Source organism: Microcoleus sp. Pol14D4 (assembly GCF_036701245.1).
Taxonomy (GTDB): Bacteria; Cyanobacteriota; Cyanobacteriia; order Cyanobacteriales; family Microcoleaceae; genus Microcoleus.
Window position 1 is genome coordinate 1 of the sequence record NZ_JAUBQM010000045.1, and the last position, 51,063, is coordinate 51,063.

Sequence of the window (51,063 nt, forward strand, 5' to 3'; positions counted from 1 at the left end):
CGTCGCTTTTATCAACAAGGTATGCGGGCTGCAAACCTTATTCGGTCTATCTCCTAAACCTCTTTGTCACCCCCTCATGTGCAAAGCTTAAAGCCAGAAGCCTTCAAGAGATTCTGTGGCGCCCTAGTCTACAACTTTTGATGAAATGGTGTCAGTTCTAAAACAACAGCAACTTCAGAAACGCAAACCCGGTCGCCCGCCTAAACTGAGCACCGATTCCCAGGTACTGCTGGCATTACAATATTGGCGAGAGTACCGTACCTACTTTCACATTGCGATGGAGCTGGAACATCAATGAATCCACTGCGTTCAGAATCGTCAGACACGTAGAGGACACATTAATTCGTTCAGGTCGGTTTAGCTGACCCGGAAAGAAAGCACTGCTGCAACCGGACTCAGTTTTAGAAGTAGTTGTGGTCGATGTGACCGAAAGCCCAGTCGAGCGTCCAAAAAAAAACAACGACAAGTGTTTTCCGGCAAAAAGAAGTATCATACATTGAAGTCGCAATTAGTGGTCAATCAAAAGACGGGAGCAATTATCTGCAGAGCTTCGTGGTAAAGGCAGAAGGCATGACTTTCGACTATTCAAGAGCAGTAAAGTCAGGCTAGCCACTACAATTAAACTTTTAGGTGACAAGGGTTATCAAGGAATTGCCAAACTTCATGCCCATAGTCAGATCCCTACTAAAAAGCCCAAAAGCTCTAATTTATCTCAGGTTCAACGGCAGGAAAACCGTACTCTGGCAAGCCAACGAATTATTATTGAACACGTTAATAGGAAGCTGAAAATTTTTCGGATTTTGTCGGAACGTTACCGAAATCGCCGACGTAGATTTGGTTTACGCTTCAACCTGATTGCAGGCATCTATAACTATGAACTTAACCTTTCAGAATGACTTTTGCAAGAGGTCTACTAAATGAGGCTGATGTCTTTCTGGTTGGAACTATATCCTTAGCGTTATATTAAATGCAGCTTCATAGTGAATTGGTATTAGACTCATTTCTCTTGGTGGCCAGAGGCAAAAGTTTAATCATGGTTGATCGACCGGACATGATATTACTCATTGTTCCGCGAGCAGTTTTGATGATTTCGCTAAGTTTTTGTCTATTTTGGATGTTCACGACTCGAAGGTTACTCAACCGTATCTACCAGTCTACTTACGAAGTGATACATCAACTATATTTCCCAGACGACTCAGCAGCCGCCGCGAGTCTATCCATCACCGCTCTACCAACCACGGCTAACTCACTAATTGGTATACATTGAATTTTTTTCAGCAGATCGTTAGTATCTACCGGTTCAAGCATGGGTTTGCCTTCCAGATGAGCGAGCAGCTCTTCAAGTGTAAACCCGGCCCTCACAGCAATCTGAGCCAAATTTTCTGTATCTGGGATGCTCTGACCTTTTTCCCACAACTGAACCGCAGTCGCAGAGACGCCCAGAAGCTTGCCGAATGCCCGCTGACTCATAGAACCGCGAGCTAGTTTGACAATCTCGATCAATTTTTTCTTAGCTTCTGCGTTCACAACTGCCGTCACTACTTAATCCCACATAACTCAGTTTACTTCCCAACTCCTAAATTTTCCACTTGCAATTCATAATTATACTTGACACAGGACAGGATTGCAAGTAAACTAATAATTACAACTTAAGTTTTGATAGACCCAAGGAGTCGCTAAACAAATGGTTCTGAGCGAGGAACCCAACATAAGGGGACAGCCCGATCGAACTTTGAAACCGAAGACAGACATCAGGGAAAGTAAAAATGACCAAGAGACGCAATCTAAAAACTCACAAGCCCAGCGGCACCCGTCAAAGCCTCACAGCCTCCGGTTGGCTAAAACCCCAGTGCTGGCAAATCTCCAAAATAGAAGCAGCCGAAGCCCTGAGAATGCCCGTAAAACACATAGTGAAAGTCTACCCCAAACAACATCAAGTAATAGTCGTTTACCTGAACAAGAAAGGACAAAAATGCAGTTCCTTTTTTAGCTACAGACTATTTGCCAGATGGCAACAAGAGGCGATCGCAGCAATTGCCAGTTGTCGAAAGCAGCAAATCCTAGCACCTCTAGAAGTCATTGTACAATACGACCTCGAACATTTCAAATATCCAGTGGCGATCGCCGATGCAATTTGGGAAGCCCTACTCAACCAGATCTCCCGCGTAACAAGGGAACTGAGGCTGAGCAAACAATGCGCCTAGTCCCCCATCACTCCATCAATTTGTAGAAGCAGCCAACTCAGCCAAACGTTCCTGCTGATCCTGAGAAATGCAAGTTTGAATAATCCCCTCAATATCACCTTCCAAAACACTATTGAGCGAGAAATTCTCCCCCAAACGGTGGTCCGTAGCCCGATTGTCCTTATAGTTGTAAGTGCGGATCTTCTCCGATCGCGAACCAGTACCAACCTGAGCCAAACGCCGCGACTTCACCTCATCCTGCTGCTCCCGCAACTTCATCTCATAGAGCTTAGCCCGCAAAATCTGCATCGCCCGCTCCTTATTCTGCAACTGACTGCGCTCCTCAGTACAGAAAATCCGAATTCCCGTCGGCTTGTGAAACAAATCCGCAGCAGTTTCAACCTTGTTCACGTTTTGACCGCCAGCACCGCCCGATCGAGCTGTACTCATCTCAATATCCTTCGGATCGATGTGAATCTCCACATCATCCACCTCCGGCATCACAGCCACCGTCGCCGTCGAAGTATGCACCCGGCCGCCGGCCTCAGTCACAGGCACTCGCTGCACCCGGTGTACTCCCGCCTCAAACTTCAGCTTACTGTAAACGCTGTCGCCTGTAATTTCCAGAATCACCTCTTTAAAGCCGCCCATTTCCGCCAGCGACTCGCTCACCAACTTCACCTGCCAGCCTTGAGTTTGAGCGTAGCGCGAATACAGCCGCAGCAAATCTCCAGCCCAAATACTAGCCTCATCTCCGCCAGTACCCGCCCGAATTTCCAGCATAATATTCTTGTCATCGTTCGGGTCGCGGGGGAGCAGCAAAACCTTCAAACAACTTTCCAAATTCTCCAGCTTCGCCTCAAGTTCCTGAACTTCCAGCGCCGCCATTTCTTGCATATCTCGATCGCCCGCGGCTTCCTTGAGAACTTGTCGCGCGCCCACCAAATCTTCCTGAGTGGTTTTCCACAGAGCAAAAGTATCGACCACTTCCTCCAAGGACGATCGAGCTTTCGCTACCCGTTGAAACTCTTGATTGTCCCTAGCCACATCCGGGTCAGCCATGCGGCGAGTCAACTCATTAAAAGTTTGCTCTACCGACTTCAATTTATCCAGCAAATAAGATTCAGCCATTGTCAGTTGTCCTTTGTCAATCGATTTTAGATTTTAGATTTTAGATTTTAGATTTTAGATTTGAAGAACAGTTGGGATAGAATCTCGATCGAACTCAACTGCCTGCATAGCGAAGTCTTCAATCTAAACTCTCCCATCCGATGGCGGATCGATTTTAGATTTTAGATTTTAGATTTTAGATTTTAGAACTCAAGAGCAGTTAGGATAGATGTCGATCGAACTCAACTGCCTGCATAGCAAGTCTTCAATCTAAAATCTAAAATCCGAAGGCGGTAAGTTGCCAGTAGAAAGAACTACTCTCAACAAACTGCGGACAAATGACAATCCGGCTACTTCTTCTTTTTGCCTTTACCAGCAGCCTTAGCAGCATCTGCTTTGGGATCTTCCATTTTCAGCGGTCCAGAGGAAGCATCTGCCTTCGGCATTTCTACCTCGCTCATGCCGTATTTCCGCATAAAGCGCTCGACACGACCTTCAGTATCAATAATCTTCTGAGTGCCAGTATAAAAAGGATGATTTCCGGACCAGACATCAACTTGAAGCTTTGGTCTAGTTGAACCCACAGTCATCACCAGTTCCCCGTTGCAATAAACCTGAGATTCGGGATACCACTCAGGGTGAATGCCATCTTTTGCCATTGTTTTTTACTCTCTAATTTTTGACTTTACAACCATTTTAGCTGCCGCAGGACTTCTAAACCAACAACAGCACCAATTTTGTCTTATACCTTTTGGAACCCGGAATCAGGAATCGGAAATAAACTTGAAAAAAAGGCAGATAAAATCTGAATGATTCTTGCCTTTTCTTTCTTCCTTCTTCCTTCTTCCTTTTTCCTTCTTCCCTCAATCCGTCAATCCGAACATCCGTTACATCCGTTAAAAAATTCGTTGCCGAACTTTCATTACATCCGTTACATCCGTTACACAATCCGTTGCCGAACCTCGATTACCGCTTCGAGTATTGAGGAGCCTTGCGAGCTTTCCGCAAACCGTACTTTTTCCGTTCTTTGGCCCGCGGGTCGCGAGTCAAATAGCCCTCAGTCTTCAGAGGCTTGCGGTTGTCCGGGTCTAATTGACAAAGTGCTCTAGCGACACCCAAGCGAATCGAGTCAGCCTGACCTGTCAAGCCACCGCCTTCGACTTTTACCAAAATATCGTACTCATTTTCCAGACCCAAAGTTTCCAGAGGTGCCTTAGCCAGAGCCAAATAAGTAGGGTTGAATTGCAGGTACAAATCCCCTTCTTTACCGTTGACAGTCAGTATGCCAGTGCCGGGAACCAAGCGTACCCGCGCTACTGAACATTTGCGGCGGCCGGTACCCCAGTACACAGCGCGGCCGGTATCTGTTGCTTGCATTACTCATTTCCTCCCGGAATCGTGTGAACAATTAACTCTTCTGGTTTTTGAGCTGCGTGTGGATGGTTAGGGCCAGCGTACACTTTCAGCTTAGTAAACAATTGTCTGCCTAGAGAAGTGTGAGGCAGCATTCCTCGTATAGCTTCTTCGACAATTCTTTCGGGCAAACGTGCTTGCAATTTGGCAAAAGTTTCTGTTTTCATCCCACCCGGTCTTCCAGAATGGCGGCGGTAGATTTTCTGGGTGCGTTTTTTGCCAGTAACAGCGATTTTGTCCGCATTGATGACAATTACGAAGTCGCCGGTATCCATAGAAGGAGTGTAAGTCGGTTTGTGTTTTCCCCGGAGGTACATGGCAACTTCAGTTGCCAGACGGCCCAGCCGCTGGTCGGCGGCATCGACCACGTACCACTTGTGCTCTAGGGAGTCTTGAGTAGGGACGTAAGTTTTGTTCATTGTTTGTTGTCAGTTGTTATTTGTTATTTGTTAGTTGTTCATTGTTAGTTGTCAGTTGTTATTTGTTATTTGTTAGTTGTTTCCAATAACTAATAACCAATAACTAATAACCAATAACTAATAACCAATAACTAATTTTGGCTGAGTGTCGTACCAGACATCTGGGGGAAAGGGAAATTCTGAATAGCCAACCCGCAGCAGGCACAAACCTTGAGCTGGAGCGGCATATTTTACCATTTCTCGGCGTTCGTTGACCCAGATATCGGTGAAATTGTCGATCGGCCTTTCCCCGCGACCCACCTGCACCAGCAACCCCACCAGCAGCCGCATCATCCCGTACAGAAACCCGCTCGCCTGAACCTCAATATAGATAAGAGGCCCAGAACGGTGACACTCTGCCGCTTGTACGTCCACCCAGGAATGGGGGCGGGCTGAGCCCGCGCGGTGAAAAGCAGCCAGGTGATGCCGCCCGATGAGCGGTGTCAAAGCTTTCTGAATCAAAGATTCATCCACAGGGGCGTGATAGCAGTGCCAAGCAAAAGGACGCACAAACAAATTAGGGGTCGGATCTGTATAAAGGGTGTAGCGATAGCGCCGCCAACTGGCTGAGAACCGAGCGTGCCAGGTAGGTTCCACCTTTGCCGAAGCTCGAATTAAAATATCTTTTGCCAGTCGAGAGTTGAGAACGCTTGCCCAGCGGTGAGCCGGAATTGGACCCTGGGCGTCAAAATGGGCTACTTGAGCAGCGGCGTGAACTCCCGCGTCAGTTCTCCCAGCAGCGTGCAGCGTTACCGGGCGTTCCAGAACAGTCGATATTGCTGTTTCAATTTCTTCTTGTACTGTACGCTGGTTCGGCTGTCGCTGCCAACCGTGAAAGTTAGTGCCGAGGTATTGGATCACCAAAGCAACGCGCTGTATCGATTGGGGATTTTCGATTGGGGATTTTGGATTGTCAGTCATAAATCACAAATCTCCAACCCAAAATTGAATTAAACCAGTTCAACGATCGCCATTTCGGAATTGTCTCCTTGACGGGGGACAGTTCGCACTACGCGGGTGTAGCCCCCGTTGCGCGAGCCGTACCGTTCTTGGGCTGCTTCAAACAAAGCGTGTACTAACTGTTTGTCGTAGATAAAGCCCATAGCTTGCCGGCGAGCTGCCAATGAGCCATCTTTTGCCAGGGTAATCATTCTGTCAGCCTCTGGGCGCAGCGCTTTGGCGCGGGCGAGAGTGGTAGTAATTTTACCGTGGCGGATTAATTCGGTAGTCAGCGAGCGCAGCATGGCGCGGCGCTGGTCAGCCGGTTTGTTGAGTTGGGGAACGCGACAGCGGTGACGCATGGCAGTTGGTAATTGGTAATTGGTAATTGGGCGCCGGGATAGTCCGAGAGTTTTGAGCGGTGAATTCTTTAACTTAAAAACTCACCTACTTAAAATTCAGAACTTTTTTACCCGTTACCCGTTGATTAACTTTTAGCTGATTTTTCCTGTGGCAAGGTAATGCCCAAGCGTTTTTGTAAAGCTTCAATCACTTCTTCGGCAGACTTCTGCCCGAAGTTCTTGATCTCGAGCAAGTCTTCTTGGGTATAATCCAATAAGTCTGCGACTGAGTTGATCTGAGCCCGCTTGAGACAGTTGTAAGCCCGGACTGACAACTGCAATTCTTCGATCGGAATTTGGCTGGTAGGATCTGCTTCACCTGGATACTCTGGTTTGAGAGAATCTTGGGTGATGTCTTTGAGAGGTGCAAATAAATCTACCAGGATGTTGGCAGATTGACTCAAAGCTTCTTGAGGAGTCACGCTGCCATCAGTCCAGATTTCCATAATCAGCCGGTCTTTCTCGACCGTGCCGCCTACCCTAGCATCTTCAACGCTGTAATTGACTCTGCGAATCGGCATAAAGATGGCGTCTATTTGGAGGAAATCCAAAGCCGACCCATCATCGCGACTGCGGTCTACTGCTCGGTATCCGATGCCTTTTTCAATTCTGAATTCCATTTCCAGAACTGAGCCGGGGGAGAGAGTTGCAATGTACTGGGAGCGATCTATCAATTCGACCTCTGAGGGCAAATCGAATCGATCGGCAGTAACGGTGACAGGCCCCTCAATCCGCAACCTGCCGATTTGCGGCTGCTGAGAATGAGTTTTGAGGACGACCTCTTTCATGTTCAGGAGAATTTCTAGAACATCCTCACGTACCCCTTCGATCGTGGCAAACTCGTGATTGACACCCGCGATGCGGACTGAAGTTACTGCCGTCCCTTCCAAATTTGACAGCAGAACTCGCCGAAGCGCATTCCCAACAGTTGTTCCCTGACCGCGATCGAGCGGTTCCAGGACAAATTTTCCGTACTGACTGCGGTCTTTGTCAGTGTTAGACTCTATACATTCAATTTGAAACTGCGCCACGGAGTGACCTCCCTTTTCCACTTTGGATTTTTGATTTTGGATTTTAGATTGCAGAGCATACCCCTGAACGGATTTCGGATTTTGGATGGACGGGGCAACAGTTAGAACCATTAGTTTTTGACTTTAAGCAGTTAGCCATTATCCAAAATCTAAAATCTAAAATCTCAAATCGTTTTAGACTCTACGCCGCTTGGGAGGGCGACAGCCGTTGTGAGGAATTGGGGTAACATCTCTAATCAGGGTGATTTCCAGTCCCGCCCCTTGCAGTGCCCGAATAGCAGTTTCTCGACCTGCTCCGGGCCCGCTCACCATTACTTCTATTTGGCGCATTCCTTGGTCGTTGGCTCTGCGGGCAGCACTTTCTGCTGCTGTTTGAGCTGCAAAGGGAGTTCCCTTCTTAGCTCCTTTAAAACCGCTGGAACCTGCCGATGCCCAGGAGATCACTTCGCCGTTGAGGTCGGTAATAGTTACAATCGTGTTGTTAAAGGTAGACTGGATGTAGCCTACCCCATTGGGTACATTTCTTTTCTGCTTTTTTGCACCAGATTTCTTGCCTGTTTGTTGTCGCGCCATATTAGTCTCTTTAACGTTTCTCTCAACTAATGTCCCGAAGCGCTAGGAGCGAGCAGCCCCCAGCGTATTTTTCCCAAAAAGATGTTACTTCTTGGAAGGTGCCTTTTTCTTGCCCGCAACTGTTCGGCGGACGCCACGACGTGTTCTGGCGTTGGTACGGGTTCGTTGTCCCCGCACTGGCAGACCCAAACGGTGACGCCGACCGCGATAAGTTCCGATGTCCATCAGGCGCTTGATGTTCATTGACTCCCAGCGCCGGAGGTCTCCTTCGATTTGGTATGTGGTTTCTACATGAGCCCGCAGAGCTGTCACGTCGGCCTCTGTTAAATCCTTAACGCGAGTGTCAGGATTTACGCCTGTTGCAGCGATAATTTTTTGGGCCCGCGACAAGCCTATTCCGTAAATGTATGTCAGACCTATTTCTACGCGCTTATCGCGTGGAAGGTCTACCCCGGCAATCCGTGCCACACTTTTTGTCTCCCTAGTTTTCCTATTTGGCTACAATGTTCAATTAGGATGCACCTGCGTGCAGTGCCCAATTTTCGTTTTTTCTAACCTTGGCGCTGTTTGTGTTTCGGGTTAGTGCATATCACCATCACTCGACCGCGACGGCGGATGACGCGACATTTCTCACAAATTTTTTTGACAGATGCTCGAACTTTCATCTTTCTTCCTGCCTGGAGAACCCCGCTCTAGCGGAGAACAGGCACGCTGGGACTGCCCGTAGAGCGGTGGGAGGAGAGGCTGGGCAAGGTGTAGACCTCTCCTCGATTAAATTGTATAAAGTGCGGGTTGTTTCATGAAGGAGCCCGCTTGCACCCAATCCCATTGCTGGGTAAAGTTCGCCTGCGCCAGAGTTTGGCCCAGCAATACTTTTACGGTGTAACAATGACTTAACCCGGTACACCGGTGGGTTGTTGACGCCCTTCTCGGCAACACTACAAACGTAGCATTATAGCATAAATTTGAAGCTTTTTACCAAATTCTCTCTAAATTAAACTTAGAATTAGTTTTTAGAAAGTTTTATCTAAGCCTATTTTTTCCGAAGGCGATAAGTAATCCTGCCTTTGGTCAAGTCGTAGGGAGTCAATTCGACTTTGACGCGATCGCCAGGCAGAATTTTGATGTAGTTGCGGCGGATCTTGCCGGAAATGTGAGCCAGGACGTTAAACCCATTATCTAGGTCAACGCGAAACATCGCATTGGGCAGGGATTCCGTCACTGTCCCTTCCATTTCAATTAAATCTTGCTTAGACAATTTGGTATTTACCTCAACTCTACATTTGATTAACTAGGAGTGTCCCGGCGTTGGTCTCAAAACCTATTTACTGGTAAGAGTCAAACGGGAACGGGGGGCAATAATTAGGGCGACTCGATCGACTTTAATACTCAACCAACCGCTTGTTTTAGCTTTACTTGAGTAAAGTTGTGGCAATTAGTATCGAGTTCAATCCGGTCTCTAGCAACCCTCACAAAACCTGATAGCACAAAAAGCTCCTAGTTAACATATCTTAGCAAAAGCTTGTGAGTAACAAGCTCTATTGAGAGGGTTCAAGAGTCGCCAGAGAGAGCTTGCTGCAGTTCTGCAGTGACTAATTCCATCGCTCGATCGCCATCAACCGCAACTAACTGTTCGCGGTTTCTGTAAAACTCAATCAAAGGTTCAGTTTGCTCGCGGTAAACTTGCAAACGCCGACGAATCGTCTGCTCGTTGTCATCCTGACGCCCCCGCGACAGCAGGCGAGCCACCAAAACATTGTCAGGAACGTCCAAATTGACAGCTCTGAGAGCGCAGTCCTTTCCAGACGTACTTCCTTCAACATCGCAGAGCAGTTTGTCAAAAAAAGCTGCCTGGGCGACTGTGCGGGGAAAGCCGTCGAGAATCCAGCCAGCACGAGCATCTGGCTGATTCATACGTTCTTGCACGATATCCATTAATAACTCGTCAGGAACCAACTCACCCCGATCCATGTAGGCTTGCGCCTTTTGACCCAAGTCTGTTTTGGCAACTACGCAGGCGCGCAGGATGTCACCGGTAGAAATGTGAGGTATTTTCCAGAGAGCGGCTAAGAGCTGAGCCTGAGTTCCCTTTCCCGCCCCTGGAGGCCCCATAAAAATCAATTGCATTGCGATTACTTCACCATTCCTTCATATCGTTGGGAGATGACGTAAGTTTGAATTTGCTTAGCAGTTTCGATCGCGACACCTACTAAAATCAGCAGGGAAGTTGCACCAAAACCTCTAAAAGTTTGCACTCCGATCGCGCTTTCTACAGCAGTTGGTACAATCGCCACCAGACCTAGAAAAATCGCTCCCAAGAAAGTCAAACGGTTCAAAACCTTCTCCACATAATCGCTGGTTTTCTGACCGGGACGAATTCCAGGAATGCTGGCGCCCATTTTCTTCAAGTTCTGAGACATATCTACGGGGTTGACAATCAACGAAGCGTAGAAATAGCTGAAGAACAGAATCAAAGTCAGATAAAACAGCGCGTAAGCCCAAGGCGTCGGCCCGTTCGGACTCAAAACATTAGCAACTTGAACCAAAAACGGGTTATTGAGAGACTGAGCGAGGAAAGAAGGCACAATCAAAACCGAAGATGCAAAAATAATCGGCATCACTCCGCCTTGATTCAAGCGCAGGGGCAGATAGCTCCGGCTCTCCCGATAAACTTTGCGGCCGACTTGGCGACGAGCCGAAATAATCGGAATGCGGCGAGTACCTTCCTGAACAAAAACAATCCCGACAATCGTCACCAAAAAGACCAGCAGCAGAACGACTACACGGCCGACAACTTGCGTGTCGCCACTTTGAGCCAATTCAAAAGTTTGTCCCAAAGAGCGTGGCAATACCGACACAATGTTGATAAAAATCAGTAGCGACGCTCCGTTCCCGATACCTCGTTCCGTCACTACTTCCGATATCCACATTACAAACATTGAGCCTGCCGTCAGAGCCAAAGCAGTTTGTGCTATGAATAAAGGCGATGGAGATTGAGCAAAAGGGCTGACCCAAATCCCAATGCCAATACTTTGGAGAATTGCCCAGCCCAAAGAAACGTAGCGAGTAATTTGAGAAATCTTGCGCCGCCCTGCTTCTCCTTCATTTTTCTGCAAGTCTTCTAAGCTTGGCAGAGCCGCAGTTAGAAGTTGCACAATAATTGAAGCATTAATGTAGGGCAAAATCCCCAACGCGAAAATCCCCAAAGCTGACAAGCCGCCTCCTGAGAACAAATCCAAAAAGCCGATTAAAGGGCTATTTTGGACGTTTTGGGCAAAGGCGACTCGATCGATACCGGGGACTGGCAAGTGGACACCCAGGCGTACTAAAATCAGTAAGCCAATGGTTACGAGGATGCGGCCTCGTAAACCAGCAGCTTGAGCCATCTGCATGAACGTCTCTTGTGCAGTTGGCGCTTTCTCTCTACTAACGTCCATAGTTACGATTTTGGATTTTAGATTTGGGATTTTCGACTAAATCATTTTCTGATAGCAAGCTTGAGGATTTGAGATTTGGACAAACTCTCAAACCCCAAATCTTCACGCAACTAATTCGCAACTTCCGCCTGCGGCTTCAATTTTGGTGCGAGCACCTGCGGTAAAAGCCGAGGCGCGCACTTGCAAAGGTACATTCAGTTCACCATCTCCTAAGATTTTCAGCGGCCCGTTGTCAGTATTGACAATTTTCGCTTGCATCAAAGAGGTGAGAGTAACTTCTGTGTTTGCTGGCAGCGATGCTAATTTACTTACATTAATGGTAGTGTACTCTTTCCGGTTCACTAGAGGGAAGCTTTTCAACTTGGGGAGACGGCGGTAGAGAGGATTTTGACCTCCTTCAAAACCCGGTCTAGTGCCGCTACCGGCTCTAGATTTTTGACCGCGCATCCCTTTGCCGGAGCTCGCGCCTTGACCGGCAGAAATACCTCTGCCCAAGCGTCGGGGGCGCTTTTGGGAGCCTGCTTTGGGTCGGGCGTCTTGCAATCTCATAGTTTTAGTAATTGGTAATTGGTATTTGGTATTTAGAGAGAGGGTATCCAGTAGTTTTGAGTGCGTGAGTTTTAAGTTGCGGATTTTTTTATTTTCACCGCAAGCACTTAACACTCAAAACTTACAGTTTCCCATTCTCGCGTGCCCTAACCGTAGAGATTTTCTACTGGAATTCCGCGCTCTTGAGCAACTTCGGACAAGGTGCGGAGGGTGGACAGGGCATTGACTGCGGCTCGGGCGTTGTTTAAGGGATTTCCGGAACCTAGCTGTTTGGCTAAGATATTGCGGACTCCTGCTAATTCGAGAACAGTTCGCACTGCTCCCCCTGCAATTACCCCGGTTCCCGGAGCGGCCGGCCGCATCATGACTTTAGCTCCGCCACCGTCACCGTTGATGGGGTGAGGGATGGAGTTAGATTTGGTGAGGGGAACTTCAATTAGGTGCTTTTTGCCGTCAGCGACGCCTTTTTTAACTGCACCAATTACGTCGCTAGCTTTGCCGACTCCTACTCCAACTTGACCGCGTTCGTTGCCGATAATGACTATGGCGCGGAAGCTGAGTTTTTTACCGCCTTTGACTACTTTGGTAACGCGCCGGATCTGAACGACCCGCTCTTGCCATTCGGATTCTTTTTCCCGCGTTTTGTTGCTGCTGCTTTTTTTCTTGGTGCGCTGTTCTTTTTGTTCTGCCATAGTTTTGTCCTGTGGGAATTAGTAATTGGTGAAAGGCGATCGGCAAGTGGTAATTGTTTGAGTAAAAAGTAAAAATAGAAGAAATCTGGATTTTGCCTTTTAACTTTCAACTTTTGACTTTTTACTTTTTAATTACTCATTACCCGCTACCCATTACCCCCTCTAGAAGTCTAACCCCGCTTCGCGAGCTGCTTCTGCGAGGGCTTTGACACGACCGTGATAGAGGTTGCCCCCCCGATCGAATACGACTTTGACTATGCCAGCGCTGGAACAGCGTTTGGCAATCAACTGACCGACTTGCACGCTCGCGGAGCAGTTGCCGCCAGAACTGAGAGTTGACTTCAATTCGGGATCGAGGGTTGACGCAGCGGCCAAAGTGTGCTGGGCGGTATCGTCTATTACTTGAGCGTAGATGTGCTGCTCTGAGCGAAATACCGCTAGTCTGGGACGTTCGGCGGTGCCGAAAACCTTGCGCCGAACACGGCGGTGTCTGCGCTGGACTGATTCTTTGCGAGTAAGCTTCATTGTTACTTCTTACCTGTTTTGCCTGTTTTACCAGCTTTGCGCCGGACGACTTCGCCGCTGTAGCGAATGCCTTTGCCTTTGTAGACTTCGGGCGGACGCACTGCGCGGATGCGGGCTGCTGTATTGCCTACGAGTTCTTTGTCAATGCCGGAGACAATGACGTTGGTGTTGCCTTCAACTGCCATTGTGATGCCTTCTGGAGGGGGCATTTCAACGGGTTTGCTGTAACCGACGTTTAAAATAAGGTTCCGTCCTTGAACCTGTGCCCGATAACCTGTGCCGATAATTTCGAGACGCCGCTGAAAACCTTGGGATACACCTTCGACCATGTTGGCGACTAGGGTGCGGCACAAGCCGTGTAGTTGTCTGGCGACGCGAGATTCGTCTCGGCGGGTAACGAGTAAAGTCTCGCCTTCAATTCCCATGAGGATTTCGGCTGGGATTACTCGAGAAAGTTCACCTTTAGGGCCTTTGACGGCTACTTTTTGACCGTCTAGGGTGATGGTGACTTTATTGGGAATGCTAATCGGACGCTTGCCAATTCGCGACATAGTTTTTTGTCCTTTGTTTTTAGTTATTAGTCCTTGATTATTAGTGCTTAGTTATTAGTCCTTAGTGATTGATTTTTGAGTCTGTTGCCAACGACCAGTGACTAATGACTAATGACTAATGACTACCAAACATAACAAAGCACTTCACCGCCCAAACCTTGGCGTCGAGCTTCTCTATCCGTCATAATGCCGCTGGAGGTAGAAATAATGGCTATGCCAATTCCGCCTAATACTCTGGGCAATTCTTTACGGTTCGAGTAAACGCGCAGTCCTGGTTTGCTGACTCGCTTCAGTGCCGTGATAATGGGCTTGCGAGTTTTACCTTTGTACTTTAGAGAAAGCACTAAATGTCGCTTGACCCCTTCTTCTGCTTCTTCAAATTCGCCGATGAAGCCTTCACTTTTGAGGACTTGGGCGATGCTGCGGGTCATTTTTGTAGCTGGAATTTGCGTTGTTTGGTGGCGCGCCATGCAAGAATTGCGAATGCGCGTCAACATATCTGCTATGGTATCGTTAGCTGCCATCTTTTGCTTCTTACTCTAGTGCTTAGTTGTCCCGGAACGGCATTCCCATTTCTTTAAGCAAGGCGCGTCCTTCTTCGTCGGTGTTTGCTGTGGTGATAATTGAAATGTCCATGCCTCGAATTTGATCGATGCGGTCATATTCTATTTCTGGAAAAATTAGCTGTTCTCTCAGACCCAAGCTGTAGTTGCCGCGCCCGTCGAAGCTTTTGGGGCTGATGCCGCGGAAGTCGCGGATTCGGGGGAGTGCGAGGTTGATCAGCCGATCGAGAAAATCGTACATCCGATCGCCGCGCAGCGTCACCATAACGCCTACGGGTACTCCTTTGCGGATTTTGAAGCCTGCAATCGCTTTTTTCGCCCGCGTCACCACTGGTTTTTGCCCGGTGATGATGGCAATTTCGTTGATCGACGAATCCAGTGCCTTAGCGTTTTGAGATGCTTCTCCCAAACCGCGGTTCACTGTGACTTTGACGAGTTTGGGAACCTGATGGATATTAGTATATTTAAACTGATCCATCAGTGTGGGAACGATTTTTCCTTGATAAAGAACCTTGAGTTTGTCCGGCATAGTTTTTGTGTTTCGTTAACTGTCCCTGGGCTTGGTCAGGGAATTGTTCTTTGTCAGTTGATAGTTGTCCGTTGTCTGTTAATGACTAATGACTAATGACTAATGACTAATTATCGAGGATTTCTCCAGTTTTTTTGAGCTGTCGCAGTTTCCGGCCATCTTCGCTAAATGTATAGCAAACGCGGCTAGCTATTTTTTCTTTTTCGGAATAGTGCATGACATTTGAGCTGTGAATGGGAGCCTCAAACGTGAGTATTTTCCCTGACTCTCCTTCTTGCTGGGGCTTGACGTGCTTGGTTCTGATGTTTACACCTTTAACAACTACTTTGCTGACTTTAGGATATGTCTTTAAGATTTCTCCGACTTTTCCTTTCTCTTTGCCAGTAATTATTTGCACCGTGTCGCCTGCTTTGACGTGCATTCTGTAGCGCTGCGGTTCGCTAGTTGGTTTACCCTTTTTTCCGTACATTTTAAAGTACCTCCGGGGCTAAGGAAACGATTTTAGTAAAGTTTTTGTCGCGCAATTCGCGGGCGACGGGACCGAAGACGCGAGTGCCTTTGGGGTTGCCGTCTACGTTGATAATAACGGCGGCGTTATCGTCAAAACGAATGCTCATGCCACTGTCGCGGCGCAGACCTTTGCGAGTTCTGACAATGACTGCCCGAACGACATCTGATTTTTTGACGGCCATATTGGGGATGGCATCTTTGACGACGGCAATGATGACATCGCCGACTCCGCCGTAGCGACGGTTGCCGCCTCCCAATACGCGGATGCACATCAGTTTGCGGGCTCCGCTATTGTCGGCGACATTGAGGTATGTCTGGGGTTGAATCATGGTGATTGTTGAGTGTTAACTATTGACTGTTAACTGTTAACTGTTGACTTTTGACTGCTAGTTGATTGTTAATTTTCGATCGGGAGATCGCGATGTGGCAATTAACTGTTAGCCGTTTTTTGTCCCAAAAATCTCAGCAACCGTCCAGCGTTTGGTTTTGCTCAGGGGGCGAGTTTCAGTGATGCGGACACGATCGCCCGATTTGCACTGATTTTCTTCGTCATGAGCTTTGTAGCGCTTCGTGCGGACTACGATTTTGCCGTATTTGGTGTGGGAGGAGCGGTTTTCGATTGCTACCACGACGGTTTTATCCATCTTGTCGCTGACTACTACGCCAACTCGTTCTTTAATTGCCATAGCTACCTATTTTTGTTGTGCAATTGACTTTTTTTTAGCTACTGTGCGATCGTCGGCTCGGCTGCTGCGGTGGGAGCAGGCTGTGCTACCTGTTTAGATGCGGCTAATTTTGCTGCCGCAGCTTCTTTCTCAGCAACGATTTGGCGCTCGCGTTCAACTGTCATCAATTGAGCTAGCCGGTGTTTGGCGTGCTTGAACAGGTGAGGCTTTTCCATGCGGCCGGTAGCTTGCTGGAGCCGCAATTCCATTAGTTGGCGCTTGACGGCTAAAATTTGCTCTGCTACAGCAGCATCGCTTAATTCTCTAGCTTCTTTAATCTTGGTCAAAGACATAATTGTGTGCTTTCTCGTTAGCGAGCGGTATGACAGAAGACAGAAGTGTCTCTTAGGCTGAAGGTCGAAGGAAAGAAAAGTTATGAAAGCCAGATTTTAAATTGCTGTAGCCGTTTAAAATGCTGATTAATACAGACCTAATTCTACCTTCGCTCTTCGCTATGACTGGCCTTCTTCGCGAGTGATGAACTTGGTTTTAATTGGTAATTTGAAAGATGCCAAACGCATTGCTTCGCGGGCAATTTCTTCACTTACGCCGCCAATTTCAAACATTACCCGGCCCGGTTTGACCACGGCCACCCAAAACTCTGGTGAGCCTTTACCAGAACCCATCCGGGTTTCTGCTGCACGCTCGGTGACTGGTTTGTCGGGAAAAATGCGAATCCAAATTTTGCCACCCCGGCGGATATAGCGGGTCATGGCGCGGCGTCCGGCTTCTATTTGGCGGGAAGTAATCCAGGCGGGTTCGACGGCTTGGAGCGCGAAATCGCCAAAGCTAACTGTATTGCCGCGGGTGGCAATACCGCTCATTCGCCCGCGCTGTTGTTTGCGGAATTTCGTTCTTTTAGGGCTTAACATGGCGAAAGGGAGTTGGGTAATTGGTAATTGGTAATTGGTAATTGGTGATTGCTAATTGCTAATTGGTTTGGAACAACTCACACTTAACAAATGACAACTAACAGTTAACAATTAGCTAGCCTTCGTTCGATCGATCTTCAAAGTTCTGGCGGCGGCGCTTTTGTTTGGTGCGGGGTACTGCAGCATTTGGTGCAGTCTCCTGTTCCTGTCCGGGAATAATTTCGCCTTTGAAAACCCAAACTTTAATGCCGAGGATACCGTAGATGGTTTGAGCAGTGCAGTAGGAGTAGTCAATGTCTGCCCGCAGGGTGTGCAACGGAACTCTTCCTTCCCGCGTCCATTCGGTACGAGCGATTTCTGCGCCGTTGAGGCGTCCGCTGACTTGAATTTTGATGCCTTGGATGCCGACTTTTTGGGCGCGGGTGATTGCTTGGCGGACTACTCGGCGGAAGGATACGCGCCGTTCTAGTTGCTGAGCGATGTATTCCGCAATCAGTGTGGCATCAGCGTCTACTCGCTGGACTTCGACGACGTTGATGCGGATTTGACGGTTGCTACCGAGTTGCTGCTGCAAACCGACGCGCAAGGTTTCGATGCCTGCTCCGCCGCGGCCTACGACAACACCTGGTCTGGCGGTGAACACTTCTAGGTCGATTTGATCGGCTTTCCGCTCAATTTTGACCGAAGAAATGCCAGCGTTGCTGAGCGTTTTACGAACGTACTTGCGAATTTTATAGTCTTCTTGCAAGAGTTCTGGATAGTTTTTGGGATCGGCAAACCAGCGAGAGCGGTGCTCTTGGGTAATGCCGAGGCGAAAACCAATTGGATGTATTTTTTGGCCCATAATAGTTGATGAGTTAATTGGTATTTGGTAATTGGTAATTGGTAATTTGTGATTACCCCTTTTCTTCAACTTTAAGCTGTTTATTACCTATTACGTTTTTCCCTGGTTTAGTTTTCTACGAGCGGAGCTACTACTACGGTAATGTGACAGGTTGGCTTGCGGATTTGGTAGGCACGACCTTGAGCGCGGGGTCTAAAGCGTTTGAGGACTGGGCCTTGGTCTGCGTAAGCTTGAGACACTACTAGCTTGGATTTATCCAATCCTGCGTTGTGCTCGGCGTTGGCTACTGCCGATCGCAAAACCTTGACGATTGGTTCGCAGGCGCGGTAGGGCATGAATTCGAGTAAAATCAGCGCTTCTTGGTAGCTTTTGCCACGAATTTGGTCGAGGACTCGGCGCACTTTGAAGGGCGATGTCCGGATGTAACGGGCGATCGCCTTAATTTCGGATGTGGTATCTATAGCCATTTCGATTTCGGTAATTGGTAATTGGTAATTGGGCAAAAGGTAATTGGTAATTGGTAATTTTTTTTCCGACTACCTATTACCTGTCACCTAATTCGGCTATCTTTTCGCCTTTTTATCACCACTTTTCGCGTGACCTCTAAAGGTGCGAGTGGGGGAAAATTCTCCGAGTTTGTGACCTACCATTTGGTCGGTGAGGTAGACGGGTACGTGCTGTCTGCCGTTGTGAACGGCGATCGTGTGGCCTACCATTTGGGGCAGGATTGTGGAAGAGCGCGACCAAGTTTTAATTACTTGTTTTTGGCCGGCGGCGTTGAGTTTTTCGATTTTTGTCATCAGAGCATCTGCGACAAAGGGGCCTTTTTTTAGCGATCGAGACATGATTTTTTTAGTAATTCAGGAGTCATTAGTCAGAATTAAGCAGTCATTGGTCATCAGTCCTCAGTCATTAGTTAGCAGTTAATAACTAAGCACTGAAGACTGCTGACTGATGACTAGCTTTGTCTGCCACCCTTGCCGCGCTTGGAAGCTTTGCGGCGGCGCCGGACGATTAAAGCGTCGCTGCGCTTGTTTTTGCGTCGAGTTTTTGCACCCAATGCTGGTTTACCCCAAGGAGTGACAGGCCCCGGACGTCCGATGGGAGCTCTGCCTTCGCCACCGCCGTGCGGGTGGTCTACCGGGTTCATGACGCTACCGCGAACGGTGGGTCTGCGACCTTTCCAACGGGTGCGACCTGCTTTGCCGAGGCTGATGTTTCTGGCGTCTGTGTTGCCGACTTGACCGATAGTGGCATAGCAGTCGGCGCGGACTTTGCGCTGTTCGCCGGATGGCAGTTTGAGGGTGACGTAGCTACCTTCTTTTGCCATTAGCTGAGCGCTGGAGCCGGCGGAGCGAACGATTTGTCCGCCTTTTCCGGGTACTAGCTCGACGTTGTGGATGCTGGTACCGAGGGGAATGTTCTTCAGGGGGAGGGCGTTGCCGATTTCGATCGGCGCGTCTGGGCCTGAGACAATTACTGTACCGACGTTTAAGTTAAGCGGGTGCAGTATGTACCGTTTTTCGCCGTCTTTGTAGAACAGGAGGGCGATGCGGGCGTTGCGATTGGGGTCGTATTCGATCGCCTTGACGGTAGCGGGAATGCTGTGTTTGTCGCGGCGGAAGTCGATGTCTCTATACAGCCGTTTGTGACCGCCTCCCCGGTGGCGACAGGTGATGACGCCTCGGTTGTTGCGGCCTTGTTTGGTGTGCTTATTGCTGGTTAAAGACTTTTCTGGCTCTGATCTGGTAATTTCAGCAAAGTCCGAGACGGTTTGTTCTCGGGTGCTGGAGGTATAAGGTCGGTAAGAACGGATGCCCATAATCGATCTATTTTAGATTTTGGATTTTGGATTTTGGATTTGACGTTTATCGATTTTAGATTTTAGGTTGAAGATTGGCGATATTTGGTTAACTTACGAGTTTTCTGGTTCGAGAATTTCCACCAGTTAACCGCAATTTAAAATCTAAAATCTAAAATCTAAAATCCAAAATCGTCTAGACTTCTGGGAATAGGAGTTTGCGGATCGAGTCTCCGTCGGTCAGAGTTACGGTTGCTCGCTTGTAACAAGGTTTAAAGCCAACGAATTTGCCAACTCGACGCTTTTTACGCGGCGGGTTTTGGGTGTTGACGCCGATGACTTTGACCTTAAATAGTTCTTCGATTGCAGCTTTGATTTGAGGCTTGGTCGCTTTGGGGGCTACGTCGAATGTGAATTGATTTAATTCCATCATTCGGGTAGCTTTCTCGGTGAGAATCGGACGCTGGATCAAATCTGCGTAGTCGCGGGGGTCGATTTTACTCACCGTAAATCTCCTGAATTTTAGCTATGGCTGTAGATGTGACGATAATTTTGTCAGCCGCGAGAACGTCGTAAACATTCAGGGAAGTTGCCAAGATGACGTTTACTAATTCGATGTTGCGTCCTGATAAGTAGACGTTTGGTTGCGGTTCTGGCAAGATTAACAGAACTTTTGTATCGGGTTCGATGCCCCAGCGGGCGATCGCACTCAGCAATTCTTTGCTTTTCGGTCTCGGAAATTGCTCTGCAAATTCTTCAACCACAATGATGTCTTCGGTGCGACTTTGGAATGCTGTCCGCAAAGCGAGACGGCGTTCCTTTTTGTTCATTTTGACTTCAAAGTCTCTCGGTTTTGGCCCGAAGATGACACCGCCGCCCCGCCACAGCGGAGAACGGATTGAACCTGCTCTGGCTCGGCCGGTGCCTTTTTGACGCCAAGGTTTGCGGCCACCGCCTCTAACTTCCGATCGAGTTTTGGTGCAAGCATTTCCTTGACGGGCGTTATTCAGTTGCCGCGTCAATGCTCTGTGAACGATGTGAGACGCATTTTCTTCTTTGGCTACGCGCAGTTCTAAAGTTGTTTCCCCAACTTCTTCGCCTTGCCAATTTCGCACTACACAATTAACCATATCTTTTGTCCTTTGTCTGTTGTTAGTTGTCTGTTGTTAGTTGTCTGTTGTCTGTTGTCTGTCGTCTGTTGTCTGTTCTCAGGTCTTAGTTTTCAGCTATTAGTTTTCAGCTTTTAGTTCTTAGTTATTGCTTGCTACTAACGGCCAACCACTATCTACTGACTGCTGACTACTGACTAATGACTACTGACTAACGTCCTACTTTTTTCTCAGGCACAACATTGACTAAGGCGCCAGCTTTGCCGGGAACTGCTCCCTTAATTAGCAGCAAATTCTGCTCTGTATCCACCCGGACAATTGTTAGTTTGCGGACGGTGACTTGAACGTTGCCCATACGTCCTGCCATTCTTTTCCCGGGATAAACGCGACCGGGAGTAGTTCCAGGTCCGATCGATCCAGGTTCGCGGTGGTTCTTGGAACCGTGAGACATCGGGCCTCGTTTAAAGTTGTGGCGCTTTTGAAAACCTGCAAAACCTTTACCGATGCTTGTACCGATGACATCTACTATTTGTCCCGGTGTAAAGGTATCTGCTTTTAGTTGTTGACCTAATTCAAATGAACTGGTGTCTTCCAATCGGTATTCCTGCAAGTGGCGCAGTGGATTCGCCCCCGATTTGGCAAGATGTCCTAGTTCTGGCTTGTTGAGAGCCTTTGGTTTGACTTCGTTGTATCCAACTTGAACGGCACCGTAGCCGTCAGTTTGTTTTGTTTTGATTTGAGTTACTGTACAAGGCCCTGCTTGTATGACGGTGACAGGGATTGCTCTCCCTTGGTCGTCAAACACTTGAGTCATGCCTAGTTTAGTGCCAAGAATGCCTACAGACACGGATTTTTTTCCTTTTATTTACGCAAGAGGTTTCGGATTGCGAAAGTTACGTCAATCCGCTTGCTCTTGTGCAGAAACATTTATTTCAGTGTTCCTGCAATTAACTGTTATCAACCAACAGCCTTCCTCGGTGTTTAAAATTTGAGTTTTAAATTTGGGAGCGAGCTTGTGGAAGTCTTGCAAGGGTTGAGATTCGCGGCTTTTTACCGACTCTATCTCCGAGTTTTGTCTCGGTCTTGCTTGTTTGTGCCAGGACTTGAGCAGCAAACTACTCAGTATCCTTTACGGCGACAATTCACAATAGTACATGAAGTGTTTGCCGTTTGTCAAGGGCGCAATGAGAATTTTTCGCCTCAACTTTAGGATTTATAATATTTCCAGCTCGCAAGCAGCGATCGACCAAATTTTGATACAGCAGGAAACACAAATTTATGGGACTGATTACGACGGGATCTGATCTGATTCGGGATTTGGAAAAGTCGGGGTCGCTGGCCCTGTACGTTCCTTTAGAGGGAGGATTTGAGGGGCGCTACCTCCGCAGGCTGAGGGCTGCGGGCTACGGTGGATACACGATTTCGGCGCGGGGTTTGGGCGATTTGGCGATGTATTTAACGGGGGTTCACGGCGTGCGGCCGCCGCATTTGGGCAAGAAAACTACTGGCAACGAAGCGGCTGTTGGTTATACGTACTACGTGCCACCGATTTTGCAAACTCAATTAGACAATTTGCCACCGAAAGCAAAAGGATTGGTGCTGTGGATTATTGAAGGGCAAATTTTGTCGAGTCAGGAGATTGAGTATTTGACTGTTTTGCCGACGTTAGAACCGCGAGTTAAAATAGCAGTGGAGATGGGGGGCGATCGAGCTTTTAGCTGGAAGCCACTTAAAGATGCTTTAGTTGCAGCTTAAATTCCGGTATTTGCGATCGCAAATTAACTAAAAAACGCAGCGAGCAACTAAAGCTCAACAGCTTCTGCTCGCTGGTTTTGATATTTTTGGGAAAAAGTTAATTAACTAACAGGAAAAATCTTATGCTTCAGAATCGCGATTATACCATAATCATTGACAAAAGCGGCAGTATGTACACAAAAGACCAGATGGGCGGTAAAAGTCGGTGGGCGCTCATGCAAGAATCGACGATCGCATTGGCGAATAAATGCGAAGAACTCGATCCTGATGGCATAACAGTTTATGTGTTTTCCGGTCGCTTCAAGCGATATGACAACGTAACATCAGCTAAAGTCGTGCAAATTTTCCAAGAAAACGAACCTGCCGGGACTACGAATTTAGCTGCTGTTCTGCAAGACGCCCTGAACAGTTATTTTCAGCGCAAAGCATCCGGTAAGACCAAGCAAAATGGGGAAACAATATTAGTGGTGACGGACGGGGAACCGGACGATCGCAAAGAAGTGATGAAAACTATTATAGAGGCTTCTCGGAAGCTCGATCGAGATGAAGAGTTGGCGATTTCTTTCATTCAAGTAGGGAATGCGCCGGAAGCTACTAAGTTTCTCAAGATATTGGATGACGAACTGCAAAGCGCTGGGGCTAAATTCGATATCGTTGATACTGTCACGATGGATGATATTGAAGGAATGACCCTGACAGAGGTATTGCTGAATGCAATAACTGATTAAGGAGGCGGGCGAAGTTTCCGTGATTATATTGGGGCCAGTTAGCCCAGCAGCATTTTTTAGGGGGTTTAAGTTATGGAATCGATCGAGCGCCTGTTAGGTGAACTTAAGGCAGAGTATCAAGCATCTCAAAAAATTGCTGAGTTGAAAAGTCAGGCGCCGGCGCAAGCACAAGCGCCGTCAAATCCAACATTTAAAACATCAGATATAAATTTGTATGCTAGTCCTTTGGATAAGGACTTAGCTCAACTTAAGGCTGAGTACGAATCGCAAAATACAGCTCAGGAAGTGGCTGCACTGCAACCGCTTAAGGCTGAGCAAAAAGCGCAAAATAAAGCTCAGGAGGTCGCTTCACTGCAACCGCAACCCGCAGAAAAAGTCGCGGAACCACAGTTGGACGTACAAACGCGCAGGCAGAAAGTTAGGCAAGCTCAGGTTTGGCTGAAAAAGTTGGATAAAAATTCCGATGAGGGATATTGGTTCGATCAGTTTGCTTTTAAGTATTCTTCGAGGATAGATGCCGCGATCGACTATTTGCAAGCGGTGAATGAGTTTGATTGATTGAACTGCAGAGTATTCACAATTTTTAAGGCCGTTTTTTGGTTAATTGCCCTCTCTATTTGTTGTAAGGGCACGGCAGTGCTGTGTCTTTACAAAGCGTAAAATAAATATCATTTGTATAACGCGGGATTTAGGATACAGCAGTGCCGCATCCCTACAAATTCCCAGCAAATAAAAATCATTTATAGGAACACAGCACAGTTATTTCCTGTGGCTTTCATAACCACGGGGAGGATTGCTCCTATACTAAATTTTTGGACACTGATGTAGGATGCAACAAAAACAAAGCCGCCTTTTTTGCTGTATCTTCAGATAGCTGAATTTGTTTTAACTCAACAATACCTTCACTGATAAAAGTATCTCTCAAAGCAGCTTTTTCTCCACTGTTAAAAGTCGTTTCGTAAAACACTTCTCTAATTCCAGCGGCAATGACTAATTTCAAACAATAGATGCACGGTTCTAAAGTGACGTAAATACTAGCCCCAGCAGTAGATATACCGTGTTTAGCAGCTTTGGCGATCGCATTTGCTTCAGCGTGAACCGCCCTTGATGGCAAAGTTTTACTGGCGTCGCAGCTACTCAAACCAGGATAGCAGAAGCCTTGAGTAGTACAGTGTGCCGAACCAGACGGCGAACCGTTGTAACCCGTTGCTAAAACTTGCCTGTTTTTAGTTATCACCGCGCCTACAGGAAAAGCCAGACAAGTCGATCGAGTAGCGGCTAATTTGGCTAACATTAAGAAGTATTCGTCCCAATTCGGTCTTTCTTCTTCTAGATTCATCGTCTATCCTGGATGTATTGCTTGCTCGTTTTGAGACACTCGGCAGCCTTCTGCAATTCTATTCCCAAATAACCAATATGCTCGCCTTTAATAGCGGGGGAAGCCGCACAAATTTCTCGCACTAACTTGAGAGGGTTTTTTCCAGAATAACAGGTGACAACTTCGCCGCTGCCGGGGGTGGTTTGCGTGACAACTATTTGATTGTCGGCTACTTCAACTAAAAAATTGCCCGCTGCGTCGAAAAAGTCTCGCTCTTCGCAGATTTTAGCATATTGGGTTTGAATTAGTCGATCGGCATTTTCAAACGTATCGTCATACAAGTGAGCCGATTGACTCAGCGTTACCAACGGGCCCATCGTCAAATTATAATCGGAACGCCTAGCAATTTCATCTCGAATGTGCTGCTGCAAAGCCCGCAAACCCATTGCATTTGCCGGCCAAGCCGCAAACATATCGTTACTGCGGAGAGTTGCAGTTAGGGAGATTTCACCGTCCACAACTCGCACCCAAATGTGATTTAAACAAGGACTGCCGCTGTGCTGGTGATCTGAGGAACCGTCAGACCTTCTGTTAATATTTCCCCCAGCATCCCACAAACTAATTACAGCACTTGCCGCGTCAATTTCTTTAATTAGTTTGGCAATAACTTCTTCAATTTGATCGCGACCAAACCACGATCGCATCCGCTGTGCGTAGGTATATTTAATGCCTTCGTTATACGGGGCATCTTCCAGCATTTGCGGTTTGTACTGTTCGAGGAAATCGCGGTCGATTGGTAAGTAATTCGGTTCGGGAAAATAGAACTCGTCAGGTTCATCCGTAATCACTGCCATTAAGTCGATTAATTCTTGCCACTGTCCGTCGTAACCAGTCGGCCGTAAGGTGCCAGTGGTCTTAATTCGGTGGATGATTTTTACCCAAGTTTCGGCAATAGTTTTGCCTTCGATTCTGTGTCCGTATTTCTCACCGGGGAGTACAGTTGGGACGATTTCGACTAACGGAAAAGTTACGGCTTCTCCCCAAGGTTCAACAGATTCTTTTTGGGCAAAAGACTTGACAATAGTCACTGTTTCGGCTATAGTTTTGGCTTCTTTCCATTCTATTGAATGACGCAATAGTTCTAAGGCTTCTGTTGCTATTTCAATATCAATGTAGCCAAATATTGAAGATTTAATTAGCCAGCAATCTCTACCAGTATCGCTTTTTCCTGCTTCAAAGCCGTTGCGAAAAAAGTCGAGCAAGCACGCTGCCGCGCCCGAATTGCGGTCTTCTTTGGTAGCGTTGAGAATTACTAAAAAGCGGACGTGGGGATTGCACAGCAAGTTTCTAATTAAGAAGTTGATGCCGCGAGTAGGAGAGTACAGTTGTCCGATGACAGCAAATTCGTTGGGTTGTAATTTTTTGCCGATCGCACTTTTGACTGTCCAGCCACTGACAATGGCTGTTTGCCCCGTTCCGCAAATTAATTGATTGGGTTTGTATAGGGGTTTGTACTCAAATTTATTGATGAGATTTGTGGCTGTCATGGTTTACCGTTGTTTGCACCGGGTACTACTATATCAATAGTTTGGATGCTTTGAAAGGGCGATATCAATCATCTTTATGCTGCCGCTGCAATGATTTGTTATGCTGCGTCAAAGCAGATCGTTGCGTGAACGTCTTTTACAGCGCTCGCCTTCAGCGGAATTGAAATCACAAACTCTGTACCTTGACCTAAAGTTGAGTTGACTTCTAAAGTTCCAGAGTGTTTCTGGACTACGATTTGATGAGCGATCGCCAATCCTAAGCCTGTTCCTTGCCCCACGCCTTTGGTGGTAAACAGATGCTCAAAAATTTTTGGCTTCACTGCATCCGTCATGCCAATCCCATTATCCTGAATTCGGATCACTGCCTGAGATTCCGACAATTGGGTTTTGACAGTAATCTGGTTGGGGTTGGCTTTGATCTGAGCAAAACTGCGTCCTTTATTTGATTCCTCAAGGGCATCGATCGCATTTGCCAGCACATTCATAAATACCTGATTCAACTGTCCGGCAAAGCATTCTACCTCTGGCAGATCGCCATAGTCTGTGATGACTTGAATTTCCGGGCGACATTCGTTGGCTTTGAGGCGATGCTTGAGAATCAACAGCGTGCTGTCAATGCCGTCGTGGATATTGCAAGTAATTGGGAGCTCGCAATCCGAACGCGAGAAGGTTCTTAAACTGGTGCTGATGGTGCGAATGCGATCGACTCCTTCTTGCATCGAATCGATTAACTTGGGTAGATCCTCTTGTAAGTATTCCAAGTCTATTTCCTCCACGAATGCCTGAAGTGTGGCACTTGGATAAGAGAGTTCTTTTTGGTAGAGAGCTATCAGTTGAAAGAGGTCTTTAATATAGTCCTTAGCGGGATTCAGATTGCCCGCAATAAAGCCAAGCGGGTTATTAATCTCGTGCGCGACACCCGCCACTAAATTGCCCAAAGCAGACATCTTTTCGGTGTTGACTAAGTGACACTGAGACTGTTGGAGTTGTATGAAGGCTGCTTCTAAATCAGCCGTTTGCTCAGCTACACGCTGTTCGAGATTTTTAGTTAACTGCCGTAGTTGCAAATGAGTTTTCACCCGTGCTAGCATCTCCTTTTCTTGAAAAGGTTTAGTGATGTAGTCCACACCACCCAGGACAAATCCTTTCACCTTGCTGTCGGCATCGGACAGAGCAGTCATAAAAATGATCGGAATGCTGGCTGTGCTGGGATCTGCCTTCAGACGTTGGCAGGTTTCAAAGCCGTCAATTCCTGGCATTTGAACATCGAGCAAGATCAGATCGGGAGGATAAGCTTGGACTCTCTTAAGAGCGCGATCGCCGTTGATGGCGGTTGCTACTTCATACCCCGCATCACTTAAGGTTTCACAAACCACTTCTAAGTTTGCAGGGGTATCATCCACCACCAGAATTAATTCAGGACTAGACATCGGCTTTTTTCTCTGTGAGGTGTTGTTGTAGCAACTCTTCAATTTCTTCGTCTTTAAATTGCTTGGCAAGCTGAAGAATTTGTGATGCAAAATCAGCGTAGCGAGGGTTAGAGCGAGCAAGATGCTCTGTGTGTTCTCGTAGCCGTTTTAAGTTGCCTTGCTCTGCCAGTTGTAGTAACGCCCTTAACTCTAAACTCGAAGGAATAATCCCTTCAGGCTTCTCTAATGCAGTCGTTAGAGTGGATGGCCCAGAGTCATTTGAGGCTGTCATTTCATATTTCCACTTTAATTCCAAATGAGTGGCTAAGAGGTTAAATAATTCACTGACTTCCACTGGCTTGGCCAGGAAATCATTTCCCCCTGCATCTAAACTCATCTGTTGATAGGCTTGTGATACTGATGCAGAAGAGACAAGGATCTTCTGGTGTTGCAACTCATTTGCACTGCGAACCTGTTTGAGCAGTTCAAAGCCATCCATGACTGGCATTGCCAAGTCTGTAATCACTAAGTCAGGTTGAGACTGTCGTATTTTTTCCAATCCTTCTTGTCCATTTTCAGCTTCAGTAAGTTGGAATCCTAGTGGATATAACAAGTTGACGAGAACGGCTCGGTTTTCCCAACGATCGTCTACAACAAGAATGCTGCGTCGTTGTCCTTCGTAACCAATAATTTGTTTTCCAGTTGTGAGGGAGTTTTGCTCGACCCAATCGGTGGCGATCGCCATTTCCACCTCAAAAAAGAACTCACTACCGACTCCGGGTTGGCTTTTAACTTGGATTTTTCCGTTCATAAGTTGGACAATCCTTTGACTGATCGCGAGTCCTAAACCGGTACCCTCGACTTGGCGCTGGCGATCGCCCACTTGTTCAAAAGCCTGAAAAATTTTATCCCATTGATCGGGCGCAATTCCTACGCCGGTATCCTCAATTTGAAATTTGAAAGAGCGACTGGACGGATTGGGAGAATTCTCAACTACGGCAACCTTGAGCGTGACAGAACCTTTGTCGGTGAATTTAATCGCATTTCCCACCAAGTTGAGTAACACCTGACGCAGCCGTTTTTCATCGGCAAAAATCCCTTCAGGCAACTGCGGATCGGGCTGGTAAACGAAGTTAATGCCTTTTTGGTCGGCACGAATGCCGCAGATTTCAGCGACACCTTGGAGGAATGAGGGAAAGTGAATCCCTTTAGGTGTGAGTTCTAATTTGCCGGCTTCAATTTTGGACAAGTCCAACACATCGTTAATCAGCGTCAGCAAATGAGAACCACACTGGTGAATGATTTCTACCCCATGACGTTCTTTCGCTGGCAATGCGCTGCTGCGGTTGAGGATTTGAGCATAGCCCAAAATACCGTTGAGAGGAGTGCGAAGTTCGTGGCTCATGTTGGCGAGAAATTCGCTTTTTGCTTTGTTGGCATTGTCTGCAGCTTCCTTTGCATACTTGAGTTCGGCGGTGCGTTTTTCAACTCGCTGTTCAAGCTGCTGGTTAGTTTGCTCTAGGGCGGTGAAGGAATCGCGCAACTGCTGCGCCATTCGGTTAAAGGATTGAGCAAGTACACCGAGTTCTTTAACGCCAGAGGTTTCGACGTTTTGGTCGAGTTTTCCTTCGGCGATCGCTTCCGATGCGTGACTGAGCAGCAAAATGGGTCGAGCAATCCAGCGCGAGGTGTAGATACCCAAAACGGTTGCCAGTCCTAATGCGCCTAAACACAGCCAAATCGTGTTGACTGTATTGGCATTAATTCGTCCCATGAAATCTGATTCCGGCATGGCGACGACTACTAGCCAGTCCAATCCCCATTCGTCCTGCCAGGGAGTTACTTGAACAAATTCCCGCTCACCTTGGATCTCAAAGTCTAGGCGCTGGATGGTTTGAATAGTTTTCAGATCGCCGAAGCGATCGCCGAGATACTTGGACGTGGCTTGCATTAGGGCGTCCTTACTCTCAAAGCCGCGCAGCCGCTGAGGTTTGCCGTTGGTCACTGAAAACACCGGCGCATCGCTAGAGCTGGCAACGATAAATCCGTTGCGCTCCAGAATGAACACCTTGCTGGATTGACTAACCTTAATTTCACGTAAAAAGTCACTAATTTGCGAAAGGCGCTGCTCGACCCCCACGCTGCCGATCAACTCACCATTCTTGTTATAGATGGGGCGACTCGTCGCGATCGACAACGGGTAGTTATTAGTCTCCCATTGATAGATCGCGCTCCACCCTGGTTTGCCCGTCTCGACACCTTTGGCGTACCAGCCTTCTTTCTGGAACTGATACGCTTTGGTGATTTCAAACATTTTAGTAGGCTTGCTTTGGTCATTCGTCATGTAGTTGTACAAATCAGGATTGCCGTACCGCTTCGGTAGCACCAGGCTAATGTCAGGATTGCCGTGGTTGGGAATTGTTGACTCGCGGTAATATCCCGATGCGATAAAGTCGCCCGTTTTAGAGCCGTAGAGGATATAGCCAACGTTATAGGTTTTTACCTGCTTGGCAAAGAATTGAGCCAGGCGATCGGCATCCTGTAAGTTCAACAATCCCAGGTCAATTTGCTCGCCGTTGATTTGCGTCAAATAGCGGGTTGCAGCGGCATAGCTGTCGAGGTGCTGATCCACACGGTTACTCACCTCCGTTTGCAAGTTAGTAGCTAGTTCATTCACTGCTTTTTGTCCATTTCGCAGCGACAGATACCCTGTTAATCCTACGGCCGCGAAGATTTGCAGGATGAATGGAACAACCAGACCTGTTCGCAGGGGAACCTTACTAAAGCCTTTAGCAACAACAATTGTGGACTTTGACAGCATAGCTTTCAAAACAGTAAAGATAGGTACAGGGCTGAGAGTTCCCAAACAAGGTTTAGAGCCACCTGATTTTATCTGCAATAAACAGGGAAAATATCGGATCGGGTGGGATTTCTAAACAAGTATTGCGGTTCAAGTTTTCTAGCGTCAATTTCCCCACCATTTGGTAGCTGAAATACGCATCGACGCTAACAATTAATTTCGTACCTCTAACAACCAATCGCATCAGCAAGTTGCGAGTCGTTTTCTCTTGTTCACCGAGAGCAACAAGGACTGAGTTGCTTGATGTGGCGTTGGTTGGTGGAGTGGCTGGGAGGCTGCGATCAACTCGGATCTTTTAGCCGACTGTTTTTTTAGTAGATCGGGCGATCGTTCTGGCTCAAATTTAAAGGCGATCGCACACACTCCACCAAAAATATCTCAACCCCATTACAATCGAAGACTACCGCTTATATAACCCACTTGAGATCTTTTGGGCGAGGGGAGCATCTCATATTTGTAAAAACACTTCTTCTAGCTCCTTCTTTCTTCCTCTTTCTTCCTCTTGCCTCCTGTCTCCTGCCTCCAATGGCTCCTTCTTTCTTCCTCTTGCCTCGCAGCCTCGCGCCTCGCAGTATCGGGCCTCCAAACTCCAATTCCTAGCTTGGCTGCTTTCATTGAGATGCTCCCAGGGCGATCGAGTAAAATTGACAAAAAGAGGTAAATTTAATCAGATTGGGGTTTAAAATGGTTTATTCCAGCGATGTCACGGACAAGGAGTGGGAAATTATTGAGCCATTACTGCCCCAAAAGAAGAAAATCAGACCTCCGGCGTGGACTGGCGCGGCAAATCCTTTTCGCTGATATTTTATCAACTCAAGAACGGTTGTAATTGGTCAGACTTGCCAGAGATATACCACCATATTCTACTGTCTTCTGGCATTACAAAAATTGGTGTGAGGACGGTGTACTTGATGGGATCATGACCGAGTTAAATAGTAAGGTGTGGTAACAAGTCAAAAAAAACCGCAGTGGACAACCCTAATCATGATTGACTCACTCAGGGGAGAAAAACACGCTTCTATGCTAGTGAGGAGTCTAAAGAGTTTTGTTTCTACAAATGCACGCTTTGGCGTCAAAAGACCTCTAGCTGTCGATATACTTGGCTTTCCCTTCTTTACCCATTGTACTAAAGCTAGCTTATCTGATGATCTGCAAGCTGATTGAAATGCTTTCCCAAAACATCAATTACTTCAAATCTAAACCTGCCGAACTTCCCAAAACTAACATCTTGTTAGACAACGGGTACCACCCTGAGAAACGCAACTCTTGCCTTGGAGGAGATTTATGCTCAGCTTATGGCTAAGATTCAATTTGAACTCGCAGCCGCGCCATCAAAAGCCGAAAAGCACGCTAAAGGGCAATCTGAATTTTTGCCCTCGGCGGCTAGATGGGGGAAGAGAACGTTCAAAGGCTTGGGTGGAAAGATGCAAAAGCTGGCGTCAAAAACTTTGATCGCACACTTGCTCGTTCAAATGCCAAACTCAAGCTTTGCTTTATCAGACTGATGCTTAGAAGACTAGCCACCGCGTAAAAAGATCTCAAATGGGTTCTATAGATTAGCGGGATTTGCCGATCGCACTGAGCTTGAGTCTGTCTCAAATTTGTCGCTGCTGAGTTTACCGGGAAAACTGGTTGCAGGCAAACTGTCACAGGTACTCTGAACAAAAAAATTATCAAAATAATAAAAAAATGCGCTCGACCGCGTTAGCAATTGCCAATAATTAGCGACGCACTTATTTTGCATTATCGGGCTAATTGCCGGTTGATGCGTAGATACCATGCCACCACACCCAACAGTTCTCTGAGAAACTGGATTCACGAAGCCTTGTCCTAATTAAGATACAATAAGAACCATAAAGAAAGTGCGATCGACATTATTTGACAGTCAAGCTATGCAATCTACAACTCAGTCCGAGACAGAACAGGCGATGGACGCTCCCAAACACGGATTGCCCGTTACAATCATTACAGGATTTCTCGGCAGCGGCAAAACAACCCTGCTCAACCACATCCTGACTAACCAGCAGGGTTTGAAAACAGCAGTTTTGGTAAATGAATTTGGCGAAATCGGTATCGACAACGAACTCATTGTCACTACCGACGACAACATGGTTGAGCTGAACAACGGCTGCATCTGCTGCACAATTAATGAAGATTTAGTTAATGCAGTTTATAAAGTTCTGGAACGTCAAGAAAATCTCGATTATCTGGTAGTCGAAACAACCGGACTCGCCGATCCGCTACCAGTAGCAATGACTTTTTTAGGCACAGAACTGCGCGACCTTACTCGTCTCGATTCGATAGTGACAGTAGTAGACGCAGCCAACTACAGCTTAGATTTGTTCAACTCTCAAGCAGCTTACAGTCAAATAGCTTACGGCGATATAATTATCCTCAACAAAACTGATTTGGTCGAAGAAGCAGATTTAGATTTGTTGGAAGTTAAGATTCGGGATGTCAAGGAAGGTGCTCGAATTCTGCGAACGGTAAAATCGCAAGTTCCCCTACCACTGGTCCTCAGCGTCGGATTGTTTAAATCTGACAAATATTTCCAATCTGAGGAAACTCCTAGCAGTCACGAACATCACGACCATCACGGTCACGAACATCACGACCATCACGGTCACGAACATCACGAACATCACGACCATCACGGTCACGAACATCACGAACATCATAACCATCACGGTCACGACCACTCCGACCATTTAGAAAATGACGGATTTACCTCAATTTCTTTCCAGAGCGACAAGCCATTTTCTCTGAGAAAATTTCAATATTTCTTAGACAACCAACTGCCAACAAACGTGTTTCGCGCGAAAGGGATTATGTGGTTTGAAGAAAGTCCCAAACGGCATATTTTCCACTTGAGCGGCAAGCGATTTACGATGGATGACGACCAGTGGAAAGGCGAGCGGAAAAACCAGCTTGTTTTCATCGGTCAGGGTTTGGATACCGAGACTTTGCGATCGCAACTCGAAAACTGTCTTTGTATGCCTTCAACCAATCGCGGCAAAGGTTTTGGGAAGAACTAACAGTAAAATATTCTTTTCACCTCAACCAAAGAGCGTCGCGGTCTTATTGTTTCCGCGATCGCGATTTGGATCTTAGTGGGGACAAGGAAGGGGGATCGCCCTCCAAGAAAAAGAGTGCCATCCAAGAAAAACAGCGCCCTCGAATAAAAAGAGCGATCGACCTATTTTATTGTTGCTAACAAAAACATAGTCGCACACTTATACTGTCCGCCGATCTCAAAAGCACGATCGCCAGTGATTTCAACGGTGCAGAGTTGGGTTGTTTTTACCTAATCTCTGCATCTTTATGCGGTAGTGCCCTGAAGGAAAGGATCAAGAGAATTAAACTTAATTCAAATAAAGTAGGCGTTTAGAGTTGTAAATTAGCATTGTAATGATGCACAAAGCGCCAAATAGCAGCAATATGATTTTCTAATTTTTTAGAGAAGGCTAAGCTCTTTCTTACCAATCGAGACACTCGTTGTCGAATAGTACAGTTGAAGCGCTCGATATAGCTAGTAAAACCACTATCTTTGTCTACACTCCGATGACGTTTCCTGGGCAATACAGAATCATAAGCACTCCAATGGTCGGTATAAATTACTGCACATTGACGGTACACTGGTGGCATTGAATTCTATAAAGCAAGAGCCGATACTGCGCTACGATCTCCAATGTGTACACCAACAATTTCCCTAGTCTGGGCATCCAATGCCAGCCAGACCCACTGCTGATTCCCTTTATTATCAACGAATGACCATAACTCATCCATCTGAACACTCAAGCGCTTTTTTTCCTTGGGAGTCACCTCCACTTGCTTCTTAACAGCAGCCGCTTGACTATTAACGTATCGCTGCACTGTATCTTCTGACACTTGAAGTACCCGAGCAATCCCGGCCTGAGAAATACGTTCAAGTAGCATCCGTGACATCAACTCTTTTTGTTCTTTTGTAATAGGTTTCCATGCCGGATTTAAAACAAATTGACGACCACATTTTCGGCATTTATAATGAAAGTTTATGATGCCGAGTTTGACCGTTTCGACTAACTTCTTCCGAACCACAATTAGGGCAACAATTAATTTCTAATGTCATATCACGCTATGGCAAACACTTCTCTAATCATAACGTACTCTGATCCTTTCCTTCAGGGCACTACCCTTTATGCTGTTCGCACCCTGACAGGGTGACAACCCCGTCAAAACCCGGATTGAATCAAGAACATAGCCCTCAAACCCATCTAAAAAAATGGTAGTTTGTTAGGTATAGCTCTCATTAATTTAGCAACTATTTCTTGACAAAGCTCCATTCCAATCACCCAAGATTGAGGCGAATAAACCCGTCCAAAAGCTACTATGACGGCGTTCCGATCGCCTGCACTCATTCCACTGACCAATACACTTATGAACTCTTCCCAGCTTATGTTTTTGACCTTGGATCGCAGCACAAGTTTAGGCACTGGGAATAACTAAAATTAAAAATTTTAAACGCCGATCGTTGCCGCGACTCTTCTCGCTTATTATAACCGCCTGTCTTGCAGTCCTCAAACGTCGCTTCAATCCCACTACGACATTATTTAAAAGTAGCGATCGCTCTCTTAAAATTCCCTAAATTACCTAAGAGGTACTAACCTTCATCTTCCCCGTTGCTGCGCTATTAGGATTTACGCATTGACAAAATAACAAAATAGTGAATTGATAAAGAGGGAACGTCTCCCATGATAGTATTAATCGCTTTTTGCTTAGAGACAATAGTCCCGACAGTTTTCAATCAATAACGGCATAGTTGGGGTTTTAGCCTGCTCAGGGAGGTCAAATCCTAACGGTAGAATGAAAGTTTCAGCCTCGGTTTCAAAAACTGTCCGCGGTATTGTTAGAGATATGAACCGAAAGATTTATTCGAGATGACAGAAAAATTTATCAACTTAGAAGGAGGTATATTAAATGTTGACGATAGAGTTATGGAAAAGCTGTATGGTGAACCAAAACCTACGAAATTAATTATTTATTTTGGGTCAGGTAAATACCAGAAGCAAATCAGTGTATTGAACTCGATCGCGCTATACTCTAGTGATATTTATGGTAATTTAGAGCCAACAAATTAAACAGTTAACTATAAAATTAAATGTCAAATCAAAAAAAAATTATAAAAATGGTGAGTAAATTCCGATAATTTGGAATCCAAGCAAGAAGATTAACGGGAGATAATTGGTATTAAATAGTAGAAAAGTTAAATGTTATAAAAAACATAGACTGGTTTTTATTCGTAATTAAAAAAATGTCTCCAATGAGCCACAAAAGTATTGCCAAGTAAGCACCTTAGAGATGGCAAATGAAGCATTAGTGACTCATATAAAATAATTTAGATTTATAAACTTGTTGAGAAAAGACTTTCAAAAAGAAGACTCTAGACGTTATATGTTATATCTGCCAGAGCCGGGCAAGCTTAAAGAGACAAGTCGAAGTGGTTTGAGCGCAATTCACGATGTTCATTGGGGAATTGAAACCTTTCATAGAGCGCTCAAACAAGTAAGTGGAATTTGTCGGTTCATGGTGAGAGAAACCCATGCAATCGAGACTCACATATTTTGCTCACTTCACGCATTTATCAAATTGGAGTTAGTGCGCTCTAAAAAGATAATTAGCAATTGGTATGAAGTCCAAAGGAATCTATTCACTTTAGTTGTCCGTGAGCATATTTTGGCAAACCTTAGCAGTGATGGCACGATATAGAATTCATAGATAATGTTTTTTGTCAATGCGTAAGTCCTAATGCTAGCGTGTATGGTCGTATGAAGTAGGACGCCCCAGCTCCCACGATCGCAACCCAATGCTTCGACTACGGAAATGGTCGGTTCGGACATCCGGAAGAGGCTTGTGCAATCTCTCTAAGAGAGGCCACTATCCTTGAGATTTTTCCCAAAAACTACCGCTTCCTAACTCCTGGCGAGCGTGTCTCTTTCAGCAAACTGGGTAGTTTAATCGGAAACGCTGTTCCTGTCCAAATTGGCGAGGTGCTAGCGCAGAGCCTACTCGCTTATGTACAGAAGTACCATAAGCAACTAAAGTAAAAATGCAAGATTAAAGGTTTTTTTAACCTTTAATCTTGCATTTTTACTTTGACTATTTTTTATTCCTCGATCGGCTTAGGCTTCTTAACCGGCTTAGGAAGAGGTTCCTTCGGGACAGGCGGTGGTGCTGCTGCTGCGGACTTGATGGTAGGACGCCCTACAGGAGCACCGTCACCGCTGGGCCTAGGAGTAAACGGACGCTTCCCTCCTCCTTTGAAGCCACCGGGCGGCTTGCTGCCAGGGGGGAATTTCCGCTTTTTAATCGGCAGCGCCCCAATATTATTAGCCTGCTCAATAATCAGACTGTCAGCTTTCAATTTGACGTGGAAATCCCAAAAAAACCCGATCGCTTTTGTTGCTAAATCTCCCTTGAGTTTCAGTTTAAAAAACTTCATCTTGTCGTCATTCTTGCGGGGAGCTTGCTTGATTTTGACGATGACATACTTTTCTTCGTCTTGGGATTGATAAATCACCTCACCTCTAATCGAAAAATAGCCATCTTCAACATCAGGTTCCGAGGGCGGCAAAGATGGGGTCGATGCTTCGCCGCTAGCCTGAATCTCCGCTGCTTCCTGATTTTCCTCATCAGAGGACGGTTCGGGAGGTTTCTTGAGCGTTTCCGGCTCCCAAACTCCCATAATCTGGGCGTGCAAGTTGCCGTCTTCTTGCCTGGTGCGGGGATAGACCACCCACAAGTGTTCTTGTTCCAGCTCCAGGTGATTTTTGACTAAACTCATGACTCTACCCAGCAAAACTGCATCAATGGCAGTTCCGTCGGCAGCTATCAGCATACCCCGGGTGAATTGCTCTTCTGATGGCGTGTAGCGGCCCCGCACCAAACCAACAGCTCGGTACTGTCTGGGTTCGCTGGGGGGGGGAATGGGATGTTGGCGCATGACGGAGGGTATGTCCTCAGCGGCCTGACTTTCGTTAGCGGCAGGCTCGGCCTTTGCGGGCGGTGCGACTGCTACGGCTGGAGTATCGCTGACAGGTGTCGAAGACGCTGCAGGCGCCGGGGGTGCAGGAGCATTGCTGGGCTGGTCTTGTGGCTTTGTTTTGTCCTTGTCGGGGGCAGAACTGTAGCGTGGTCGTTGCAGCCTATCCTTGGACGCTGGGGCGTCTGTTGGCGTTGCCGGTTGATTTTGGTCAACAGGTGCAGCCAACGCAGAAGGCACCGAACTTTCGTCTGGTGTCTCAGCAATGGAATCTGTATCTGTAGGCGGATTCACGGCCGGTTCGCTGGGCTGAGCCTTGCGATTTGAAGTAGATTTGGACGATTTGGAAGACCGGTTGGGAGAGGGGTTCATAAAAACTCCTTGCAGCGGAGACACATCCCTTAAGGGAAATTAGGAATAAACTGAAGAAACTGCTTTAAAAACTACTAGCACCTGACTTGGGGCTTGCGCCCCGAGGTCTGGTTGTGACCCGTCAACGCCAACTTTCAACGCTACGAGTGCCGATCGGTTCGCGGGCTGCTAAAATCCTTGCGAGCAAGGACTTTGGGAGTTGCTGACCGATCGATCGCCGATCGCGCTGAGCTGGAGTTGCTGGCTAATAGCATTTAGGATATTCAGCTTGCCTATTTTACTTAATCCAATTACCTAACGGCCTGATCCGCCATATTTTCGGTAATTTTTAGCTTGACCAGACTAAATTGGACAGACACCACAGTCCTTGGGCCTGTGGGTCTGAGTGTCCAAAATTGTTTAGCTAGCATGGAGTTGTGGGTCTGTTACCATATTAGCTGCAAGTAAAAGGCTGCTTTGTCCGTTCGGACTTTGAAGTTAAGAACTTTTATGGTTGCATGGATCTAGTTAAATGGCAGACGCCCCCGGGCGATGCCTTAATTCTTAGAAAATAGTAGATTTTAAGCTGGGATAGTTGAATTATGGAAAAAGCAAACAAGCGTCGTGGGTTGATTACTGTGGTGGTGGTGCTGTCGCTCATCGCTTTTTTGGGATTTTCTCTTGTGCCAATTTTAAACAGTATTCTCCAGGCCAGCCAAGCGCAAAGTACGTCAACTCCAACACCTACTCAGACGGCGCAGTCAGGGGAGAAGCAATCAGAGTTGCTGCAAGCTCAGGCTAGGGGATACGAATTGGTTTTGCAGCGGGAACCTGACAACGTAACGGCTTTGCGGGGATTGTTGCAGGTGCGACTGGAGTTGATAGGGCAAGGAGTGGGCGACATTAAGGATGCGATCGCTCCTTTGGAAAAGTTGGCTTCGCTGAATCCTGAGACTACTGAATACGGGATTTTGCTGGCTCAGGCTAAGGAACGCACGGGCGATCGCGAAGGTGCTGCTCAAGCTTACAGGTCAATTTTAGCGTCTAAGCCTGGCGAAATTAAGGCTTTGCAGGGGTTGGTGAATTTGCTGCTAGTGCAGCAGCGGCCCGAAGCTGCGATCGGACTGCTGCAAGATACGCTGAAGGCTGCTCCGGCGGCAAATCTGGCGAAGCCGGAAAGTGTAGATGTAACTTCAGTGCAGTTGATTTTGGGACAGGTTTATGCTGTGCAGAAGCGATACGAGGAGGCGATCGCCATTTACGACGAATCTGCTAAGGCTAATCCCAAAGATTTTCGCCCGACTTTAGCAAAGGCGATCGTGCTGAAGGAACAGGGCAAAACAGATGAGGCAAAAACGCTGTTCGATCGAGCTACTGAGTTAGCTCCTCCTAACTATAAAGATCAAATTAATCAGTTAGCTAGTGGCACTCCTTCGCCTTCTCCTGCGGCTACGACGACTCCGGAACCGGCTGCTTCTCCTAGTCCTGAAGGTGCGCTACCGAAACCTTAAGGAAAGTTTTTAGTGAAAGAGTCGGGGGTCTTAAGTGAAATAGTTTGAAGTGAAAAATTTAATAATTTAAACTCAAAACTACTCGCTTTATTCCTAATTACGCAGGACTTACGAAAAGAAATCCGGTTTCTACGATAAATCTTGGTTGAACGACGAAAGATACATGAAGAAACCGGGTTTATAAGTCCTCGCACGGAGCGTCCTGCTACCGATTACCAATTACTAATTACCTATTAGGTAAGACCTCGGAGGGAATTATGACTACTAGCGTTGACCGCGTTGTTCTACCTCCTGCTTTTCCCGACCACACTCAATTACCTGACTCCGACGGTATTTTTGTTAAAAATTTTCAGGAGCATCCGCAAAGTTTAATTTTAACTGATTCGATCGGGCTAATTTTGCAACAGCAGCATCCTGACGGACAATATGCGATCGGTCAAGACTGCGGCATTTACTGGCGAGAAACTGAACCGGCGGAACAAGGTGCAGAAGCTCCTGATTGGTTTTACGTTCCGAATGTACCTCCTAACATTGACGGTCAAATTCGGCGTTCCTACGTGTTGTGGCGGGAACACATAGCACCGTTAATTGCTTTGGAATTTGCCAGCGGGAACGGAGATGAAGAGCGCGATTCCCTTCGGGATAGCTTCGCTTCACGTACTCCTTTATCTCGCACCGATGAAGGGGTAGTCACTAAACCTGGAAAGTTTTGGGTTTACGAGCGGGTGATGCGAATTCTCTATTACGCCATCTACCAAGTTAATAATGGCCGATTAGAAGTTTATCGGTTGATTGACGGGTATTATCAACTGTTAGAACTCAATCAGCGCGGTCATTTTCCCATTGCACCTTTAGGCGTAGAATTGGGACTTTGGCAAGGCAGCTATCAAAATCAAACCATGCTTTGGCTGCGTTGGTGGGACGAGGAAGGTAATTTGCTGTTGATTGGCGATGAAAGAGCAGAATTAGAGAGATTGCGAGGGGAGCAACAGCGGGAAAGGGCCGAGAGTGCAGAACAGGCACGACAAGCTGAATTTCAGGCAAGAAGGGATGCAATTCCCCGGTTGTTGGGAATGGGGTTGAGTGCCGAACAAGTGGCAGAGGCGTTAAGTTTATCCGTGGAAGAAGTGACGGAGAATGCTGGAGAGTGAGATAGTGAGAGAGAATTGGGGAAAAGGGCGATCGGTCTTAATAGACTTCATCATGAGAACCCATTTTGAGCAATAAAATAGCTTCCTCTTCATCTTCTGGATCGGTCACAAACTCAAATAAAATCCGATAATCATAATCTATTGAACACGACCAGATACCCGATAAATCTCCTGTCAGTTTGTGAGTTCGCAAGCTGGGGTTAAAGCAGTCTTCAGACAAAAGTTCAAGCGTAGCTTCAATTAAAAGGCGAAGCTGAGGATTTTTACGAACTAACTTTTTAAAAGTACGAATAGATTTGGGAGTCCAACCAATTTTCATCAATCATCCAACTCCGCCATAAAATCGGCTACAGACCCAAATTTAACATTGCCTTCTGCATACTCTTGACGAACTTCTGCTACTTCCTTGAGTAATTCATTTCGTCGCTGTTGTCGCAGACGATTCTGAAGAATATCTAGAAGCATAGCTTGATCTTCTAATGATAAAACTTCTACAGCTTCAAGAGCTTGCTGGAATTGAGATGTTTGTGTCGTTTTACTCATATTTTTTTTGCTACTTATAATCACGATATTTTGTATTTATTTTAGCAAGACTTATCCTAAGCTAGCATTTTTGAGTTGTGATGTGGAGAATTCCTGAGACGACTTTCAAAATGAACAAATTAGGTGTGAACGACCCGCCCTACAAATTAATACCACATTTACATCTTCTACAATCGCTTCTCACCCGTGCATCCTAAAGCAATCTACAAGGCGAGATCACTCAATAGTCACCTAGAGCTTTACGAACCTCGATTTCTTCAGCAGCGATTTCGATGGCTTCTGGAACCCTTTGTTTATCGATAATGCCTGCATCAATGAGTGCATCAACGATCAAAGCCGCTAGCTGCTCGCTTGTTAAAGTTCGTTTGGCTTCTTCGTTCTTAAATTCCTTTTCGGGAAGTTCGCGCATTGTTTTCTTTATCCCCTTTTTTTGCCGTTTAATTAGTAAGGCGGGCATCGCCCACCCTACAACTTAATACTTCCTCTCCTGCGGCTCAAACATCGTAATCGCCACCGGCATATAAGCCAAATCAATCCCCGCAGGCGAATAATAAGCCAGCGTATGCTTCAAGAAATTGCTGTCATCGCGCTCAGTAAAATCTTCCCGCGAATGAGCTCCCCGACTTTCCTGCCGGTTCAAAGCAGAAGTTAAAATCATTTTCCCGACAATTATCAAACTTCGCAACTCCAAAGCTTCCACAATTTCCGTATTCCACAACTTGCCTTTATCGTCTAAGTAAACCTCCTCATATTGTCGCTCTAAATCCTCCAATTTCTTTAAACCTTCTTGCATCAATTCTGCGCTACGAAATACGCCACAATACTCAGTCATAGTATCTTGATACTGCTGCCGCACTTGATTAATTCGGTATTTTCCGGGACGTTCTAAAAGTGTCTGAATTTGCTCTTTTGCTTCCTGGATATAACGCTGTTCGTCTACAGCAGGCAACTTGCGATTTTGCACGAATTGTGCTATGGTTGCGCCAGTAACTTTGCCGTAAACTACGCATTCCAACAGCGAATTGCTGCCCAAACGGTTGGCGCCGTGAACTGACACGCAAGCTGCTTCGCCGGCTGCAAAAAAACCGTCTACTAAACTGTCAGGACTGCTGCGAACTTGCCCGCTAACATTAGTAGGAATTCCCCCCATTGAATAGTGAACGGTAGGGCGGACGGGCATTGGCTGATTTACGGCATCAATTCCTAACAAACGGTGCGCTTCTTCCCAAGCAAAAGGAATTTTGCTCATGATTTTTTCGCGTCCCATGTGCCGCAAATCCAGATAGATAAAGGGGCCGCCGGCACTACCATCAACATTAATTCCTCGGCCAGCGCGAATTTCTATGGAAATTGACCGCGAGGTGATATCTCTGGGCGCTAATTCCATGCGCGACGGGGCATAATTCGCCATAAATCGATCGCCCTCTGAATTAATCAAATAAGCGCCTTCGCCCCGCACAGCCTCCGAAATCAACACTCCCACGGGATACAAACCAGTCGGGTGAAACTGCACGAATTCCATATCTTCCAGCGGCAATCCAGCTAAAGCCGTCATCGCCAAACCGTCTCCCGTCGAGGCGTAATCGTTCGACGTGGTATTGTAAACTCGGCCGTAACCCCCCGTAGCAAACATCACCGCCTTAGCACGGACAACCTCAATTTGACCGTCTAGAAGGCGGTACATAACTACCCCCTTGGCTTGGCCTTCTTCCAAAATCAGGCGCGTGACATACCACTCCTGATAGATGTGAACTCCGCAGCGGCGCAGATTGTTGACTAATTCGTGGAGGATGGCGTGACCGGTTTTGTCGGCGGCGTAGCAGGTGCGGCGGTGGGAATGTCCGCCAAAAGCGCGCTGGGCAATTCTGCCGTCTGGGAGGCGGGAGAAGAGGACTCCCATGTGTTCTAAATCTATGACTACACCGGGTGCTTCCCGGGTGAGGATTTCTACCGCGTCTTGGTCTGCTAAATAGTCTGAACCTTTTACTGTGTCGAAGGCATGGGCTTTCCAACTGTCTTCAGGATCGACATTTTGCAGGCTGGAGGCCATCCCACCTTGGGCTGCGACGGAGTGCGATCGAATCGGGTGAGTTTTGGCGACGACAGCTACCTTTAAACTGGGGTCAGTCCGAGCAATTTCTACTGCGGCGCGGCAACCTGCTAAACCGCCGCCTACAATGATTACGTCGTGTTCTAGCATTTTTTTTAATTATTTTGAGTGTTCTGCTCAACTTATGGTGACGCAAAAAAAAACTTCCTACCAAAAGAGCAGGAAGTTTTTTAACTTTTGATTTGAATGGAAAATCAAAAGTTAAAATTTCAAATTGGACTAGCCGGCGCTTTCGGCAGGATTCTGAAGCGACTGATTTCCCGTTGCAGAAGGTTGAGGTTCCGTACCGGGTTCTACAGCAAGCACTTCAATGTTATTTAGCAGAGTTGTAACGAAAGCAAACAGCAAGAAGGGCAGAGACAGCACTAAAATCAAGCCGACGGTAGCCAAGGCGAAGATTTGGCGGGCGCTACTCCACAAGGCGAGTGCCGACGCTAGACTTAGGAAGATGACTATCAGCCAAACAATGATTTGACCGTAAATGTCGCCAAAGGTGAGCGTACATCTAAGGCGATAGTTTTGGATGTTATTCATTTGATGCCTCGCGAGATTGCTATTACGACTTGTCCAAAAATACTTTGACAGTGCGTCAATGCCCACTGTAAATTTCTAAGTTTAGCTGCCGCAACTTGGTTTTGGGGTTGTTGTAAACATTCTTTATTGACACTCCCCGGCGTGAACGCACGGGGATTCTTAATTCATCGACTGACCTTTAAGCGCTGTGTCCTTGCGGCAATCCTTAAACTCTTCAACCGTGCAATTGCACCAATTGACCAGCTTAACTCACAACCACCCCAGAGAGCCTATCTCCAAAAGCGTACGCTTGATACGACCAAGCGAGTTCGGGTGTGCCCCACCCTACTTGACTGAAACAAATTATTGATTTTATGGTGAGAATGCGTTGATTCCCTAGCTCTGTTTTACAAGGTTTTCGCTACCCTTGTTTTTGCTCTCAAAAAGCTTTCAGGTTCTAGGGTGCCGACGATGGCGCCGCTTCACAACCGCCCACCTTGGGAATTACAACCATGTCTATGGTATCAAAAAGCCGTCCTATAACGACGGGGTTTTCAACCCAATTTCCTGATAAGTTGCCACAACACTTGATAAATTTTTGCTTCTGAGGGGAATTTCTGCCGAAACAGTTGGCTGACGCACTCCGAGGCCTAGAAACCTGGTTTTTTACGGTTTTGGCCGGCTGACTAGAAGTAAACGCGCCAAACAAACAACCGAGGTGATTGCCGCCGGTGCGTCCAGGATTACCAAACCAAGGCATAAGGGGAAAGTCTACTTTTTGAGGGAGCCCTGACTTGGTAAAGTAATGTTAAGCTGCGTGGAAATGGAATCAACCTTTATAGCGTCGCACCTGTCTTTTCGCCCATGTCTTCAGAGAGCAAATTGCTGATTTCGCGCTGTTTCCTGGCTGGTTTGGGAACGCAGATGTTTATGTACCGCGAAGACCGGATTCCCCAAGAGAGTCCGGTGCTGGTGGTGAGCAATCACCGCAGTTTCTTAGATCCTGTGCTGCTGACGGCGGCTTTGGGTCGATCGATCCGCTTTGCTTGTCATCATTACATGGGTCAAGTTCCGGTGATGAGGGAAGTTGTCACGACTTTCGGCGCTTTCCCCTTGGAAGCACCGGAGCACCGACAGCAGCATTTTTTCTCTCAAGCCACAGCGCTGCTGCAAGGCGGGGAGATGGTGGGGGTGTTTCCAGAGGGTGCAGAACCGATGGTGAAGCTTACTGGCCCGAATACTGTGGGGAAGTTTCAGCGGGGATTTGCTCATTTGGCTTTGCGGGCACCGGTGCGGGATTTGGCGGTTTTGCCGGTGGCGATTAGTTCATTTGAGGAACACTCAGTACGATCGGGTGTACCGCTCAAGTTGTTGAGTTTGTTCGATCCTTCGGAACCGCTGTTCGATCGATCTGGGTGGCATCCTGTGATAATTTATCAGCGAGTTAATGTTTTAATCGGCCGGCCTTACTGGATTACTGCCGAGAGACAGCAGCAATATCGAGGCAAAAAAGCCAAAGCTGTTGTTGCGGAACTCACAGACCACTGTCAGGGCGAAATTGCAGAATTACTCCAACGAGGTTGTTTGTAAGTTTGTTGACTGTTGACTATTGGCTGGTGTCAGATTTCCAATCTAAAATCTAAAATCTAAAATCGATTGACTTGAATCATGGCAAATGCTAACAATAAGGTTCGTTTCCTAACCCCCAGACCTCCGAAACCCGATCGCCCTTTATTTGTATTTTTGCCCGGTATGGACGGGGGCGGTTTGCTGCTGCGCTCCCAAATTCCTAAATTAGCCAATCATTTCGATATTCGTTGCTTAACTTTACCTGCGGACGATACGCCTAGTTGGGATGTACTGGTTGGGGAAACAATTGCCTTAATTGAAGCCGAAAAGGAAGCCGGAAAGCCCAAGCGGCCGGTTTATCTGTGCGGCGAGTCATTTGGGGGCTGTTTAGCGATGAAAGTTGTGTTAGAAGCTCCCCAATTGTGCGATCGATTAATCTTAGTAAATCCAGCTTCTTCCTTTCGACAGCAGCCTTGGGTGCAGTGGGGTTCGTACCTGACTCAGTGGCTGCCGGCCAACCTTTATCCGCTGTCGGTAATCGGTTTATTGCCGATATTAGCATCATTAGGAAAGATTGGGCGCGACGATCGCCGTGCTTTGCTAGAAGCGATGCAAGCAGTACCGCAAAACACGTCTGTGTGGAGATTGGCGTTAGTGCGATCGTTTAATGTTGACGAAAATCAGTTGCGCGGCATCAAACACCCGACGCTAGTAATTGCTAGCGGTGCCGATCGGCTGCTGCCTTCTTTAGCAGAAGCGAAGCTTTTAGTCAAAGTAATTCCCAAGGCTCAAATGGTGCTGCTGGCTAACAGCGGTCATGCTTGTTTGTTAGAAACAGATGTTGACCTTTTTGCGATTATGCAAGCTCGCAATTTTTTGACAAAATCCGAAGAAAATCGGTCATTAGTCAGCAGTCATTAGTTATTAGTCATTAGCTATAGTTAATAGTCATTAGCTAAGACTTCTCACTTAGCAATAAGTCTAGGCAAAATTAGAGATGGGGTTATCGGTAAAATTTATATCCCAATTAACCCGCCCTGCCACTAATTAGTAACTCCCTAAATACCAGCAACTAATGACTAATAACTAATAACTAATAACTAATAACTAATAACTAATTAAGATTTAGCCATTTTTGAGCGTTAAGTCGCTGGACGACGCCAAACACCATGAGGTCTAGTGTTACCTTGCGCTCATCTATCAAAAAAGGCTCTAAAGTGCTAGTTTTGGTATTAGTTTCAGCGCAGGAAAACGCCCTTTGACTTTGAATATTTTCTTGAGGAAAATACAGGTTAAATTGGCGCTGACCTTCTTGAAATTTACCAATTACCTGCCAGCAATCGCCAACGGAACTCATGCCGGCAACGGGGAGTTTTTGCTTGGTCAAACTCACCTCTAAATCCTTAACGCCCTGCTTAGTCAAAGCAGTTTGCAAAGCGGGCAAATAATCTTGTTGAATAAATTCCGCAAAGGGCTTGTCTTCAACAGCAGGTGCTTTTTCCTTTTTAGCTTTAGCGGGGGGCTTGTCGCCTTCGGCTTTGGCTGCGGGCTTTTTAGCAGCAGGCTGAGGCTTGTCAGTGCTGGGTAAGTCGGTTGTCTCGGCTGTGTCGGAACTCGGGGCGTTCTCGATCGCAGCACTGGGAGTTTCCGATTCTCCAGGGGTAGGGTTTTGCGGTTCTTCTGGCATTAACGCTTCCTTTTAAAAGTGATCGGTAAAAGGAATTGTGAGTGTAGGTGGGGGCGATCGACTTTTTTCGATCGCCCCCACTGTTTATCGAAAACCAAGCGAGAGAGAATTGCTCGTTCCAAAAAATTTGAACTCAAAACACTCTCAGAGGGCGATCGCCGGCAAACATCACAACTCCTTTGGTTATTCTAAATCTCAGCGACAGCTCGTTCAATCAAACGGCGGGCGAGAGTTTGAACACCGGTGTGTTCGTAGTAGTTGGTAGTCATATCGAGGAATGCACCCACGTAGTCCACCTTGTCAGCAGAAATTTCCACAAAACTCTGCAAGTGGCCGAGTACATTTTGAGGAGTCAAACCTCGATCGCTCACAAAAGAGCTCATCCAGCCGGAAACCGAATTAAAGCTTTCGCCAATAAAGCCGAGTTGACCTGCAGGAGAACCCCCAGGAATCATGCCACCGATCGACTTAAAGGCCGAATTATCTTGCAAATCGTTCGGGGAGAGCTTTTCAATCCAAGACTGAGTTGCCATGATAAAGTCCGGGCCCAGGGGAATCAAACCGTCAAAACACACCAAAGCAGCCATCCGCATCAGGGATTCGCCGCCGTAGTCGCCCAAGGAAGCAGCAAAATCGCCAATGCTGTCGCCGGGAAGGCCGTTAATTTGGCAAAAAGCTAGCAACTCTGTGACTAATTTCAAAGACAGATCGATCGTTTGAGCTTTTTCAGCCTTGGGAGTGATATTGCCGAGGAACGACAAAAACGAGACATTTTCCGCAACTTTATTAGCGAGGGCCGCACTGCCCAAAGCCTTGTCGGTACTGTCAATAGTTTGGTAAAGCCAGAGAGCGCGTTGATAGCCCTGAGACTTATCGTTGAAGAGGTAGATGGCGCGCTCGCCAATTTGCTGAATTAGTTCTTCGTCTGTTTCGCCAGTAACGGTGCGAATGGTATTTTCAAAGCCAACTAAATTGTTCCACTCACCGGGAACCACAAAGTCAAGCGCTCGCAGGGCTTTGACAGTCATGTTGTCTTGAGGCAGTGTATCGACTAATTCAAAGACTGTTTTGCTCACAAAAAACTCCTTTTGCTGGAACGAAAATCAAAGGTATTACTTTTGGCAGATGCCAGGAACTTCACAGTCTCATTCGGGCAGACTTAGTTCTAATAGCGCCAGACTGGAGTCGGGCGCGGAGTGTGACAAAAGACGTTGCTACTTGAGACGGGCGAGACCGCCGAGGTTAAATTTTGACAGCCAAGCTTCGCGATCGCTAGCGGTAAAAGAGGGATTGCGGGATTGAACTTTCACCTGATAGCGATTTGCCACTAAAACAGCAGTGATATTAGCACCCTGATTAACGGCGGGATAGCCGCTGATTTGCTTGGTACTTTGCTGGAATTTTGCACCTGCGCTGGGGTTGCCGGCGATGTCGTTAATCGAGAGAACCGCGACATTTTTTCCGTCTTTGTTCAGCTTAGCTTCAGCAAAACCGGATTTTTCTTGAGCAAAAACGCGATCGAATCCACCGCCCGAAGACGGGAAGTATTTATTTAACTTACCGCCTGCAACTGCCTTCTTGGGCAGGTTTTGATTACTAGCACTTGATTTATCAGCAGTTGTCTGCTGTGCCTTACCAGGTTTTTGGGTGCTTTCCTGCTGAGCTTTGTCCCAGCGGGAGGGGGCTTGGGTTTGACCGCAGGCGGTCACTAACAGCAGTACCGAGATCAGGAATGGAGCTAAGATGCGGCGTGCGGGGGAAAATTGCATCGCTGTCTCCTCATTAGTAGGTTTCCATAACAATTGTGGCTCAGAATTTGGCAATTTGTGTGGTCTGAGCGGATTATTTGTCTTCTTTGCAAAAAAATCCTCTACCTGCGGGCAGAGGATTTTTTTGCAATTACGATTTTTGAAGGAAGAAAACTGAAAGATTGCTCCACAGATAAATTCTGGGGATGGGGGTAAAGAAACTAAGTTTTCTGATAGCCAGAAATCTCAAAACAATTTTTGCTGATTTTCCCTAGATTTATCTAGAAATTTCAGAGCAATTGTTCATCAATCGTCTTACTTCGGCTTTCCAACTTAGGTCTTACTTTAGAGATAAGGCTCAGGCGTCGCTTTCAATGTAGATAAACAACAAACCCATTACCACAACCGGCATCAGCCAGGTAATTAGCGGAATCAAAATCCACGGCAAAAAAGAAGCAGCGTAGGAACCTGTCATATCAAATTCTCCAAACTAAAGTTAGTGTGTTCCAACAGGGATATTGGGGAGTGAAGCCTAATTGTTGACTAAACCCCGGAAAATGGCATCAACGCCGTTAAAGTTTTCCAGTAAGAAGTAAGCAGCAAAGACGCCGCTCATCCCGCCAATGAAGAAACCAGCGGTTAACTGGCTCCACCCTTCAGCATTTCTGAGGGAATCGGGAGTCATCGGATTAGCGCTAGGGTAGCTGGTGTTGTCTTGTTTGAAAGAGACTAAACCGTAGGCAGACATACCTAGTGTGCCGAGCAGAACTAAGACGAGGGCTGTAATTAGTCCGCCAAGATTAGCTGCTTCTGGATAATCCCGCAAGGGCCCGAAGACGATTTCGGGGCCGACGAGGAAATAACCGTGTGCCAAACCGATTTCTAGACCTCGAACTAGGGGCGAGAGTCCTTTGCGGTAGGCAGGCAAGTTCCCAATAAATGCTTTTGTGAAGTCAGAAGCACTGATCGGGGTGGCTAGATGACCCGTGAAGGGGTCGCCGTTAAAGGGTTTAATAAGCTCTGCATCTCTGGGATCGGCCATATTCTGTTTGTCCTCGCAGTTTAATAAAGTTGAGGCGTTCAAGTCATATTTTACGCAGGGAGGTGTTTCCTATTTGCATAATTGGCAGCAAGCTTTAGAAAAGTTCACTATTCTTTAGTTTTTGGAAGAATTTTTCTTTTGCCTCTTATACCAGAAAGCGAGTCGATCGGGCGACACTCCAAGGAAATAAGCGATGATTACTATTTGATTAATAGCGGTGGTTTTGAGAACCCCAAGCTGCTGCCAGCGACGGGCGGAGGTCAGGACTGGCTGGGGTACTATTTCAATGCGGCCTTGTTTTTTCAATCGGCGCACGAATTCAAAGTCTTCCATGAGGGGCAAGTCGGGAAAACCGCCGATTTTGTCAAAGGTAACTGCGTGGAGGAAAATAGCTTGATCGCCGTAGGGCATTTCCAAAAAGTTCGATCGGCACTTTACCCCTCTTTCTATCAGCCGGAGGCTGAGCCTGCAGGCGTCAATCTTGAGTTCAAAGGCCCCTGCTACAGCAGACGGGTTAGCTAGTACCCGACGCGCGCTATCGTCGTACCCGCGAGGCAAAAGAGTGTCTCCGTGGAGAAACAGCAATATGTCTCCTGTAGCAGCAGCAGCACCTGCATTCATTTGGGTGGCGCGGCCTGGGGCGGTGGAGATAACTCGGACGCCCAAAGATTTTGCTATATCGGCTGTACCGTCGCTACTGCAGCCGTCGGCGACAATTATTTCGACATTTTTGGCCTGAAGGGCGCTGGAGATGACTGAGGCAATTGTAGGTGCTTCGTTTAAGACTGGAATGATAATGGAAATTTTGAGATAGGGATTTTCTAGCGACATACAGAATTAAGCACCCCGTGAGAGAGGGTGGGTTTTGTAAAAAGTTTATCTGTTATGAGAGTCAATTTTTTACGCCGGGATAGCCCCTACATTGGGCCTTAAGGTGGGAGGGCAAGTTTTGTAAAAAGCTTATCTGTTAGTTGCTCATTTTTTACGCCGATATCGCCCCTACATTTGGCTTTCATCTGACAGGGCCGGTTTCATACAAATCTGAGCTATTAATTGTTAGTTTATTTGCTAATTTTTGGTATTTTCTCGCGCCTGGGATTATTGTCCCAGGCGCTGTCTAACTACTACTAAAATTCAGCATTTGGTTAGACGAATACAATTACTATAGCAAAACCATTTGATTTGTAAATAATCGATTCAATCATCACAAGCGTTTCAGGTTGTTCTACATTCACGACTCAAATAGACTTGCTATATATTATGACTTTTTTTTCCAAAATCAAGTAGTTTTATAAACTTCTATATAACTCTTTATAGCCTTTCTCAGAAAGATGAGGTACAATAACAGCAGTGTGTAAACCAGTTAAAAATATTTGATGATGTAACTT

Annotated in this window: 60 protein-coding genes and 2 pseudogenes; 12 read left to right on the forward strand and 50 right to left on the reverse strand. The window is 46.8% G+C overall.

The genetic code is table 11. From position 1 onward, the window contains the following. Positions 1-63 precede the first annotated feature (63 nt). Positions 64-896, forward strand: a pseudogene (locus QUA33_RS16770) (IS5 family transposase). A gap of 277 nt (positions 897-1,173) precedes the next feature. Here the strand turns inward: QUA33_RS16770 and QUA33_RS16775 are convergent. Beyond that, complete coding sequence (locus tag QUA33_RS16775) at positions 1,174-1,539, reverse strand: helix-turn-helix transcriptional regulator (protein ID WP_333149641.1); 366 nt, start codon at positions 1,537-1,539, stop codon at positions 1,174-1,176. Positions 1,540-1,766: 227 nt separating this feature from the next. On the opposite strand from QUA33_RS16775, the gene QUA33_RS16780 reads away from it, so the two are divergent. After that, the gene (locus QUA33_RS16780; protein WP_333149643.1) at positions 1,767-2,204 is read left to right on the forward strand and encodes a hypothetical protein; all 438 of its coding nucleotides are present in this window, start codon (positions 1,767-1,769) and stop codon (positions 2,202-2,204) included. 15 nt (positions 2,205-2,219) lie between these two features. Here the strand turns inward: QUA33_RS16780 and prfA are convergent, their stop codons facing one another. The 31 genes from prfA to rplC form a co-directional block, all read right to left on the reverse strand. After that, positions 2,220-3,314, reverse strand: coding sequence for a peptide chain release factor 1 (prfA, locus tag QUA33_RS16785; RefSeq protein ID WP_333149645.1), 1,095 nt, complete (start codon positions 3,312-3,314; stop codon positions 2,220-2,222). A gap of 329 nt (positions 3,315-3,643) precedes the next feature. After that, positions 3,644-3,952 (reverse strand): 50S ribosomal protein L31, encoded by a 309-nt coding sequence (gene rpmE / locus QUA33_RS16790; RefSeq protein ID WP_333149647.1) that lies wholly within the window; start codon positions 3,950-3,952, stop codon positions 3,644-3,646. 307 nt (positions 3,953-4,259) lie between these two features. Further along, positions 4,260-4,670 carry a 30S ribosomal protein S9 gene (gene rpsI, locus QUA33_RS16795; RefSeq protein ID WP_106147490.1) on the reverse strand — a complete coding sequence of 137 codons (411 nt, stop codon included), beginning with the start codon at positions 4,668-4,670 and terminating at the stop codon, positions 4,260-4,262. Beyond that, positions 4,670-5,125, reverse strand: coding sequence for a 50S ribosomal protein L13 (gene rplM, locus QUA33_RS16800; protein ID WP_333149649.1), 456 nt, complete (start codon positions 5,123-5,125; stop codon positions 4,670-4,672). The genes rpsI and rplM overlap by 1 nt, the downstream gene beginning before the upstream one ends. A 117-nt stretch (positions 5,126-5,242) precedes the next feature. Then, positions 5,243-6,085, reverse strand: coding sequence for a tRNA pseudouridine(38-40) synthase TruA (gene truA, locus QUA33_RS16805; RefSeq protein ID WP_333149651.1), 843 nt, complete (start codon positions 6,083-6,085; stop codon positions 5,243-5,245). 29 nt (positions 6,086-6,114) lie between these two features. Then, positions 6,115-6,465 carry a 50S ribosomal protein L17 gene (gene rplQ, locus QUA33_RS16810; RefSeq protein ID WP_333095876.1) on the reverse strand — a complete coding sequence of 117 codons (351 nt, stop codon included), beginning with the start codon at positions 6,463-6,465 and terminating at the stop codon, positions 6,115-6,117. A 125-nt stretch (positions 6,466-6,590) separates the two neighbouring features. Continuing rightward, a complete protein-coding gene (locus tag QUA33_RS16815) occupies positions 6,591-7,535 on the reverse strand; it encodes a DNA-directed RNA polymerase subunit alpha (protein WP_202798589.1) in 945 nt (314 codons plus the stop codon). Positions 7,536-7,709: 174 nt separating this feature from the next. Further along, positions 7,710-8,108, reverse strand: coding sequence for a 30S ribosomal protein S11 (gene rpsK / locus QUA33_RS16820; protein WP_006634980.1), 399 nt, complete (start codon positions 8,106-8,108; stop codon positions 7,710-7,712). Between the two features lie 84 nt (positions 8,109-8,192). Next, the gene (rpsM, locus tag QUA33_RS16825) at positions 8,193-8,576 is read right to left on the reverse strand and encodes a 30S ribosomal protein S13 (RefSeq protein WP_006634981.1); all 384 of its coding nucleotides are present in this window, start codon (positions 8,574-8,576) and stop codon (positions 8,193-8,195) included. 83 nt (positions 8,577-8,659) lie between these two features. Next, complete coding sequence (gene rpmJ, locus QUA33_RS16830) at positions 8,660-8,773, reverse strand: 50S ribosomal protein L36 (RefSeq protein WP_015178722.1); 114 nt, start codon at positions 8,771-8,773, stop codon at positions 8,660-8,662. Positions 8,774-9,141: 368 nt separating this feature from the next. After that, entirely contained in the window at positions 9,142-9,366 is a 225-nt protein-coding gene (gene infA, locus QUA33_RS16835; RefSeq protein WP_006276978.1) for a translation initiation factor IF-1, read from the reverse strand. Positions 9,367-9,659: 293 nt separating this feature from the next. Beyond that, on the reverse strand, positions 9,660-10,235 hold the full coding sequence (locus QUA33_RS16840; protein ID WP_333149653.1) for an adenylate kinase: 576 nt from the start codon (positions 10,233-10,235) through the stop codon (positions 9,660-9,662). 5 nt (positions 10,236-10,240) lie between these two features. After that, complete coding sequence (gene secY / locus QUA33_RS16845) at positions 10,241-11,545, reverse strand: preprotein translocase subunit SecY (RefSeq protein WP_190745438.1); 1,305 nt, start codon at positions 11,543-11,545, stop codon at positions 10,241-10,243. A 102-nt stretch (positions 11,546-11,647) separates the two neighbouring features. Further along, positions 11,648-12,094: a 50S ribosomal protein L15 gene (gene rplO, locus QUA33_RS16850; RefSeq protein ID WP_333070037.1), complete on the reverse strand. Its 447-nt coding sequence runs from the start codon at positions 12,092-12,094 to the stop codon at positions 11,648-11,650. 146 nt (positions 12,095-12,240) lie between these two features. Next, positions 12,241-12,786, reverse strand: coding sequence for a 30S ribosomal protein S5 (rpsE, locus tag QUA33_RS16855; RefSeq protein ID WP_015178718.1), 546 nt, complete (start codon positions 12,784-12,786; stop codon positions 12,241-12,243). Positions 12,787-12,948: 162 nt separating this feature from the next. After that, positions 12,949-13,311, reverse strand: a complete 363-nt coding sequence (rplR, locus tag QUA33_RS16860; protein WP_333039624.1) for a 50S ribosomal protein L18 — start codon at positions 13,309-13,311, stop codon at positions 12,949-12,951. A 2-nt stretch (positions 13,312-13,313) separates the two neighbouring features. Then, the gene (gene rplF, locus QUA33_RS16865) at positions 13,314-13,862 is read right to left on the reverse strand and encodes a 50S ribosomal protein L6 (RefSeq protein WP_190737229.1); all 549 of its coding nucleotides are present in this window, start codon (positions 13,860-13,862) and stop codon (positions 13,314-13,316) included. Positions 13,863-13,984: 122 nt separating this feature from the next. Beyond that, entirely contained in the window at positions 13,985-14,386 is a 402-nt protein-coding gene (rpsH, locus tag QUA33_RS16870) for a 30S ribosomal protein S8 (RefSeq protein WP_190737227.1), read from the reverse strand. A gap of 22 nt (positions 14,387-14,408) precedes the next feature. Next, on the reverse strand, positions 14,409-14,954 hold the full coding sequence (gene rplE, locus QUA33_RS16875; RefSeq protein ID WP_333070033.1) for a 50S ribosomal protein L5: 546 nt from the start codon (positions 14,952-14,954) through the stop codon (positions 14,409-14,411). Positions 14,955-15,060: 106 nt separating this feature from the next. After that, positions 15,061-15,423, reverse strand: a complete 363-nt coding sequence (gene rplX, locus QUA33_RS16880) for a 50S ribosomal protein L24 (RefSeq protein WP_333045759.1) — start codon at positions 15,421-15,423, stop codon at positions 15,061-15,063. Position 15,424: 1 nt separating this feature from the next. Beyond that, positions 15,425-15,793: a 50S ribosomal protein L14 gene (gene rplN, locus QUA33_RS16885; protein WP_006634991.1), complete on the reverse strand. Its 369-nt coding sequence runs from the start codon at positions 15,791-15,793 to the stop codon at positions 15,425-15,427. Positions 15,794-15,901: 108 nt separating this feature from the next. Then, positions 15,902-16,150: a 30S ribosomal protein S17 gene (rpsQ, locus tag QUA33_RS16890; RefSeq protein ID WP_006634992.1), complete on the reverse strand. Its 249-nt coding sequence runs from the start codon at positions 16,148-16,150 to the stop codon at positions 15,902-15,904. A 38-nt stretch (positions 16,151-16,188) separates the two neighbouring features. Further along, positions 16,189-16,482, reverse strand: a complete 294-nt coding sequence (gene rpmC / locus QUA33_RS16895; protein WP_333095879.1) for a 50S ribosomal protein L29 — start codon at positions 16,480-16,482, stop codon at positions 16,189-16,191. 159 nt (positions 16,483-16,641) lie between these two features. Next, complete coding sequence (rplP, locus tag QUA33_RS16900) at positions 16,642-17,061, reverse strand: 50S ribosomal protein L16 (RefSeq protein WP_333095880.1); 420 nt, start codon at positions 17,059-17,061, stop codon at positions 16,642-16,644. A gap of 115 nt (positions 17,062-17,176) precedes the next feature. Continuing rightward, complete coding sequence (rpsC, locus tag QUA33_RS16905; RefSeq protein ID WP_333095881.1) at positions 17,177-17,905, reverse strand: 30S ribosomal protein S3; 729 nt, start codon at positions 17,903-17,905, stop codon at positions 17,177-17,179. A 107-nt stretch (positions 17,906-18,012) separates the two neighbouring features. Next, a complete protein-coding gene (gene rplV / locus QUA33_RS16910; protein ID WP_190657986.1) occupies positions 18,013-18,372 on the reverse strand; it encodes a 50S ribosomal protein L22 in 360 nt (119 codons plus the stop codon). 96 nt (positions 18,373-18,468) lie between these two features. Beyond that, positions 18,469-18,750, reverse strand: a complete 282-nt coding sequence (rpsS, locus tag QUA33_RS16915; RefSeq protein ID WP_006634997.1) for a 30S ribosomal protein S19 — start codon at positions 18,748-18,750, stop codon at positions 18,469-18,471. Positions 18,751-18,863: 113 nt separating this feature from the next. Continuing rightward, positions 18,864-19,727 carry a 50S ribosomal protein L2 gene (gene rplB / locus QUA33_RS16920; protein ID WP_333057787.1) on the reverse strand — a complete coding sequence of 288 codons (864 nt, stop codon included), beginning with the start codon at positions 19,725-19,727 and terminating at the stop codon, positions 18,864-18,866. Between the two features lie 175 nt (positions 19,728-19,902). Continuing rightward, positions 19,903-20,211 carry a 50S ribosomal protein L23 gene (locus QUA33_RS16925; RefSeq protein WP_006634999.1) on the reverse strand — a complete coding sequence of 103 codons (309 nt, stop codon included), beginning with the start codon at positions 20,209-20,211 and terminating at the stop codon, positions 19,903-19,905. Continuing rightward, on the reverse strand, positions 20,204-20,836 hold the full coding sequence (gene rplD / locus QUA33_RS16930; RefSeq protein WP_190657994.1) for a 50S ribosomal protein L4: 633 nt from the start codon (positions 20,834-20,836) through the stop codon (positions 20,204-20,206). The genes QUA33_RS16925 and rplD overlap by 8 nt, the downstream gene beginning before the upstream one ends. 190 nt (positions 20,837-21,026) lie before the next feature. Next, positions 21,027-21,662 carry a 50S ribosomal protein L3 gene (gene rplC / locus QUA33_RS16935; protein WP_190657996.1) on the reverse strand — a complete coding sequence of 212 codons (636 nt, stop codon included), beginning with the start codon at positions 21,660-21,662 and terminating at the stop codon, positions 21,027-21,029. 431 nt (positions 21,663-22,093) lie between these two features. Between rplC and QUA33_RS16940 the strand changes: the two genes are divergently transcribed. From QUA33_RS16940 to QUA33_RS16950, 3 genes are all read left to right on the forward strand, one after another. Then, complete coding sequence (locus tag QUA33_RS16940; protein ID WP_333070029.1) at positions 22,094-22,570, forward strand: NAD(P)H-quinone oxidoreductase subunit N; 477 nt, start codon at positions 22,094-22,096, stop codon at positions 22,568-22,570. A 122-nt stretch (positions 22,571-22,692) separates the two neighbouring features. After that, a complete protein-coding gene (locus QUA33_RS16945) occupies positions 22,693-23,298 on the forward strand; it encodes a VWA domain-containing protein (RefSeq protein ID WP_333149655.1) in 606 nt (201 codons plus the stop codon). Between the two features lie 72 nt (positions 23,299-23,370). Further along, on the forward strand, positions 23,371-23,856 hold the full coding sequence (locus QUA33_RS16950; RefSeq protein WP_333149657.1) for a salt stress protein, Slr1339 family: 486 nt from the start codon (positions 23,371-23,373) through the stop codon (positions 23,854-23,856). A gap of 241 nt (positions 23,857-24,097) precedes the next feature. Here the strand turns inward: QUA33_RS16950 and QUA33_RS16955 are convergent, their stop codons facing one another. From QUA33_RS16955 to QUA33_RS16975, 5 genes are all read right to left on the reverse strand, one after another. Beyond that, on the reverse strand, positions 24,098-24,637 hold the full coding sequence (locus tag QUA33_RS16955) for a dCMP deaminase family protein (RefSeq protein ID WP_333039601.1): 540 nt from the start codon (positions 24,635-24,637) through the stop codon (positions 24,098-24,100). After that, the gene (locus tag QUA33_RS16960) at positions 24,634-26,163 is read right to left on the reverse strand and encodes a thymidylate synthase (RefSeq protein ID WP_333149659.1); all 1,530 of its coding nucleotides are present in this window, start codon (positions 26,161-26,163) and stop codon (positions 24,634-24,636) included. Before QUA33_RS16960 ends, QUA33_RS16955 begins: the two co-directional genes overlap by 4 nt. Positions 26,164-26,261: 98 nt before the next feature. Next, positions 26,262-27,593 carry a response regulator gene (locus tag QUA33_RS16965; RefSeq protein WP_333149661.1) on the reverse strand — a complete coding sequence of 444 codons (1,332 nt, stop codon included), beginning with the start codon at positions 27,591-27,593 and terminating at the stop codon, positions 26,262-26,264. Next, positions 27,586-30,393: an ATP-binding protein gene (locus tag QUA33_RS16970; protein ID WP_333149663.1), complete on the reverse strand. Its 2,808-nt coding sequence runs from the start codon at positions 30,391-30,393 to the stop codon at positions 27,586-27,588. Before QUA33_RS16970 ends, QUA33_RS16965 begins: the two co-directional genes overlap by 8 nt. Before the next feature lie 52 nt (positions 30,394-30,445). Then, positions 30,446-30,616, reverse strand: coding sequence for a hypothetical protein (locus QUA33_RS16975; protein ID WP_333149665.1), 171 nt, complete (start codon positions 30,614-30,616; stop codon positions 30,446-30,448). Positions 30,617-31,727: 1,111 nt separating this feature from the next. Between QUA33_RS16975 and QUA33_RS16980 the strand changes: the two genes are divergently transcribed. Continuing rightward, the gene (locus QUA33_RS16980; RefSeq protein ID WP_333149667.1) at positions 31,728-31,937 is read left to right on the forward strand and encodes a hypothetical protein; all 210 of its coding nucleotides are present in this window, start codon (positions 31,728-31,730) and stop codon (positions 31,935-31,937) included. Between the two features lie 387 nt (positions 31,938-32,324). Next, entirely contained in the window at positions 32,325-33,467 is a 1,143-nt protein-coding gene (locus tag QUA33_RS16985) for a GTP-binding protein (RefSeq protein ID WP_333149669.1), read from the forward strand. A 349-nt stretch (positions 33,468-33,816) separates the two neighbouring features. Here the strand turns inward: QUA33_RS16985 and QUA33_RS16990 are convergent. Continuing rightward, positions 33,817-34,540, reverse strand: a pseudogene (locus tag QUA33_RS16990) (IS1 family transposase). Between the two features lie 1,723 nt (positions 34,541-36,263). On the opposite strand from QUA33_RS16990, the gene QUA33_RS28270 reads away from it, so the two are divergent. Continuing rightward, positions 36,264-36,515 carry a DNA cytosine methyltransferase gene (locus QUA33_RS28270; RefSeq protein ID WP_445243256.1) on the forward strand — a complete coding sequence of 84 codons (252 nt, stop codon included), beginning with the start codon at positions 36,264-36,266 and terminating at the stop codon, positions 36,513-36,515. A 59-nt stretch (positions 36,516-36,574) separates the two neighbouring features. Here QUA33_RS28270 and QUA33_RS17000 read toward each other — a convergent pair whose 3' ends face one another. Then, positions 36,575-37,822, reverse strand: a complete 1,248-nt coding sequence (locus QUA33_RS17000) for a hypothetical protein (RefSeq protein ID WP_333095889.1) — start codon at positions 37,820-37,822, stop codon at positions 36,575-36,577. Positions 37,823-38,403: 581 nt separating this feature from the next. Here QUA33_RS17000 and QUA33_RS17005 point away from each other — a divergent pair. Continuing rightward, positions 38,404-39,312 carry a tetratricopeptide repeat protein gene (locus QUA33_RS17005; RefSeq protein ID WP_333149671.1) on the forward strand — a complete coding sequence of 303 codons (909 nt, stop codon included), beginning with the start codon at positions 38,404-38,406 and terminating at the stop codon, positions 39,310-39,312. A 257-nt stretch (positions 39,313-39,569) separates the two neighbouring features. After that, positions 39,570-40,463, forward strand: a complete 894-nt coding sequence (locus QUA33_RS17010) for a Uma2 family endonuclease (RefSeq protein ID WP_333149673.1) — start codon at positions 39,570-39,572, stop codon at positions 40,461-40,463. A gap of 37 nt (positions 40,464-40,500) precedes the next feature. Here the strand turns inward: QUA33_RS17010 and QUA33_RS17015 are convergent, their stop codons facing one another. From QUA33_RS17015 to QUA33_RS17035, 5 genes are all read right to left on the reverse strand, one after another. Continuing rightward, positions 40,501-40,782 (reverse strand): type II toxin-antitoxin system RelE/ParE family toxin, encoded by a 282-nt coding sequence (locus QUA33_RS17015; protein WP_172191064.1) that lies wholly within the window; start codon positions 40,780-40,782, stop codon positions 40,501-40,503. Next, entirely contained in the window at positions 40,782-41,006 is a 225-nt protein-coding gene (locus tag QUA33_RS17020; RefSeq protein WP_096831014.1) for a hypothetical protein, read from the reverse strand. The genes QUA33_RS17015 and QUA33_RS17020 overlap by 1 nt, the downstream gene beginning before the upstream one ends. Positions 41,007-41,226: 220 nt before the next feature. Next, a complete protein-coding gene (locus QUA33_RS17025; RefSeq protein WP_333149675.1) occupies positions 41,227-41,463 on the reverse strand; it encodes a hypothetical protein in 237 nt (78 codons plus the stop codon). Positions 41,464-41,478: 15 nt separating this feature from the next. Continuing rightward, positions 41,479-43,206: a succinate dehydrogenase/fumarate reductase flavoprotein subunit gene (locus QUA33_RS17030; RefSeq protein ID WP_333149677.1), complete on the reverse strand. Its 1,728-nt coding sequence runs from the start codon at positions 43,204-43,206 to the stop codon at positions 41,479-41,481. A 129-nt stretch (positions 43,207-43,335) separates the two neighbouring features. Then, a complete protein-coding gene (locus QUA33_RS17035; protein ID WP_190741078.1) occupies positions 43,336-43,650 on the reverse strand; it encodes a hypothetical protein in 315 nt (104 codons plus the stop codon). An 843-nt stretch (positions 43,651-44,493) separates the two neighbouring features. Here QUA33_RS17035 and QUA33_RS17040 point away from each other — a divergent pair. Both QUA33_RS17040 and QUA33_RS17045 read left to right on the forward strand, forming a co-directional pair. Beyond that, positions 44,494-45,219 carry a lysophospholipid acyltransferase family protein gene (locus QUA33_RS17040; protein ID WP_333149679.1) on the forward strand — a complete coding sequence of 242 codons (726 nt, stop codon included), beginning with the start codon at positions 44,494-44,496 and terminating at the stop codon, positions 45,217-45,219. Positions 45,220-45,297: 78 nt separating this feature from the next. Beyond that, positions 45,298-46,119, forward strand: a complete 822-nt coding sequence (locus QUA33_RS17045) for an alpha/beta hydrolase (RefSeq protein ID WP_333149680.1) — start codon at positions 45,298-45,300, stop codon at positions 46,117-46,119. Between the two features lie 193 nt (positions 46,120-46,312). Here QUA33_RS17045 and QUA33_RS17050 read toward each other — a convergent pair whose 3' ends face one another. The 6 genes from QUA33_RS17050 to QUA33_RS17075 all read right to left on the reverse strand — a co-directional run bounded on the left by QUA33_RS17050 (position 46,313) and on the right by QUA33_RS17075 (position 50,506). Continuing rightward, on the reverse strand, positions 46,313-46,885 hold the full coding sequence (locus QUA33_RS17050) for a DUF2996 domain-containing protein (RefSeq protein ID WP_333149682.1): 573 nt from the start codon (positions 46,883-46,885) through the stop codon (positions 46,313-46,315). Between the two features lie 188 nt (positions 46,886-47,073). After that, complete coding sequence (locus tag QUA33_RS17055; RefSeq protein ID WP_333095899.1) at positions 47,074-47,961, reverse strand: hypothetical protein; 888 nt, start codon at positions 47,959-47,961, stop codon at positions 47,074-47,076. Positions 47,962-48,099: 138 nt separating this feature from the next. Next, positions 48,100-48,654, reverse strand: coding sequence for a hypothetical protein (locus QUA33_RS17060; RefSeq protein WP_333070012.1), 555 nt, complete (start codon positions 48,652-48,654; stop codon positions 48,100-48,102). A gap of 337 nt (positions 48,655-48,991) precedes the next feature. Next, on the reverse strand, positions 48,992-49,108 hold the full coding sequence (locus QUA33_RS17065; RefSeq protein ID WP_293127047.1) for a photosystem I reaction center subunit VIII: 117 nt from the start codon (positions 49,106-49,108) through the stop codon (positions 48,992-48,994). A gap of 57 nt (positions 49,109-49,165) precedes the next feature. After that, the gene (locus tag QUA33_RS17070; RefSeq protein WP_172191067.1) at positions 49,166-49,675 is read right to left on the reverse strand and encodes a photosystem I reaction center protein subunit XI; all 510 of its coding nucleotides are present in this window, start codon (positions 49,673-49,675) and stop codon (positions 49,166-49,168) included. Between the two features lie 114 nt (positions 49,676-49,789). After that, positions 49,790-50,506, reverse strand: a complete 717-nt coding sequence (locus tag QUA33_RS17075) for a TIGR04283 family arsenosugar biosynthesis glycosyltransferase (RefSeq protein WP_333149684.1) — start codon at positions 50,504-50,506, stop codon at positions 49,790-49,792. Positions 50,507-51,063: the final 557 nt, after the last annotated feature.

Coding starts and splice junctions, on each gene's coding strand:
- QUA33_RS16780 (WP_333149643.1), top strand. CDS start 1,767: ATGACCAAGAGACGCAATCTAAAAACTCACAAGCCCAGCGGCACCCGT.
- prfA (WP_333149645.1), bottom strand. CDS start 3,314: ATGGCTGAATCTTATTTGCTGGATAAATTGAAGTCGGTAGAGCAAACT.
- rpmE (WP_333149647.1), bottom strand. CDS start 3,952: ATGGCAAAAGATGGCATTCACCCTGAGTGGTATCCCGAATCTCAGGTT.
- rpsI (WP_106147490.1), bottom strand. CDS start 4,670: ATGCAAGCAACAGATACCGGCCGCGCTGTGTACTGGGGTACCGGCCGC.
- rplM (WP_333149649.1), bottom strand. CDS start 5,125: ATGAACAAAACTTACGTCCCTACTCAAGACTCCCTAGAGCACAAGTGG.
- truA (WP_333149651.1), bottom strand. CDS start 6,085: ATGACTGACAATCCAAAATCCCCAATCGAAAATCCCCAATCGATACAG.
- rplQ (WP_333095876.1), bottom strand. CDS start 6,465: ATGCGTCACCGCTGTCGCGTTCCCCAACTCAACAAACCGGCTGACCAG.
- rpsK (WP_006634980.1), bottom strand. CDS start 8,108: ATGGCGCGACAACAAACAGGCAAGAAATCTGGTGCAAAAAAGCAGAAA.
- rpmJ (WP_015178722.1), bottom strand. CDS start 8,773: ATGAAAGTTCGAGCATCTGTCAAAAAAATTTGTGAGAAATGTCGCGTC.
- QUA33_RS16840 (WP_333149653.1), bottom strand. CDS start 10,235: ATGCAATTGATTTTTATGGGGCCTCCAGGGGCGGGAAAGGGAACTCAG.
- secY (WP_190745438.1), bottom strand. CDS start 11,545: ATGGACGTTAGTAGAGAGAAAGCGCCAACTGCACAAGAGACGTTCATG.
- rplO (WP_333070037.1), bottom strand. CDS start 12,094: ATGAGATTGCAAGACGCCCGACCCAAAGCAGGCTCCCAAAAGCGCCCC.
- rpsE (WP_015178718.1), bottom strand. CDS start 12,786: ATGGCAGAACAAAAAGAACAGCGCACCAAGAAAAAAAGCAGCAGCAAC.
- rplR (WP_333039624.1), bottom strand. CDS start 13,311: ATGAAGCTTACTCGCAAAGAATCAGTCCAGCGCAGACACCGCCGTGTT.
- rplF (WP_190737229.1), bottom strand. CDS start 13,862: ATGTCGCGAATTGGCAAGCGTCCGATTAGCATTCCCAATAAAGTCACC.
- rpsH (WP_190737227.1), bottom strand. CDS start 14,386: ATGGCAGCTAACGATACCATAGCAGATATGTTGACGCGCATTCGCAAT.
- rplE (WP_333070033.1), bottom strand. CDS start 14,954: ATGCCGGACAAACTCAAGGTTCTTTATCAAGGAAAAATCGTTCCCACA.
- rplX (WP_333045759.1), bottom strand. CDS start 15,423: ATGTACGGAAAAAAGGGTAAACCAACTAGCGAACCGCAGCGCTACAGA.
- rplN (WP_006634991.1), bottom strand. CDS start 15,793: ATGATTCAACCCCAGACATACCTCAATGTCGCCGACAATAGCGGAGCC.
- rpsQ (WP_006634992.1), bottom strand. CDS start 16,150: ATGGCAATTAAAGAACGAGTTGGCGTAGTAGTCAGCGACAAGATGGAT.
- rpmC (WP_333095879.1), bottom strand. CDS start 16,482: ATGTCTTTGACCAAGATTAAAGAAGCTAGAGAATTAAGCGATGCTGCT.
- rplP (WP_333095880.1), bottom strand. CDS start 17,061: ATGTTAAGCCCTAAAAGAACGAAATTCCGCAAACAACAGCGCGGGCGA.
- rpsC (WP_333095881.1), bottom strand. CDS start 17,905: ATGGGCCAAAAAATACATCCAATTGGTTTTCGCCTCGGCATTACCCAA.
- rplV (WP_190657986.1), bottom strand. CDS start 18,372: ATGGCTATAGATACCACATCCGAAATTAAGGCGATCGCCCGTTACATC.
- rpsS (WP_006634997.1), bottom strand. CDS start 18,750: ATGTCTCGATCGCTAAAAAAAGGCCCCTTTGTCGCAGATGCTCTGATG.
- rplB (WP_333057787.1), bottom strand. CDS start 19,727: ATGGGCATCCGTTCTTACCGACCTTATACCTCCAGCACCCGAGAACAA.
- rplD (WP_190657994.1), bottom strand. CDS start 20,836: ATGGTTAATTGTGTAGTGCGAAATTGGCAAGGCGAAGAAGTTGGGGAA.
- QUA33_RS16940 (WP_333070029.1), top strand. CDS start 22,094: ATGGGACTGATTACGACGGGATCTGATCTGATTCGGGATTTGGAAAAG.
- QUA33_RS16945 (WP_333149655.1), top strand. CDS start 22,693: ATGCTTCAGAATCGCGATTATACCATAATCATTGACAAAAGCGGCAGT.
- QUA33_RS16950 (WP_333149657.1), top strand. CDS start 23,371: ATGGAATCGATCGAGCGCCTGTTAGGTGAACTTAAGGCAGAGTATCAA.
- QUA33_RS16955 (WP_333039601.1), bottom strand. CDS start 24,637: ATGAATCTAGAAGAAGAAAGACCGAATTGGGACGAATACTTCTTAATG.
- QUA33_RS16960 (WP_333149659.1), bottom strand. CDS start 26,163: ATGACAGCCACAAATCTCATCAATAAATTTGAGTACAAACCCCTATAC.
- QUA33_RS16965 (WP_333149661.1), bottom strand. CDS start 27,593: ATGTCTAGTCCTGAATTAATTCTGGTGGTGGATGATACCCCTGCAAAC.
- QUA33_RS16970 (WP_333149663.1), bottom strand. CDS start 30,393: ATGCTGTCAAAGTCCACAATTGTTGTTGCTAAAGGCTTTAGTAAGGTT.
- QUA33_RS16975 (WP_333149665.1), bottom strand. CDS start 30,616: ATGCGATTGGTTGTTAGAGGTACGAAATTAATTGTTAGCGTCGATGCG.
- QUA33_RS16980 (WP_333149667.1), top strand. CDS start 31,728: ATGGCTAAGATTCAATTTGAACTCGCAGCCGCGCCATCAAAAGCCGAA.
- QUA33_RS16985 (WP_333149669.1), top strand. CDS start 32,325: ATGCAATCTACAACTCAGTCCGAGACAGAACAGGCGATGGACGCTCCC.
- QUA33_RS17000 (WP_333095889.1), bottom strand. CDS start 37,822: ATGAACCCCTCTCCCAACCGGTCTTCCAAATCGTCCAAATCTACTTCA.
- QUA33_RS17005 (WP_333149671.1), top strand. CDS start 38,404: ATGGAAAAAGCAAACAAGCGTCGTGGGTTGATTACTGTGGTGGTGGTG.
- QUA33_RS17010 (WP_333149673.1), top strand. CDS start 39,570: ATGACTACTAGCGTTGACCGCGTTGTTCTACCTCCTGCTTTTCCCGAC.
- QUA33_RS17015 (WP_172191064.1), bottom strand. CDS start 40,782: ATGAAAATTGGTTGGACTCCCAAATCTATTCGTACTTTTAAAAAGTTA.
- QUA33_RS17020 (WP_096831014.1), bottom strand. CDS start 41,006: ATGAGTAAAACGACACAAACATCTCAATTCCAGCAAGCTCTTGAAGCT.
- QUA33_RS17025 (WP_333149675.1), bottom strand. CDS start 41,463: ATGCCCGCCTTACTAATTAAACGGCAAAAAAAGGGGATAAAGAAAACA.
- QUA33_RS17030 (WP_333149677.1), bottom strand. CDS start 43,206: ATGCTAGAACACGACGTAATCATTGTAGGCGGCGGTTTAGCAGGTTGC.
- QUA33_RS17035 (WP_190741078.1), bottom strand. CDS start 43,650: ATGAATAACATCCAAAACTATCGCCTTAGATGTACGCTCACCTTTGGC.
- QUA33_RS17040 (WP_333149679.1), top strand. CDS start 44,494: ATGTCTTCAGAGAGCAAATTGCTGATTTCGCGCTGTTTCCTGGCTGGT.
- QUA33_RS17045 (WP_333149680.1), top strand. CDS start 45,298: ATGGCAAATGCTAACAATAAGGTTCGTTTCCTAACCCCCAGACCTCCG.
- QUA33_RS17050 (WP_333149682.1), bottom strand. CDS start 46,885: ATGCCAGAAGAACCGCAAAACCCTACCCCTGGAGAATCGGAAACTCCC.
- QUA33_RS17060 (WP_333070012.1), bottom strand. CDS start 48,654: ATGCAATTTTCCCCCGCACGCCGCATCTTAGCTCCATTCCTGATCTCG.
- QUA33_RS17065 (WP_293127047.1), bottom strand. CDS start 49,108: ATGACAGGTTCCTACGCTGCTTCTTTTTTGCCGTGGATTTTGATTCCG.
- QUA33_RS17070 (WP_172191067.1), bottom strand. CDS start 49,675: ATGGCCGATCCCAGAGATGCAGAGCTTATTAAACCCTTTAACGGCGAC.
- QUA33_RS17075 (WP_333149684.1), bottom strand. CDS start 50,506: ATGTCGCTAGAAAATCCCTATCTCAAAATTTCCATTATCATTCCAGTC.